Annotated in this window: 53 protein-coding genes (1 of these 53 cut by a window edge); 27 read left to right on the top strand and 26 right to left on the bottom strand. The window is 66.3% G+C overall.

Annotated features, from left to right (window positions below):
* Window positions 1–453, top strand: the 3' portion of a protein-coding gene (locus AC3A3W_RS19670) for an NAD-dependent epimerase/dehydratase family protein (RefSeq protein WP_487444808.1). It extends 420 nt beyond the left edge of the window; the window shows 453 of its 873 coding nt (coding positions 421–873); its start codon lies off the left edge, out of view; it ends in the stop codon at window positions 451–453.
* 36 nt (window positions 454–489) lie between these two features.
* Here AC3A3W_RS19670 and AC3A3W_RS19665 read toward each other — a convergent pair whose 3' ends face one another.
* Window positions 490–1,236 (bottom strand): FadR/GntR family transcriptional regulator, encoded by a 747-nt coding sequence (locus tag AC3A3W_RS19665; RefSeq protein WP_487444807.1) that lies wholly within the window; start codon window positions 1,234–1,236, stop codon window positions 490–492.
* 132 nt (window positions 1,237–1,368) lie between these two features.
* On the opposite strand from AC3A3W_RS19665, the gene AC3A3W_RS19660 reads away from it, so the two are divergent.
* From AC3A3W_RS19660 to manD, 7 genes are all read left to right on the top strand, one after another.
* On the top strand, window positions 1,369–2,661 hold the full coding sequence (locus AC3A3W_RS19660) for an ABC transporter substrate-binding protein (RefSeq protein ID WP_487444806.1): 1,293 nt from the start codon (window positions 1,369–1,371) through the stop codon (window positions 2,659–2,661).
* An 85-nt stretch (window positions 2,662–2,746) separates the two neighbouring features.
* Window positions 2,747–3,685, top strand: coding sequence for a carbohydrate ABC transporter permease (locus AC3A3W_RS19655; protein WP_487444805.1), 939 nt, complete (start codon window positions 2,747–2,749; stop codon window positions 3,683–3,685).
* Window positions 3,682–4,572: a carbohydrate ABC transporter permease gene (locus tag AC3A3W_RS19650; protein ID WP_487444804.1), complete on the top strand. Its 891-nt coding sequence runs from the start codon at window positions 3,682–3,684 to the stop codon at window positions 4,570–4,572. The genes AC3A3W_RS19655 and AC3A3W_RS19650 overlap by 4 nt, the downstream gene beginning before the upstream one ends.
* Window positions 4,573–4,581: 9 nt before the next feature.
* Window positions 4,582–5,730 (top strand): galactonate dehydratase, encoded by a 1,149-nt coding sequence (gene dgoD / locus AC3A3W_RS19645; protein WP_487444802.1) that lies wholly within the window; start codon window positions 4,582–4,584, stop codon window positions 5,728–5,730.
* A 50-nt stretch (window positions 5,731–5,780) separates the two neighbouring features.
* Window positions 5,781–6,443, top strand: coding sequence for a bifunctional 4-hydroxy-2-oxoglutarate aldolase/2-dehydro-3-deoxy-phosphogluconate aldolase (locus AC3A3W_RS19640; RefSeq protein WP_487444800.1), 663 nt, complete (start codon window positions 5,781–5,783; stop codon window positions 6,441–6,443).
* Complete coding sequence (locus AC3A3W_RS19635) at window positions 6,440–7,414, top strand: sugar kinase (RefSeq protein ID WP_487444798.1); 975 nt, start codon at window positions 6,440–6,442, stop codon at window positions 7,412–7,414. The genes AC3A3W_RS19640 and AC3A3W_RS19635 overlap by 4 nt, the downstream gene beginning before the upstream one ends.
* 60 nt (window positions 7,415–7,474) lie before the next feature.
* On the top strand, window positions 7,475–8,704 hold the full coding sequence (manD, locus tag AC3A3W_RS19630; protein ID WP_487444796.1) for a D-mannonate dehydratase ManD: 1,230 nt from the start codon (window positions 7,475–7,477) through the stop codon (window positions 8,702–8,704).
* A gap of 83 nt (window positions 8,705–8,787) precedes the next feature.
* Here manD and mmsB read toward each other — a convergent pair whose 3' ends face one another.
* The 6 genes from mmsB to AC3A3W_RS19600 all read right to left on the bottom strand — a co-directional run bounded on the left by mmsB (window position 8,788) and on the right by AC3A3W_RS19600 (window position 15,417).
* On the bottom strand, window positions 8,788–10,107 hold the full coding sequence (mmsB, locus tag AC3A3W_RS19625) for a multiple monosaccharide ABC transporter permease (RefSeq protein WP_487444795.1): 1,320 nt from the start codon (window positions 10,105–10,107) through the stop codon (window positions 8,788–8,790).
* Window positions 10,108–10,112: 5 nt separating this feature from the next.
* Window positions 10,113–11,642: a multiple monosaccharide ABC transporter ATP-binding protein gene (gene mmsA / locus AC3A3W_RS19620; RefSeq protein WP_487444972.1), complete on the bottom strand. Its 1,530-nt coding sequence runs from the start codon at window positions 11,640–11,642 to the stop codon at window positions 10,113–10,115.
* A gap of 98 nt (window positions 11,643–11,740) precedes the next feature.
* Window positions 11,741–12,868 (bottom strand): multiple monosaccharide ABC transporter substrate-binding protein, encoded by a 1,128-nt coding sequence (gene chvE, locus AC3A3W_RS19615; RefSeq protein ID WP_307869328.1) that lies wholly within the window; start codon window positions 12,866–12,868, stop codon window positions 11,741–11,743.
* Between the two features lie 361 nt (window positions 12,869–13,229).
* Entirely contained in the window at window positions 13,230–14,816 is a 1,587-nt protein-coding gene (locus tag AC3A3W_RS19610) for an alkaline phosphatase D family protein (protein WP_487444793.1), read from the bottom strand.
* 78 nt (window positions 14,817–14,894) lie between these two features.
* Window positions 14,895–15,092 (bottom strand): hypothetical protein, encoded by a 198-nt coding sequence (locus AC3A3W_RS19605; RefSeq protein WP_487444791.1) that lies wholly within the window; start codon window positions 15,090–15,092, stop codon window positions 14,895–14,897.
* Window positions 15,093–15,204: 112 nt separating this feature from the next.
* The gene (locus AC3A3W_RS19600; protein WP_487444789.1) at window positions 15,205–15,417 is read right to left on the bottom strand and encodes a hypothetical protein; all 213 of its coding nucleotides are present in this window, start codon (window positions 15,415–15,417) and stop codon (window positions 15,205–15,207) included.
* Window positions 15,418–15,573: 156 nt separating this feature from the next.
* Between AC3A3W_RS19600 and AC3A3W_RS19595 the strand changes: the two genes are divergently transcribed.
* On the top strand, window positions 15,574–16,353 hold the full coding sequence (locus tag AC3A3W_RS19595) for a phosphatase PAP2 family protein (RefSeq protein ID WP_487444787.1): 780 nt from the start codon (window positions 15,574–15,576) through the stop codon (window positions 16,351–16,353).
* A gap of 59 nt (window positions 16,354–16,412) precedes the next feature.
* A complete protein-coding gene (locus AC3A3W_RS19590) occupies window positions 16,413–16,718 on the top strand; it encodes an MmcQ/YjbR family DNA-binding protein (RefSeq protein WP_487444785.1) in 306 nt (101 codons plus the stop codon).
* On the opposite strand, the gene AC3A3W_RS19585 is transcribed toward AC3A3W_RS19590, so the two are convergent.
* Window positions 16,689–17,021, bottom strand: coding sequence for a MerR family transcriptional regulator (locus AC3A3W_RS19585; protein ID WP_487444784.1), 333 nt, complete (start codon window positions 17,019–17,021; stop codon window positions 16,689–16,691). The two genes, AC3A3W_RS19590 and AC3A3W_RS19585, sit on opposite strands and share 30 nt — an antisense overlap.
* Window positions 17,022–17,161: 140 nt before the next feature.
* On the opposite strand from AC3A3W_RS19585, the gene AC3A3W_RS19580 reads away from it, so the two are divergent.
* The 4 genes from AC3A3W_RS19580 to AC3A3W_RS19565 all read left to right on the top strand — a co-directional run bounded on the left by AC3A3W_RS19580 (window position 17,162) and on the right by AC3A3W_RS19565 (window position 20,364).
* Window positions 17,162–17,584: an Hsp20/alpha crystallin family protein gene (locus AC3A3W_RS19580; protein ID WP_487444971.1), complete on the top strand. Its 423-nt coding sequence runs from the start codon at window positions 17,162–17,164 to the stop codon at window positions 17,582–17,584.
* A 168-nt stretch (window positions 17,585–17,752) separates the two neighbouring features.
* On the top strand, window positions 17,753–18,160 hold the full coding sequence (locus AC3A3W_RS19575) for a J domain-containing protein (RefSeq protein ID WP_487444782.1): 408 nt from the start codon (window positions 17,753–17,755) through the stop codon (window positions 18,158–18,160).
* Entirely contained in the window at window positions 18,157–18,543 is a 387-nt protein-coding gene (locus AC3A3W_RS19570; RefSeq protein ID WP_487444780.1) for a hypothetical protein, read from the top strand. The genes AC3A3W_RS19575 and AC3A3W_RS19570 overlap by 4 nt, the downstream gene beginning before the upstream one ends.
* 252 nt (window positions 18,544–18,795) lie before the next feature.
* Window positions 18,796–20,364, top strand: coding sequence for a GH1 family beta-glucosidase (locus AC3A3W_RS19565; RefSeq protein ID WP_487444778.1), 1,569 nt, complete (start codon window positions 18,796–18,798; stop codon window positions 20,362–20,364).
* A 39-nt stretch (window positions 20,365–20,403) separates the two neighbouring features.
* Here the strand turns inward: AC3A3W_RS19565 and AC3A3W_RS19560 are convergent, their stop codons facing one another.
* The 3 genes from AC3A3W_RS19560 to AC3A3W_RS19550 all read right to left on the bottom strand — a co-directional run bounded on the left by AC3A3W_RS19560 (window position 20,404) and on the right by AC3A3W_RS19550 (window position 23,024).
* Complete coding sequence (locus tag AC3A3W_RS19560; protein WP_487444776.1) at window positions 20,404–21,462, bottom strand: App1 family protein phosphatidate phosphatase; 1,059 nt, start codon at window positions 21,460–21,462, stop codon at window positions 20,404–20,406.
* A gap of 91 nt (window positions 21,463–21,553) precedes the next feature.
* A complete protein-coding gene (locus tag AC3A3W_RS19555) occupies window positions 21,554–22,285 on the bottom strand; it encodes a DUF72 domain-containing protein (RefSeq protein WP_487444774.1) in 732 nt (243 codons plus the stop codon).
* A gap of 4 nt (window positions 22,286–22,289) precedes the next feature.
* Complete coding sequence (locus AC3A3W_RS19550; protein WP_487444772.1) at window positions 22,290–23,024, bottom strand: ANTAR domain-containing protein; 735 nt, start codon at window positions 23,022–23,024, stop codon at window positions 22,290–22,292.
* 149 nt (window positions 23,025–23,173) lie between these two features.
* Between AC3A3W_RS19550 and AC3A3W_RS19545 the strand changes: the two genes are divergently transcribed.
* The 3 genes from AC3A3W_RS19545 (at window position 23,174) to AC3A3W_RS19535 (ending at window position 25,999) form a co-directional block, all read left to right on the top strand.
* Window positions 23,174–24,976, top strand: a complete 1,803-nt coding sequence (locus tag AC3A3W_RS19545; protein ID WP_487444770.1) for a glycoside hydrolase family 15 protein — start codon at window positions 23,174–23,176, stop codon at window positions 24,974–24,976.
* 91 nt (window positions 24,977–25,067) lie between these two features.
* The gene (locus AC3A3W_RS19540) at window positions 25,068–25,304 is read left to right on the top strand and encodes a YegP family protein (protein WP_487444769.1); all 237 of its coding nucleotides are present in this window, start codon (window positions 25,068–25,070) and stop codon (window positions 25,302–25,304) included.
* 8 nt (window positions 25,305–25,312) lie between these two features.
* A complete protein-coding gene (locus tag AC3A3W_RS19535; protein WP_487444767.1) occupies window positions 25,313–25,999 on the top strand; it encodes an HAD family hydrolase in 687 nt (228 codons plus the stop codon).
* Window positions 26,000–26,053: 54 nt separating this feature from the next.
* Here the strand turns inward: AC3A3W_RS19535 and AC3A3W_RS19530 are convergent, their stop codons facing one another.
* Window positions 26,054–26,329, bottom strand: coding sequence for a hypothetical protein (locus AC3A3W_RS19530; RefSeq protein WP_487444766.1), 276 nt, complete (start codon window positions 26,327–26,329; stop codon window positions 26,054–26,056).
* A 173-nt stretch (window positions 26,330–26,502) separates the two neighbouring features.
* On the opposite strand from AC3A3W_RS19530, the gene AC3A3W_RS19525 reads away from it, so the two are divergent.
* Complete coding sequence (locus AC3A3W_RS19525; RefSeq protein ID WP_487444764.1) at window positions 26,503–27,678, top strand: zinc-dependent alcohol dehydrogenase; 1,176 nt, start codon at window positions 26,503–26,505, stop codon at window positions 27,676–27,678.
* Between the two features lie 77 nt (window positions 27,679–27,755).
* On the opposite strand, the gene AC3A3W_RS19520 is transcribed toward AC3A3W_RS19525, so the two are convergent.
* The 6 genes from AC3A3W_RS19520 to AC3A3W_RS19495 form a co-directional block, all read right to left on the bottom strand.
* Window positions 27,756–28,112, bottom strand: coding sequence for a VOC family protein (locus AC3A3W_RS19520; RefSeq protein ID WP_487444763.1), 357 nt, complete (start codon window positions 28,110–28,112; stop codon window positions 27,756–27,758).
* Window positions 28,113–28,156: 44 nt separating this feature from the next.
* Window positions 28,157–29,320, bottom strand: coding sequence for a serine hydrolase domain-containing protein (locus AC3A3W_RS19515; RefSeq protein WP_487444762.1), 1,164 nt, complete (start codon window positions 29,318–29,320; stop codon window positions 28,157–28,159).
* A 209-nt stretch (window positions 29,321–29,529) separates the two neighbouring features.
* Complete coding sequence (locus AC3A3W_RS19510; protein WP_487444760.1) at window positions 29,530–30,342, bottom strand: bifunctional allantoicase/(S)-ureidoglycine aminohydrolase; 813 nt, start codon at window positions 30,340–30,342, stop codon at window positions 29,530–29,532.
* 10 nt (window positions 30,343–30,352) lie between these two features.
* Window positions 30,353–31,627 (bottom strand): DUF6986 family protein, encoded by a 1,275-nt coding sequence (locus AC3A3W_RS19505; protein WP_487444759.1) that lies wholly within the window; start codon window positions 31,625–31,627, stop codon window positions 30,353–30,355.
* A gap of 3 nt (window positions 31,628–31,630) precedes the next feature.
* Window positions 31,631–33,229, bottom strand: a complete 1,599-nt coding sequence (gene aceB / locus AC3A3W_RS19500; RefSeq protein ID WP_487444757.1) for a malate synthase A — start codon at window positions 33,227–33,229, stop codon at window positions 31,631–31,633.
* A gap of 25 nt (window positions 33,230–33,254) precedes the next feature.
* Window positions 33,255–34,739 carry an NAD-dependent malic enzyme gene (locus AC3A3W_RS19495; protein ID WP_487444756.1) on the bottom strand — a complete coding sequence of 495 codons (1,485 nt, stop codon included), beginning with the start codon at window positions 34,737–34,739 and terminating at the stop codon, window positions 33,255–33,257.
* A gap of 225 nt (window positions 34,740–34,964) precedes the next feature.
* On the opposite strand from AC3A3W_RS19495, the gene AC3A3W_RS19490 reads away from it, so the two are divergent.
* The gene (locus tag AC3A3W_RS19490; protein WP_205652443.1) at window positions 34,965–35,720 is read left to right on the top strand and encodes an IclR family transcriptional regulator; all 756 of its coding nucleotides are present in this window, start codon (window positions 34,965–34,967) and stop codon (window positions 35,718–35,720) included.
* An 87-nt stretch (window positions 35,721–35,807) separates the two neighbouring features.
* On the opposite strand, the gene AC3A3W_RS19485 is transcribed toward AC3A3W_RS19490, so the two are convergent.
* The 6 genes from AC3A3W_RS19485 to AC3A3W_RS19460 all read right to left on the bottom strand — a co-directional run bounded on the left by AC3A3W_RS19485 (window position 35,808) and on the right by AC3A3W_RS19460 (window position 44,376).
* Window positions 35,808–37,409, bottom strand: coding sequence for an NCS1 family nucleobase:cation symporter-1 (locus tag AC3A3W_RS19485; protein ID WP_487444754.1), 1,602 nt, complete (start codon window positions 37,407–37,409; stop codon window positions 35,808–35,810).
* A gap of 112 nt (window positions 37,410–37,521) precedes the next feature.
* Entirely contained in the window at window positions 37,522–38,346 is an 825-nt protein-coding gene (locus tag AC3A3W_RS19480; protein ID WP_487444752.1) for a MurR/RpiR family transcriptional regulator, read from the bottom strand.
* Between the two features lie 155 nt (window positions 38,347–38,501).
* Entirely contained in the window at window positions 38,502–39,983 is a 1,482-nt protein-coding gene (locus AC3A3W_RS19475; protein ID WP_487444750.1) for a nucleobase:cation symporter-2 family protein, read from the bottom strand.
* 173 nt (window positions 39,984–40,156) lie between these two features.
* Complete coding sequence (gene pucL / locus AC3A3W_RS19470; RefSeq protein WP_487444748.1) at window positions 40,157–41,065, bottom strand: factor-independent urate hydroxylase; 909 nt, start codon at window positions 41,063–41,065, stop codon at window positions 40,157–40,159.
* 652 nt (window positions 41,066–41,717) lie between these two features.
* Window positions 41,718–42,962, bottom strand: a complete 1,245-nt coding sequence (ligD, locus tag AC3A3W_RS19465) for a non-homologous end-joining DNA ligase (RefSeq protein ID WP_487444746.1) — start codon at window positions 42,960–42,962, stop codon at window positions 41,718–41,720.
* A gap of 31 nt (window positions 42,963–42,993) precedes the next feature.
* The gene (locus AC3A3W_RS19460; RefSeq protein WP_487444744.1) at window positions 42,994–44,376 is read right to left on the bottom strand and encodes an 8-oxoguanine deaminase; all 1,383 of its coding nucleotides are present in this window, start codon (window positions 44,374–44,376) and stop codon (window positions 42,994–42,996) included.
* A gap of 393 nt (window positions 44,377–44,769) precedes the next feature.
* On the opposite strand from AC3A3W_RS19460, the gene AC3A3W_RS19455 reads away from it, so the two are divergent.
* The 7 genes from AC3A3W_RS19455 (at window position 44,770) to AC3A3W_RS19425 (ending at window position 53,795) form a co-directional block, all read left to right on the top strand.
* Window positions 44,770–45,264, top strand: a complete 495-nt coding sequence (locus AC3A3W_RS19455; protein WP_487444743.1) for a nucleoside deaminase — start codon at window positions 44,770–44,772, stop codon at window positions 45,262–45,264.
* A gap of 14 nt (window positions 45,265–45,278) precedes the next feature.
* Entirely contained in the window at window positions 45,279–46,826 is a 1,548-nt protein-coding gene (locus AC3A3W_RS19450; protein WP_487444741.1) for an NCS2 family permease, read from the top strand.
* Window positions 46,827–47,019: 193 nt separating this feature from the next.
* A complete protein-coding gene (locus AC3A3W_RS19445; RefSeq protein WP_487444739.1) occupies window positions 47,020–48,342 on the top strand; it encodes an XdhC family protein in 1,323 nt (440 codons plus the stop codon).
* The gene (locus AC3A3W_RS19440; protein WP_487444737.1) at window positions 48,333–49,271 is read left to right on the top strand and encodes an FAD binding domain-containing protein; all 939 of its coding nucleotides are present in this window, start codon (window positions 48,333–48,335) and stop codon (window positions 49,269–49,271) included. The genes AC3A3W_RS19445 and AC3A3W_RS19440 overlap by 10 nt, the downstream gene beginning before the upstream one ends.
* Before the next feature lie 2 nt (window positions 49,272–49,273).
* Entirely contained in the window at window positions 49,274–52,114 is a 2,841-nt protein-coding gene (locus tag AC3A3W_RS19435) for a molybdopterin-dependent oxidoreductase (RefSeq protein WP_487444736.1), read from the top strand.
* A gap of 7 nt (window positions 52,115–52,121) precedes the next feature.
* Window positions 52,122–53,102 (top strand): aldo/keto reductase, encoded by a 981-nt coding sequence (locus AC3A3W_RS19430; RefSeq protein WP_487444734.1) that lies wholly within the window; start codon window positions 52,122–52,124, stop codon window positions 53,100–53,102.
* Between the two features lie 33 nt (window positions 53,103–53,135).
* Window positions 53,136–53,795 (top strand): uracil-DNA glycosylase, encoded by a 660-nt coding sequence (locus AC3A3W_RS19425; RefSeq protein ID WP_487444732.1) that lies wholly within the window; start codon window positions 53,136–53,138, stop codon window positions 53,793–53,795.
* Here the strand turns inward: AC3A3W_RS19425 and nboR are convergent.
* On the bottom strand, window positions 53,792–54,415 hold the full coding sequence (gene nboR, locus AC3A3W_RS19420) for a nicotine blue oxidoreductase (protein ID WP_487444731.1): 624 nt from the start codon (window positions 54,413–54,415) through the stop codon (window positions 53,792–53,794). The two genes, AC3A3W_RS19425 and nboR, sit on opposite strands and share 4 nt — an antisense overlap.
* 150 nt (window positions 54,416–54,565) lie before the next feature.
* On the opposite strand from nboR, the gene AC3A3W_RS19415 reads away from it, so the two are divergent.
* Complete coding sequence (locus AC3A3W_RS19415; protein WP_487444729.1) at window positions 54,566–54,763, top strand: YegP family protein; 198 nt, start codon at window positions 54,566–54,568, stop codon at window positions 54,761–54,763.
* Window positions 54,764–54,853: 90 nt separating this feature from the next.
* Here AC3A3W_RS19415 and AC3A3W_RS19410 read toward each other — a convergent pair.
* On the bottom strand, window positions 54,854–55,663 hold an 810-nt coding region (locus AC3A3W_RS19410), incomplete at its 5' end, for a transketolase-like TK C-terminal-containing protein (RefSeq protein ID WP_487444728.1).

Below are 55,663 nucleotides of genomic sequence, written 5' to 3'. Positions count from 1 at the left end.
ACCTACTCGCTGGTGAAGCACCTGGAGGAGCAGATGGCAATCGAAATGACGCGGTGGGACCCGGAGCTCAGCATCACCGGGCTGCGGTTTTCCAACGTCATGGACCCCGAGGATTACGAGGACTTCCCGTCCTTCGACTCCGACGCCACCTTGCGCAAGTGGAACCTCTGGGGATACATAGACGGGCGCGATGGTGCCCAGGCGGTGGCGAAGGCCCTGGAGAACGGCAAGCCCGGGTTCGAGGCGTTCATCATCGCCAATGAGGACACCGTGATGAGCCGCTCCAGCGCCAGCCTGGCCGCGGAGGTGTTCCCCGACGTCGAGGTGACCAAGGAGCTGGGGGAGCACGAGACCATGCTCTCCATCGACAAGGCCAAGAGGCTCCTCGGATTCGCGCCCGAACACAGCTGGCGGAACTACCACTCGAACCGCACCACACCCAGCGAAGACTGAGCGCGAACGGACACTTGCGGGCCCTGGTACGGGGCCTTAAGTGTCCGTTCGCGCTCGGTGGGGGTGGTGCTGGGACCAGATGTCCCCCATTTCCTCAGTGGACTGTTCCACGATCCTGCTCATGGCGGCGTGCGCGGCTTCGGCTTCGCCGCGCTGGATGGCGCTCGCCACGTCCACATGCAGCTGCAGCGCTTCGTGGTGCGGAAGATGCGGCATCAGGCCGTGTTCCGTGCGGCCGGAGAGAACCTCGCGCACCAGGTTATGCAGCTGGGAGAACATCGGATTGCCTGACGCCCTGAGCACCGCAGCATGGAATTCGATGTCCAGGGTGAGGAACTCGTCTTGCTTGTCGCCCTGCCCGGCGGCCCAAAGCCTGGCAGCCAGGGACACGAGCTCGCTTCCGCCCTCCAGCGAAACGCGCTCCGCGGCGAGCCGCGCGGCTTGCGGCTCTACCGCGCCGCGAAGTTCGTTCAGCGCGCGCAGCTGGTCAAGCCGGCCAGGGGAAGCCAGGCGCCAGCGGATGACCTGGGGATCGTAGAGATTCCAGCGTTCCTCCCCTTGGACAACGGTTCCGAGCCTGCGCCTGGATTCCAGCATGCCCATGGAACAAAGCACCTTCGTCGCCTCGCGGACCACCGACCGGGCCACCTTGTGCTCGGCTTCCAGCTCGTCGATACGCAGCACCGTGTGCGGGGCGATCGTGCCGTCGGCAATAGCCAGGCCCAACCGTTCCAGAAACGACGCGGGCGAATCTTTGGGGTGCTCCGCCATTGGAGTTTGCATAAATAAATCATACGGCTTGCAGATGAGGGGTTGTTTAAGTCCGCCTTATTTGCCATGATCGCTGGCGGAGCGAGTGCAAAGATGCGTTTGCGGATGGCCGGATGATCTCCGGCCCTGAGTCAAGGAGTCGTAATGAAGCGACGTTCAGTAATGAAGTATGCGGCCGTCGCCGCGGCCCTCTCCATGGGTTTGACCGCCTGCGGTGGCGGCGGAAGCACCGAATCCGAGGGCAACAAGACTGTCCGGGTCACCCTCGCCAACCATGTCTGGACAGAGGGGATCAAGGCCGCTGTTCCCGAATTTGAGAAGTCCACAGGCCTGAAGGTGGAGCTGACCCAGCTCGGCGAAGACCAGCTTTCTGACCAGTACAACGTCAAGCTCAACGCGGGCAGCGATGAAATCGACGTCATGATGTACCGTCCGCTCCAGGAGGGCAAGGCCTTCGCCAAGAACGGCTACCTCGCCGATCTGACCAGCAAGGTCTCGGAGGATGCGGGCTGGAACTGGAAGGATTACCAGGAAGGACCCGTCACGGCCTCGACCTACGAGGACAAGGTGATGGGTGTCCCGATCATCACCGAACGGGAGGTCCTCTACTACCGCAAGGACCTGCTCAAGGCCGCAGGCCTCGAAGTACCCAAGACCATGGACGAGCTTGAGGCAGCGGCCAAGGAGATCGCCGCATCCTCGCCGGGCACCGCGGGATTCGTGGCCCGCACCGGCAAGTCGGCTGCCGTCACGCAGTTCTCCAGCTTCCTGTACAGCTTCGGCGGCGACTTCACCGACGAAAGCGGCAAGTCAGCCGTCGGCAGCGAGGAAGCGAAAAAGGCCTACGCCTTCTACGGCGGCCTCATCAAGAACTACGGCCCCAAGAACGTCAGCACGGACATGAGCTGGCCCGAGGCGATGGCGATCTTCACCCAGGGCAAGGCCGCCTTCTACACGGAAGCGGATTCCCTCTACAAGAACGCCACGGACCCCGCCAAGTCCAAGGTGGCTGACACCGTGGGCTTCGCACCGCTGCCGGCCGGACCCGCCGGCTCCAAGCCGTACAACATCCCGTCGTGGGGCCTCGCCGTCAACCAGGCCTCGGCCAACCAGGACAATGCCTGGAAGTTCATCCAGTGGGCCACCAGCAAGGAGCGCACCCTCGAAGCGCAAAAGGCAGGCGTCCCGGGACCCCGCGCCTCCGTCTGGGCCGACCCGGCCGGCACCTCCACCTACCCGAAGGACCTGGCCGCAGCCATCGCCATGAGCGCTGAAAACGGCGTGGGCCACGACCGCCCGCAGGTCATCACGGTGGGTAAGGCACGTGAAATCGTCGGCGAACCGATCGTCGCCTCCATCACCGGGGCAGACTCATCGGCCGCGGCGGACGCCGCCAACGGAGCCTTCCAGAAGTTCCTGGACGACGAAAACAAGTAACTGAAGCGCGACGGCGGGATACCCGCCCGGCTGTTGTCCCGCCGTCGCCCGCAAACACTTTCACCCCCAACTTCTTAGGTGAACCATGTCTGTACTGACCCCTGCCCGGACCTCCGGTCGAACGGCCAACGCCCAGGAGAATTTCTCCGCCTGGGCCAACCGCCACCGGAAGTGGCTGTTCGCAGCGCCCGCCATGATCTTCGTGGGCGTCCTCATTATCTTCCCGCTCGCGTGGACCCTCTACCTGAGCCTGACGGACTCCCAGGGCTCGGTCCGCGCGGCCTCGGACTTCGTGGGCCTCGAAAACTACCTCACGGTCCTCACCGATACCGAACGCTTCTGGCCGGCCGTGGGCCGCACGATGTCCTTCACCCTCGTGGCCCTGGCCTGCGAAATCATCCTCGGCATGGGCATCGCCCTGCTCCTCTGGCGTCCGTTCCGCGGCGAAAAGTGGGTGCGCGTGGCCATTCTGCTGCCGCTCGTGGCCACTCCCGTTGCCGTGGGCATGATGTGGCGCCTGATCTTCGACCCGAACATCGGCTTCGCCAACCAGCTGCTGGGCCTCGTGGGCATTCCGCCGCAGCCGTGGCTCTCCGGGCAGGATTCGGCCCTGCCCACCACCATCTTCATGGACGTCTGGCAGTGGACACCTATGGTGGTCCTCATCCTCCTGGCCGGCCTGACCGCCCTCTCCGACGAGCCGGACGAGGCCGCCCGCATGGACGGCGCCAGCGCACTCCAGCGCTTCTTCTACGTCACACTGCCGCTGATGATGCCCACCGTGATCGTGGCCATCCTGCTCCGCGGCATTGACGCGCTGAAGACCTTCGACATCCTCTACGCCACCAAAGGCAAGGGCGGCGGTTCCTTCCACGAGGTGGAGACCCTGAACGTGTACGCCTACGGACTGAGCTTCGACTACAACCAGTACGGGCTGTCCTCCGCAGTGCTGATCCTGTTCTTCATGATCATCATTGGCTCCATGTGGCTGCTGACCATGCGCAAGAAAGCGGTAAGCAAATGACCCTCCTGCACGAGAACACTGAACCACAGGCGCCGGTGAGGCAGCGGCCGGCAGCAACCCGCCGCAGGAAGCCGCTCCGTAGCCGCGCCTACAAGACCTTCCGCGTGGTCGCCCTGATCGCGGTCGTGCTGTTCCTCATCGCGCCGCTCTTCTGGATGCTGCTGGCCTCCTTCAAGACCAACGTGGACATCTACGACGCCGGCAAGTCCTTCCTGTTCACGCCCACCGGCGAGAACTACGCCAACGTGCTGCAGCGCAACAACTACTTCGTCTTCATCTTCAACAGCTTCTGGGTGGCCTTCGTGTCCACGGCCCTGTCGCTGGTCCTGGGCGTTCCGGCCGCCTATGCCATGAGCCGCTTCACCATGCACCGCTCGGCGCTGGTGGTCCTGATGGCCCGCGTTATCCCCGGCGTCTCCCTGCTGGTGCCCTGGTACTACGTCTTCTCCAACCTGAAGATGGTGGGCGGCTTCGAGGTGCTGATCCTCAGCCACATGTTCGTCGCCCTGCCGCTGATCGTGTACATCATGATGAGCTACTTCGATTCGCTGCCGCTGGAACTCGAGGAGTCGGCCCAGGTGGACGGACTCACGCCGATCGGCGCGTTCCGCCGCATCACCCTGCCGCTGTCCGTGGCCGGCATGGCCACCGCCGGGATCCTGTCCTTCATCTTCTCGTGGAACAACTTCATGTTCGCCCTGGTCCTGTCCGGCTCGAAGACGAAGACCCTGCCCGTGGCCATCTTCGACTTCGTCTCCTACGCCAGCATCGACTGGGGCGGCTTGATGGCCGCGGCGACCGTGGTGACCATCCCGATCATGATCATCGCGCTCTTCACGCAGAAATACATCGTGTCCGGCATGACCGCCGGCGCCACCAAGGGCTAGGGATACACCGTGACGCGCATCAGCAGAATAGAAACTTTCCTCGTCCCGCCGCGCTGGCTGTTCGTCCGCATCGAGACCGACAGCGGGATCGCCGGCTGGGGAGAGGCAAGCTGCGAGGGCCGCAGCGAAACCGTCCGCACCGCCGTCGACCAGCTCTCCGAGCTCCTGATCGGCCAGGACGCCCTCCGGATCGAGGACCACTGGCAGGTCATGACCAAGGGCTCCTTCTACCGCGGTGGCCCCATCCTGGCCAGCGCCGTGTCCGGGCTGGACCAGGCGCTGTGGGACATCGCCGGCAAGCACTTCAACGCCCCCGTGCACCAGCTGTTGGGCGGCCCGGTCCGCGACAGGATCCGGATGTATGGATGGGTGGGCGGCGACGAGCCCAACGAGGTGGCCGACCAGATCAGCGCCCAGCTGGAAGTCGGACTCACCGCGGTCAAGATGAACGCCAGCGGCCGGATGAGCCCGGTAGCCTCGGTGGCAGAGCTCGACGGCGTGGTCCGCCGAGTGGCTGCCGCCCGGGAAGTCCTGGGGGACCACCGGGACGTGGCCGTCGACTTCCACGGCCGCTTCAGCCTCGCCAACGCGCGCCGCGTGGCGCCGCTCCTGGAGCCGTACCGGCCGTTTTTCCTCGAGGAACCCGTGGTTCCGGAGAACACCCACCTGCTGCGCGAATTCACCTCCTCCACCACCACCCCGGTGTCCACCGGGGAGCGGCTGTACAGCCGGCAGGAGTTCCTGCCCGCACTGCAGGCGGGAATCGCCGTGGCGCAGCCTGACCTCTCGCATGCCGGCGGCATCACGGAGGTCCGCAAGATTGCTTCCCTGGCCGAGGTCTACGAGGTCCAGCTGGCCCCGCATTGCCCGCTCGGCCCGCTGGCCCTGGCCGCCTGCCTGCAGGTGGGCTTCGCGACGCCCAACTTCCTGATCCAGGAGCAGAGCATCGGCATCCACTACAACCAGGGCGCGGAAGTCCTCGACTACGTGGTGGATAAATCACCCCTGAAGTTCGTGGACGGCCACATCGAGCGGCTGACCGGGCCCGGCCTGGGCATCGAGATCGACGAAGCGGTGGTCCGTGCCGCCGACAAACAGGGCCACGCGTGGCGCGGTCCGGTATGGCGGCACCCCGACGGCTCGTTCGCAGAGTGGTGAGCGGCAGCATGGCCAAGCACGGAATGGAGAAGTCCACTATGGAGGACAGCATGACCCCCCAATTGTTGCTCGACGGGATCACGGACGCCCGGCTGGTCGCGATCGTGCGCGGCACCGACGGTGCGGCCGCCGCGAAGGCTGCGCTCGCGGCGATGGAGGAGGGCTTCCGGTTCGTTGAAATTGCCTTGACCACGCCCGGCGCCCTTGAAGCCATCCGCGACGTCCGGGCCGCCGCACCCGAAGGCTGCTTTGTCGGTGCCGGGACCGTCCTCACACCGCAGGACGTGGAGCGCGTTGCCGACGCCGGCGGCCAGTTCATGGTGACGCCGGCACTGGCGGAGTCCATCGATGAGTCGGCACGGCGGGGCATCCCCGTGCTGGCAGGGGCCCTGACCCCCACCGAGGCGTACGAAGCTATGAACCGCGGTGCCACGGCCGTCAAGCTCTTTCCCGCCTCCATCGGGGGACCTCGTTACCTTAAAGCGCTCCGTGATCCGTTTCCGGACATCCCGTTCATCGCGGTGGGCGGCGTGGGGCTCGACGAAGCGGCGGGCTACTGGGAAGCCGGTGCCATCGCCGTCGGACTGGGCGGGCCGCTGTTCGGCGACGCCGGCTCCGGCGGGGACCTGGCCCCGGTGCGGGAGCGTGCCCGCAGCTTCGTCAGCCTGGCCGCCGGTTTCGGCCGCCGCACCGCTGCGGCAGGCTCCCGGTGACCGCCGCCGTCGACCTCCTGACCCTGGGCGAATCCATGGTGTCGCTGAGGTCGGGAGGTCCGCTCTCGGCAGGAGGCAGCCTGTCGATGCACGTGGCCGGTGCGGAGTCCAATGTTGCGGTCGGGGTCGCCCGTCTGGGGCACACCGTGCGCTGGGCGGGCGTGGTGGGGGAGGACCCGCACGGCCAGTTCATCCTGAGGCAGCTGCGTTCCGAGGGCATCGCACTGCATCACCGCGAAGATGCCGAGCGCAGCACGGGCGTGATGTTCCTGGAGCGGCGGACCGCCGATGTCGGCCGCGCCTACTATTACCGCTCGGGATCGGCAGGATCCACGCTCAACATCAGCGACGTCGACGCCGCGCTGCGCGGCGGCGCCCGGGTGGTCCACCTGACCGGAATCACCGCCGCGCTCAGCCCGGAGGCGCGGCGCGCAGTGGAGTACGCCGCCGAACGCGCCGCCGGCGACGGCAGCCTGGTGTCGCTGGACGTCAACTACCGGGCCAAGCTGTGGTCACGGGAGGAGGCACGCGCTGCCCTCGCCCCGATTGTCCGGCACGCCAGCATCGTGGTCGCCTCCGATGATGAGCTGGACCTCGTGGCGCCGGGCACGGATGTGGCTGCAGGTTCCGCGGAGGCCGAGGTCCTGATGGCCAAGCGGCTCCTGGAACACGGCGTGCGGGAGGTGGTGGTCAAACGCGGTGCCGCCGGTGCCGGCGTCCACACCGCCGGCGGGCGGTGGGAGGTGCCGGCAGTGCCGGTCACCAGCATCGATACCGTCGGAGCCGGGGATGCCTTCACCGCCGGCTACCTCTCCGCGCTGCTCGACGGCGATGACGTGGCCGGGCGGCTGCGGCGCGGAGCCCTAACTGGAGCCTTCGCCGTGAGCACCGCCGGTGACTGGGAAGGCCTGCCGCGCACCGCCGAACTCGAGCTGCTCGCCAACCACGCCGCCGGAAGCACCCAACGCTAGCCTGAGGGCCGGGAGGCCGAAACCATTCATGATCGACTGAAGAGAAAGCCTGGACCTGTTGTGAAAATCATTGCCGCGGAAGTGTTCGTGACGAGCCCTTCCCGTAATTTCGTGACGTTGCGGATCACCACGGAGGAGGGGGTGACCGGCATCGGTGACGCGACGCTGAACGGGCGTGAGCTCGCGGTGGCCGCGTACCTGAAGGAACACGTGGCGCAGTTGCTGATCGGGAAGGATCCGCACCGGATCGAGGACACCTGGCAGTTCCTGTACCGGTCCTCGTACTGGCGCCGGGGGCCGGTGACGATGGCGGCGATCGCCGCGGTGGACATGGCGTTGTGGGACATCAAGGGCAAGATGGCCGGGATGCCGGTGTACCAGCTGCTCGGCGGCGCGTCGCGGAACGGGCTGCGCGCTTACGGGCATGCGTCCGGGGCGGACATTCCGTCGCTGTTTGATTCGGTGCGGGAGCACCTTGAGCTCGGCTACAAGTCGGTGCGGATCCAGACCGCGGTGCCGGGGATCAAGGCCGTGTACGGTGTGGCGGCGCAGGCGCAGGCTTCCGGGGAGCGGTATGACTATGAGCCGGCCGGGCGGGGCGCGTTCCCGGTGGAGGAGGACTGGGACACCCGGGCCTACCTGCGGCACCTGCCCACGGTGTTCGAGGCGGTGCGGAATGAATTCGGCCCGGAGCTGCCTTTGCTGCATGACGGGCACCACCGGATGACGCCGATCCAGGCGGCCAAGCTGGGCAAGGCGCTGGAACCGTACGACCTGTTCTGGCTGGAGGACTGCACCCCGGCCGAGAACCAGGAGGCGCTGCGCCTGGTGCGGGCGCACACCACCACGCCGCTGGCGATCGGCGAGATCTTCAATACCGTGTACGACTACCAGACCATCATCAAGGAACAGCTGATCGACTACGTCCGGGCCGCGTCCACGCATTTCGGCGGGATCTCGCCGCTGAAGAAGGTCATGGACTTCGCCGCGCAGTACCAGATCAAGTCGGGCTTCCACGGGCCCACGGACATCTCCCCGGTCGGGTTCGCCGCGCAGCTGCATGTGGGCCTGGCGATCCACAACTACGGCATCCAGGAATACATGCAGCACTCTGCCGCCACGAACGAGGTGTTCGAGCAGTCCATGACGTTCACTGACGGGTATCTGCACCCGGGCGACAAGCCCGGCATCGGCGTCGAATTCAACGAAGAAGCCGCCGCCGCCTACCCGTACCAGCAGGCCTACCTGCCCTACAACCGCCTCGTCGACGGAACAGTCCACGACTGGTGACGACCTCGCCCACATAAGAACAGCCCGCGCGGTTCTGAGGCTTCAGAACGGCGCGGGCTGTTGCTTGGTTGGGGCGGGGTGGGTCAGTGGTTCTCGGCTGGTGCCGGGTGCGAAGCCGAGGCGGCGGACACGGGGGTCTTGGCCGCGGGTTTGGGTTCCTGGGGCTCTCCGACGGCTGACGGCGGGGTGGTCTTCCACTTGAAGCGCTTGCCGAGAGTGGATCCGCTGCCGCCGCTGCGGTTCTTGTTGAAGATGTCGAAGCCCACCGCGAGCAGGAGCACCAGGCCCTTGATCAGCTGCTGGTAGTCCGTGCCGAGGCCAAGGATCGACATGCCGTTGTTGAGGACGCCCATAATCAGGCCGCCCACCATGGCTCCCGCCACGGTGCCGATGCCGCCCTGGACCGCGGCGCCGCCGATGAATGCCGCGGCGATGGAGTCCAGCTCAAAGCCCGTGCCGCCTGCGGGTTGGGCCGAGTTCAGCCGGGCCGTGAACACGAGGCCGGCCAGGGCCGCCAGCACACCCATGTTCACGAAGAGCCGGAACGTCACGGCCTTGGTCTTGATGCCCGAGAGCTCGGCCGCGTGGAGGTTGCCGCCGATCGCGTAGGTGTGCCGGCCGAAGATGCTGTTGCTCATCAGGGCGGAGTAGACGATGACCAGGACAGCCAGGACGATCAGCACGATCGGCGTGCCGCGGTAGCTTGCCAGCAGGAACGTGATGGCGAGCATCAGCACCGCGATGAATGCTGTCTTGATGGCGAACCAGGCCATGGGTTCGTTTTCGAGGTTGAACCTCCGGCGGACCCGGCGCTCCTTGATGGACTGGAAGAGGATGGCTGCCGTGCCTCCGACGCCGAGGATGACGGTCAGCCACTCCAGCACCGAGGTGCCGCCCGAAATGTCAGGGAGGAAGCCGCCACCCAGGGCCCGCAGCTCGTCCGGGAACGGGGTGATCTGCTGGTTCTTCAGGGTGATGAGGGTCAGCCCGCGGAAGATGAGCATCCCGGCGAGGGTGACGATGAACGCGGGGATGCCGACGTACGCGATCCAGTACCCCTGCCAGGCACCCACGAGGGCACCGACGAGCAGGCACGCAGGGATCGCGATCCACCAGGCCCAGCCCCAGTGCACGATCATCACACCCGATACGGCGCCGATGAAGCCGGCGATGGAACCGACGGACAGGTCGATGTGGCCGGCGATGATGACCATGACCATGCCGATGGCCAGGATCAGGATGTAGCTGTTCTGGACCACGAGGTTGGTGACGTTCTGCGGCTGCAGCAGGATGCCGTCGGTAAGGACCTGGAACAGCAGGACAATCAGGATCAGGGCGACGAAGATGCCGACCTGGCGGAGGCGGCTTGCCAGGAAGCCGAGGGATTCTCGTAGGGCGGACATGGTGGTCATTCCTTCTCTTGGGTCATGTAGTGCATGAGTGTCTCTTGGGAGGCCTCGGCGATGGGGACCTCGCCGGTGACGTGGCCTGCGGACAGCGTGTAGATCCGGTCACAGATGCCGAGCAGTTCAGGCAGTTCCGAGGAGATCACGATGACGGCTTTCCCCTCGGCGGCGAGTTCGGCGATGATCGTGTAGATCTCGAATTTGGCTCCCACGTCGATGCCCCTGGTGGGTTCATCGAGGATCAGCACATCGGGGTCGGAGAACATCCATTTGCTCAGGACCACCTTCTGCTGATTGCCGCCGGAGAGCTTTCCCGTGATGGCTGCGACCGAGGGCGCCTTGATGTTCATGCTCTTCCGGTAGCGGTTGGCCACGGTGGTTTCCTGGTTCTTGTCCACCCAGCCGCCCCTGGACAGCTTGCCGAGGGCAGCCATCGAGATGTTGCGCTTGATGTCCTCGATGAGATTCAGGCCGTAGTGCTTGCGGTCCTCGGTGGCGTAGGCAATTCCGTGGCGGATGGCCTCGGGCACGGAGGAGGTGTCGATTTCCTTGCCGTACTTGAACACCTTCCCCGAGACAGCGCGTCCGTAGCTGCGTCCGAAGACGCTCATGGCCAGTTCGGTCCTGCCGGCACCCATGAGGCCGGCCAGCCCGACGACTTCGCCCTTGCGGACATTGAGGCTCGCGTTGTGGACCACGGTGCGGCTGTGGTCCTGGGGGTGCTGAACGGACCAGTCCTCGATGCGGAGGACTTCCTCGCCGATCCGGGGAGTGCGTTCCGGGTAGAGGCTTTCCAGGTCGCGGCCCACCATGCCGCGGATGATCCGCTCCTGGGTGATCTGGCCCTGATCGAGGCGCAATGTCTCGATGCTCTTGCCGTCCCGGATGATGGTGACGGCGTCCGCCACCTTGCGGATTTCGTTGAGCTTGTGGCTGATGATGATGCTCGTGACGCCCTGGCCCTTCAGATGCAGGATGAGATCCAGCAGGTGGTCCGAGTCCTCGTCGTTCAGGGCCGCCGTCGGCTCGTCCAGGATGAGCAGCTTGACTTCCTTCGAGAGGGCCTTGGCGATCTCGACCAGCTGCTGCTTTCCCACACTGATGTGCTGGATCGGTGTGACCGGGTTTTCGCTCAGCCCCACCCGTGCGAGCAGTTTGGCCGCTTCAAGGTTGGTCTGGCGCCAGTTCACCCAGCCGCGCGAGGCGATCTCGTTTCCGAGGAAGATGTTCTCCGCGATGGACAGGTACGGGCTCAAGGCCAGTTCCTGGTGGATGATGACGATGCCGCGTTTTTCGCTGTCGTTGATGGTGGAAAAATCGCACGGCTCGTTTTCGAAGAGGATGTCGCCGTCAAAGGTGCTGTGCGGGTAGACGCCGGAGAGCACTTTCATCAGGGTCGATTTGCCGGCTCCGTTTTCACCGCAGATGGCGTGGACCTCGCCGCGGTTCACGTCCAGGGTGACGTCCTGGAGTGCTTTGACGCCGGGAAAGGTCTTGGTGATTCCCCGCATTTGAAGGATGGGTACGTTCATGGTCATTCCCGCTGACTGGTTGGTGCCGGGCTCCTGCGGGTGCAGGGCCCGGTGGGGGAGCAGCCCGGCCGGATGCCGGGCCGCTCCCTTCGCCGCGCCTACTTGACGTCGGCCTCCGTGTAGTAGCCGGAGTCGATGAGTTCCTGCTTGTAGTTGTCCTTGGTGATGATCACGGACTCGAGCAGGTACGCCGGGACCACCTTGACCTTGTTGTTGTAGGTTTTGGTGTCGTTCGTCTCGGGCTGCTCTCCCTTCAGGACGGCATCAACCATCTTCACGGCCTGTTCACCCAGCTTGCGGGTGTCCTTGAAGATCGTGGAGTACTGCTCCCCGGCAATGATGGACTTGACGGAGCCCTTCTCCGCATCCTGCCCGGTCACGACCGGAAGGTTGCCCTTGGAGTAGCCGCCGGTGCTGGTCAGGGCCGAAATGATGCCAATGGACAGGCCATCGTAAGGTGACAGCACGCCGTCGAGCTTCTTGCCGGAACTGTAGGCGGAGGTGAGGATGTCCTCCATGCGCTTCTGCGCAACGGGCGCCTGCCAGCGCAGGATGGCGGCCTGCTCGAACTTGGTCTGGCCGCTGGGAACCTTAATGGTTCCGGCGTCCATGAACGGCTTCAGCGTGTCCATGGCACCGGTCCAGAAGAAGTTTGCGTTGTTGTCGTCCGGGCTGCCGGCGAACAGTTCCACGTTGAACGGGCCCTTGCCGTCCACCTTCTTGCCGCTGGCATCCAGGAGGCCCAGGCCGGTCAGCAGGGAGGTGGCCTGCTGGACACCGACCGTGTAGTTGTCAAACGTGGTGTAGAAGTCCACGTTCGGTGTGCCGTTGATCAGCCGGTCATAGGCGATGACCTTGACGTTCTGCTCCTTGGCCTTGGCCAGGACATCCGTCAGCGTGGTGCCGTCGATCGCGGCGATAATCAGGGCCTTCGCACCCTTGGTCAGCATGTTCTCAATCTGCGACACCTGTGTGGGGATGTCGTCATTGGCGAACTGCAGATCCGTCTTGTATCCGAGGTCCTTCAGGGACTTTTCGACATTGCCTCCGTCGGCAATCCATCGCTCAGACGTCTGCGTCGGCATTGAAATGCCCACGAGAGAGCCGGCAGCATCGGTGCTGGCTGCGGGATCCGCGGTGCTGCCGGGACGGCTGCCGCAGCCGGTGGCTCCGACGGTCACGGCCAGGGCGACGGCGACGGCTCCCAGGAGTTTCTTGAAACGCACGTTGTTCTCCTTCCGCGGCTGACTCCGGCCGCGAATTGCTGCTGAGCCGGGAGGCATCTGCGCCTTCCGACGGGACCGGCATTGGGCTCCGGTCGGCTGCTGCGCGATCCTGAGGCCCGCACACCAGGGGGCTTTGCGATCAGGCGGCGTCCATGCCGCCCTTACTCAATTCTGTGAAGCTGCTGCGCCTTGTGAGCGCTAACAATTACGAGAATAGCTCACGCGTTATTGTGGGTCAACACACATGTTTGCCGAAGCCGGGCCTTTTTGCCGGCCTTTTGCCTCGGCCGTTTGGCTGGCGAAACCGCCGGGCAGCAATGCTGCCCGGCGGCTGAGTGCAGGGCTGGCGCCCCTGGGTTACCTAGCCGCGCCGCTGCAGCCCGGGAACGCCGTCTTGGATGCCGAAGCTGGCCTTGGTGCTGATCGGGGAGCCGGGTGCGGAAACGTAGTCCAGCACCCGGTAGTCAGCCGTCATGGCGTCCCTGGTGATCGTGGTCCGGACGTAGCCGCGCTGGTCGTTGTAGAACTTCAGGTGCGGATTCCAGGCCATGGTCGGATCGGTGACGGAACCCGTTCCGTTTCCGTTGGACGTGACGGAGGTGCACACCAGTTCAGAACCCACCACGGGCGCGTGGGGATCCTTGAAGTCCACCTTCACGTCGTTGGCCCAGCTGCGGTGGACGTCACCGGTAAGGACGACGGCGTTGCGCACCTTCGCGTCCACCCAGCCTTGCGTGATCCGGCGCCGCGAGGCGGCATAGCCGTCCCAGCCGTCCATTGACACGTCGTCGATTTCCGGCGCCTGGTTGCGGTCGCGCTCCGCGAAGAACACCTGCTGGCCCAGGATGTCCCAGCGCGCCGTGGACTTCCGGAAGCCGTCCAGCAGCCACTGCTCCTGCCCGGCGCCGGTGATGGTCCTGTCCTCCGCAAGGCGCTCGCCGACGTTTTTCCGCCAGCCGTCGCCAGCCAGCTGGTCGTCGCGGTACTGGCGGGTGTCCATCATGTGGAAGTTTGCCAGCTGGCCCCACTGGACCGTGCGGTAGATCTTCATGTCGGCTCCGGCGGGAACAGACGGTGCACGCAGCGGCATGTTCTCGTAGTAGGCCTTGAATGCGGCCGCCCTCCGGATGCGGAAGTTGCCGGCGGAGTCGTTGAGCTGGGCGGGGTCGGCATTCTCCGGCACCTCGTCCGCCCAGTTGTTGTCCACTTCGTGGTCATCCCAGACCACCAGCCATGGTGCCGCGGCGTGGGCGGCCTGGAGGTCGGCGTCGGACTTGTACTGTGCGTGGCGCTGGCGGTAGCCCTCCAGCGTCACGGTCTCCGGCCCCTCGTGGTCCCGGACGTTTCCGCCGCCCACCACATAGGAGTCCTTCTTGTACTCGTACTGGTAATCGCCGAGGTGGAGCACCAGGTCCGGCTGATCTTCGGCGAGGCGGCGGTAGGCGGTGAAGAAGCCGTGCTCGTACTGGGCGCAGCTGGCGAAAGACATGGCCAGCGCCGCCGGCGTCTCGTGCCAGGCCGGGCTGGTCAGTGTGCGGCCAACGGGGCTGATATGGCGGCCGGCGCGGAAGCGGTAGAAGTATTCGCGGCCCGGCTTCAGCCCGCGCAGTTCGACGTGCACCGAGTGGGCGCTCGCAGGAACAGCCTGCTGGACGCCGCGCTGGACCACCCTGCGCATGGCAGGGTCTTCGGCCACTTCCCATGCCACGCCAACCGTGCGTGTCGGCATGCCGCCAAGTCCGTCCTCAGCCAGCGGGCTGAGGGCCAGGCGCGTCCAGATCACGAACCCGTCAGGCCACGGATCGCCGGAGGCAATGCCAAGGGTGAACGGATCGGCCGGGAGGCTGGCCTCCGAGTTCCGCTGGTCGGCGACGGCCGTGCCCGGCAGGGCAATGATGAGGCCGGCACCCAGGCCGGTGGTGATGAGCGTTCTGCGCGAAATGTCCATGGCCCGAACCTAGCCAGCCCGTTTGGACAGCCGAGGACGCGCGCGTGAATCCCGGGTGAACGCCCGTGCGCCCTTGTGCTACTGGGAAGGCTGCGGCACCTCGCAGGCCATCTTGGGATTGACCCCCATGTAGTTCAAGGGCCCGGCGACGACCGTAATCGCCACAGTTCCGGCCTCGGTGCACGAGTCCGGCGAGCCGCCGAAATATCCCCGCTGGAAGGCGGCGAAAGCGCCGATGATGAGCCAGATGATCACTAGCGTTCCGACGATCCTCATGGAATCCTCCGTAGCCCCGTTGCCACTCCAGTGTGTGTCCAATTATCCACCGCGGGCGGGTTCCAGGACAGGGCTCCCGGGGCACACCGGAGGCGGGCCGGGAAGCTGAGGGTCAGCTGGGCTCTGTTGTTTCCACCGGGGTTTGTTCCACGTCCGGGGTGTCCTCGGCTGTGGCTACCGATGTTTCTCCCCGCGCCGAAGAGTCCCCGGCCTCGGTCCCCTCTTCCGGTTCGAAAGTGTTGGCCTCGCCGGCCCCGAGCCCGACGCCGTTTTCCGAACCCGGAACGGTGCCGCCCTCGCCGGTGCCAGTGCTTTCGGTGCTCATGGTCGTCTCCTGAATCCTCGTAGGGCTGGGAAACCCACGGTAACAGCGGCAGCCTGGCTTCGTAAGAGGCCCGGAGGCTTCGCCCCGCGTCCGCGCAGGAAGGGATAATCTTCAACACAGAACCGTTCATTCCATCGTGCACAGTCAGGAATCCACGTGGCAGACGAACCAGCAGGCAAGGCGGGGTGGTGGCGGGTCTTCCACGACAAGTTCGTGGTCGAGGAACGCTACATGGATGCCAGTGCGCGGAAGGCGCTGTACATCACTGCAGCAGTCCTTGCCCTGGTGGGCGCATTCTTCTTCTTCCTGACGCTGACTGACGTGCTGGAGCAGGACGGCCTGGCAAGCGCCGATGAGTCGGCCCGGAGGTGGCTGCTCTCCACCCGGTCAGAGGCGCTGACCGTTGTCATGATCATCCTGGCGGTTGTCTTCGGCCCGGTTGCGCTGCCGATCATCGTGCTGGTGGTTACCCTCGCATGGGGCATCCTGGCCAAACACGCCTGGCGGCCGGTCCTGCTTGCGGCGGCCATGGTCACGGGTGTTGGACTGGCCCAGCTCATTGGCCATTCCGTCGAACGCACGCGCCCGCCTGTTGAACTCATGCTGTTCGGTGCCGACCATACGTTTTCGTTTCCCTCCGGGCATGTCCTCGGTGCCTCGGATTTCCTGCTCGTGACCGCTTTCCTGGTCTTCTCCCGCCACCGGCATCCGAAGGTCACCGTCATCGGCTTTATCTTCGCCATCATCGGCGTGGTCCTGGCCGCCCTCAGCAGGCTCTACCTGGGCTACCACTGGGTGAGCGACGCCGTGGCCTCGGTGTCTCTGTCCCTGGTGGTGCTCGGGGCCGTGATAGCTGTGGACACCTGGCGGACCGCCAGGGTGCCGGGCGAAGCGGTGACCGGAGAACTGTCAAAGGCTGATTCCCCGGCGGACTAACCGCCGCAGCAGCCTCCTGCGAGGGTTGCTGCAGTTTCCGGCCGGTGCCAGAGTGGGGCATGGCCACTGAAGACGATGTCCGCAGAATCTGCCTCGCGCTGCCCGGGGTCACGGAGCGCAGCAGCTGGAACCAGCCGGCGTGGTTCGCAAAATCCCTGATGGCCCGGATGTGGGAAGAGGGCGTGCTGACGGTCAAAACCGCGGAGCGGGAGGCCCTCGCGGGTACTGATCCAGACACCTACTTCTGGACGCCGCATCACGAGCGGTCGCCCCAGCTGGTCCTGGTCAGGCTTTCACGGCTCGATGACGGCGAACTCGCGGAGCTGTTGGAAGAATCATTCCTGCTGGCCGGCGGGCGGATATGAGTCCAGGAGCCGGGCGTTGCGGGCACGGGCGCGTTCAAGCTGCCGGCGGAGCCTGGCGTTGTCCACTTCGAGTTCCAGCACTTTCGCCACTCCTGCCAGGTTGAGCCCCTCCTCAAGAAGCTCACCGATCCGTCGCAGCACTGCCAGGTCCGAATCGCTGTATTGCCGCGTCCCTCCGGAGGTCCGCCCGGGGGTCAGCAATCCGCGCCGTTCGTACAGCCGGATGTTTTGCTGGCCGGTGCCGAGCAGATCAGCCACCACGGAAATTGCGTAAAGGCCCCTGCCTTCGTCCTGATCTGCCACGATGCTTCCCTCGGTTGCGAATACTTTTGATGTGCCTCTTGCACCAGTTTGACACCAGTGCTATAAAAAATCTATATCCACCGCCATAGATGAGCTGGTGGATAACCCTGAATCACTACGTGCTGAAGGAGTGGGAAATGATGCTGATCCGTACCGACCCGTTCCGTGAGCTTGACCGGCTCACCCAGCAGGTCTTCGGAACCGCCGCCCGCCCGGCTGCCATGCCCATGGACGCCTGGCAGGAGGACGGGGAGTTTGTGGTGGCCTTTGATCTTCCCGGCGTGCTGCCCGAGAAGGTAGACCTCAATGTGGAGCGGAACGTCCTGACCGTCAGGGCTGAACGCCAGGATCCCACGCAGCCCAATGTTGAGCTGGTGGTGGCCGAGCGGCCGCGCGGAGTTTTCAGCCGCCAACTGATCCTCGCCGACACCCTCGATACCGAGAACATCAAGGCGAGTTACGACTCCGGTGTGCTGACGCTTCGAATCCCCGTGGCGGAACAGGCCAAGCCGCGCAAGATTGAAATCGAAAGCAAGGGCCAGCTCCACCAGATCGGAACCTGAGTCCGGCGGCCCTTGGCACGGCTGTCCAGCGCTGTCGCCAGGGCGGCTTCCGGCTCAGGCCGGAGGCCGCTCCGGGTCCTCAGCGGCCCGCATGGTCCCGGGGGTCGCTGAGCCAGTAAAGCCTGTGGACCGACTGAAGCCTGTGGACACCAGGAGAGGGGCAATGCCATGCTCGGCAATTTCCCGGATCACTACGCGGCCCTGAACGTGCCGCGTACGGCCACCCAGCGGGAAATAGCGCGTGCTTACCGGTCCCTCCTCCGAACGCACCATCCGGACCTGGCCGGTCCCACGGCAGCGCCCGCTGAACTGCAGCTCATCATGCAGGCCTTCGAGGTGCTCCGAGACCCGAGGCGGCGCCTTGCCTACGACCGCGAGGTTCTGGGGAATGACGCGAACGAACAAAGGCCGGCGCCGGCCGGCCCCCGGGCCGGCCCGTCCGGAGACCATTCCCGCGAGGTCCCCGTGCGGCATGTCCGGCACGAGGACCCGCCGCTGCGGGCAACACCCGTCCGGTGGGAAAGCGGGCCGTGGGCCACCATCCGTTTCAACCCCCGAGGAGAACAGCGACGATGAGCGATTGGCGCCGATACGATTCCCACCTGATCCCTGCCTTTCATGAGCGGTTTGAAGAACGCTGGGGCAAGAACACTGCGCCGTTCCTGGATCCGGAGGCCCACGAAGAGCCCCTTCCGCGTGCGCAGTGGATCAACCCCGCCACCGGCGCAGCCCTGGCTGTCGTGCCCATCTGGACGGACGACGACCGCCAGCACCGGTCGTTTGGGGTCTTCTACCTGCCGCCCGGAGGGGACATCTGGGTGCTCCGCCCGGGCTTCACTGGCTACCTGGAACCGGGGGAGGACGGGTCTGAGCACCTGCTGGCCCTGAGGAACGACGCCTTCAAGAAAGCCGTCGCCCACGCCAAGGATTTCCTGTTCGGCCCCGCAGTGATGCACTAGGCGGCTGGGCGTAGGCAGCGTCCGGTGCCTGCCGCCGTCGCGGGGCATGTCTAGTCTCGTCAGGGGTCGCGGCCTGTGTCATTCTGGAAGGCACCGCAAGTGCAGACGAAGGAGAATGCCAGCCCGGCCCGGTTCACGAGCCCGCAGGAAACGTGATTTCAGTGATCAAGGGTGGTGGCTTGCTGGCCTAAACGGGCAGTTTCAGGCAAACTCTTCTTCTGCCCATTTTCGAGACGACATAGAGGTCCGCCCATGCATCCCTCCGCCAAACAGTTGGCAGCGAAGATTCCGCCGGGCTTCACGCTGGGGGTGGCCACCGCCGCCTTCCAGATAGAAGGCGCCCTTGACGAGGACGGCCGGGGGAAGGCCGGCTGGGACGTCTTCGCGGCCAAGCCCGGCACCATCGTGGACGGCCACAGCCCGGCCGTGGCCTGCGACCACTATCACCGCATGCCGCAGGACGTGGCGCTCATGAAGGAACTGGGTATCGATTCGTACCGGTTCTCCCTCTCCTGGCCCCGGATCCAGCCAGGAGGCAGCGGGCCTGTGAACCGGGCCGGGCTGGATTTCTACGACCGGCTGCTTGATGAGCTTCTGGAAAACGGGATATCCCCCATGGTGACCCTCTACCACTGGGACACGCCGCTGGCGCTGGACGAGGCAGGCGGATGGCTGAACAGGGACACCGCTTACCGGCTGGCGGAATTTGCCGCCATTGCCGCGGCCGCGTACGGGGACCGCGTGGCCCGCTGGGTGACCATCAACGAACCGGCCACGGTGACCACCAACGGTTATGCGCTGGGCCTGCACTCACCGGGAAAGGCGGACTTCGCGAACGGGCTGCCCTCGATCCATCACCAGCTGCTTGGCCACGGTTTGGCGCTCCAGGCACTGCGGGCGGCCAAGGTGCCGGGGGAGATCGGTATGTCGAACGTGTACTCGCCGATGGTGCCCAATTCCGCCAATCCACTGGACAGGCTGAGCGCCGGCGCCATGGATGTGGCCCAGAACCGCGTCTACGCGGACCCCATCCTCGCCGGAAAGTATCCCGACCTCGTCCGCCTGGGGAAGTTCTTTTCCTCGTTTGAGCATCCCGACGAAGACATGGCCATCATTTCCCAGCCGCTGGACTTCTACGGGCTCAACTACTACATGCCCACCAGGGTTGCGGCCGGCGGGGGAGACAGCCCGGTGCCGGCTGCCATGGCGGAAGCCATCGGCGACGATCTCAGCAGCGCCACCCCGGGCGCGCCGCTGCACATCGAGCCCTGGCCGGACACCGAGACCACGGCCTACGGCTGGCCGGTCAAACCTGCATACATGGCCGTCGCCCTCAAGGAGATGGCAGAGCGGTACCCGAATCTTCCGCCGGTGATCATTACCGAGGGCGGCGCGAGCTTCGAGGACATCATCGTCCGGGACAAATCCACCAACCGCAGCTTCATTCCGGACGAGCGCCGCCTGCGGTACCTCTCGGACCACCTCGGCACCGCGCTCCGTGCCACGGCACCCGGCGGCGAGGCCGAGGCGGTGGATCTTCGCGGGTACTACGTGTGGTCACTGATGGACAATTTTGAGTGGTCCGGCGGGTACAACCAGCCGTTCGGGCTGGTCCACGTGGACTTCGAGACGCTCGAGCGGACGCCCAAGGCGTCCTTCTACTGGTTCCAGGAGCTGCTGGAGGAGCGGACACTGGTTGCGGCCGCAGGAGCCGCTGTCGCCGCCGCCGCTGCCCCTCGAGACGCAGTTCCCGAAGGCGCTGCCCCCGAGGGCGCGGACCGCGGAATGCCCGACGGCGGGGCGTCGCCGCTGGGCAGCTGAGCTGCCGGTTCAATTCGGGCCAGCTCAGCCCAGGCCAGTTCAGATCAGTTCAAGTTCCTTGAGTTTCCGCGCAATGCCGGCGCCATCGGGGGAGTAGATCCAGGGCACGGAGGAGGCACTGTGGTCTCCGTTTTCCGAATGCCCGCCAGCCAGCACGGACTCGCTGACGGAGAGTTGCCGGATGGCGATGGCGGCCACCCTGTCTGAATACTCCTGGGCGAACGCGGAGTAGATCTGTTCATCATGCTGGCCGTTGTCGCCGATCAGCAGCCAGCGCATGTTCGGAAATTCGGCGGCCAGGCGCTCCAGATTTTGGCGCTTGTGGGCCTGGCCGCTGCGGAACCACCGGTCCTGGGTGAGTCCCCAGTCCGTAAGCACGAGCGCGCCGGAGGGATACATGTTGCGCGTAAGGAACCGGCCAAGGGTGGGCGCGGCGTTCCAAGGCCCGGTGGACAGGTAGATCACCGGGGCATCGGGGTGCTCCACCGTCAGCCGGTCCAGCAGCACAGCCATGCCCGGAGTAGCCATCCTGGCCCGCTCGCTCAGCACGAACGTGTTCCACAGGGCAAGGAAGGGCCTTGGCAGTGCCGTGACCATGACGGTGTCGTCGATGTCAGAGACGATGCCGAACCTGGTCTCCGGACCAATGACGAAAATGCTGGCCTCTGCCGGCTCGGTGCCTTGGGACCGCAACACAGCCGTGTGCCAGCCCGGGGAAAGAGAGACCCGGACATCAATGTCGATCAGCCCGCCCCTGTCGGCCCTGACCTTCGTCACGGTGCCGCCCACTTCGATTTCCACTTCGGACCCCGGGATGGGAACGCTGGTGAAGGCGCGCCAGCCCCGGACGTTCTGCGTTCCGTTCTTGGCGGCATGATCGGCCCGGCTGCCGGGCACGGGCTTGCTGGCCAGCACCACCCTGCCGAGCACCCGGACCCACTCGGTGGAACCGTAGCCCTGGTACGCGATGGTCTTGGGTTCGAACTTCCACCGCCGGGCAAGCTTCAGCCGGGCGGTGTTGACCGCGTCGGAGAGCCGGTGGGCCAGGCGGAAAACGTGCGTACCCGACAAAGAAGATTCCTGTGACGCCATGTCCATGCCTTCACTCTGCCACAGGCCCCGGTCCGGCGGGCCGTTGCATGCCTCTGTTACCTGACCCGGCCGGCTTCCGCCCGTTCCATCACGCCCGTCAACCCTCCCCCAGCAGCCAGCGCAACGTGTCCGCGTTCCGCACCGCGTTGCCGCCGCCGTCGTTATTGAAATAGGCGTACACGTCCTTGCCCGCTCCGCGCCACTCACGGATCCTGTCCGCCCACCAGCGCAGGTCCTCGTCGGAGTACGAGCCGCCGTACAGGTGCTCGTGGTCCGGGCCGTGCAGCCTGATGTAGACGAAGGGTGCCGTCGCCCTCAGAATGCAGGGCAGGTTGGCTCCGCTCATGACGCAGTAGGCCGCGCCGTGGCGCTCCAGCGTGCGGTAGACGTCCGGATGGTCCCAACTCGGGTGCCGGAACTCCACACTCACCCGGATCCATTCGGGCAGGGCAGCCAGGAAGTAATCCAGCCGGCCGTCGTCACGCGCCAGGTTTGGCGGCAGCTGGACCAGCAGGACGGCGCGCCTGTCACCGAGTTCGTGCCAGCACCGGGAAATCCTTTCGATCCAGACTTCCGGGCCGTAGAGCTTCTTGCCGTGCGTGAGTCCGCGGGGGGCCTTGACCGACAGGGCGAAACCGTCGGGAAGCCGCCGCCGCCAACTGGCAAAGGACGTGTCCCGCGGCCACCGGTAGAAACTGGCGTTCAGCTCCACCGTGCTGAACCTCGCCACATAATGCTGCAGCCTGTCGCGGGCGGGAAGCCCCGGCGGGTAGAGCACGTTCTCCCAGTGATCGTAGCTCCAGCCTGATGTGCCGATATGAACGGGCACGTGATCACTCGAAGTGCGTGGTCAGGTGTCCTCCGCCGGCCGACTCCACGATCGCGGCAGCCACGTCGCGGAGCTTCCTGTTGCGGTTGCTGGAGGCGGACTTGATCAGGGCGATGGCCTCCTCCTGGCTGCAGCGGTTCTGCGCGATGATGATACCCACGGCTGTGTCGATGATGGTGCGCGACTCCATCGCCGCCTTCAGGTTCGAGGCTGCGTCGCTGTGCTGGGCTATCCGGATTGCGAGGCGCAGGCCTTTGCCGGCCTGCCGGACGTAGCTGACGGCGTGTTCCACGGCATTGGCGTCGAAGGCGTTCGGCTTGTCCGAATAAAGGTTGAGGCCGGCGCGGGCGTTGCCTCCGGGCAGGTCGAACGGCACCGCCAGAACGGAGCGGATGCCGGCCTTGAGGACATTTTCGTTGTATTCGGGAAATGCCGTATCCAGTTCAAAATCAGGAACGTGGACGATGACGCCTTCCCGGCACGACCGGAGGCAGGGACCGTCCCTGAACTGGTACTGAATCTCGTCAACCGCCCGCGCCTGTTCGCTGCTGCTGGCCACGGTTCCCGCACTCCGGTTCCTCAGGAGCGTGATGCCGCAATGCACCTGGCCGTGGGGTCCGGACAGTTGCTCGGACGAGTAGCGGGCCAGCTCGTTGAGGAAATCTTCGACGTCTTTGGTCTCCAACAGAAGGTCCTGGACATAGCTCGTCACGTCAGTCTCGTTCAGACGACTATCCAAAGGAGGCTCCTGTTCTGCCCTGTCACCGGTTGTGTGGATGGCCGGAGATCAGGCTCAAAGTCATGGTCCGTGGCAGCTGCCCTACCTTCATCTCAGGCTACACCCGGGTTGCTCTCGTGCGGACGTTCCAGCTATGGCACTGTAAGGGCATGGTACGCATCGAGGATTATGCGGTAGTGGGTGACCTGCACACCGCGGCCCTGATCAGCACGGAAGGTTCCATCGACTGGCTGTGCCTGCCGCGCTTCGATTCACCGGCCTGCTTTAACGCCCTGCTGGACACGCCCGAGTCCGGACGCTGGAGGATCGCACCGGCCGGCGCGGGGGAGTGCACCCGGCGGAGCTACCGCAGGCATACCCTGATCCTCGAAACGGAATGGGAGACCGACGACGGAGCCGTCCGGGTCATCGACTTCATGCCGCCCCGTGACGAAGTGGCAGACATCGTACGGATTGTCGAAGGCATTCACGGACAGGTCAGGATGCGGGGCGAGCTGGCCCTCCGTTTCGACTACGGCCACATCATGCCCTGGGTGCGCCGCGACAGCCGCGGGCTGCACGCCATCGCAGGGCCGGACTCCGCCTACCTGGCCACCAACGCGCCTCTCCGCGGGGAACACATGCACACCGTCAGTGACTTTACGGTGAAAGCGGGCGAACGCGTGCCCTTCGTGCTGACCTGGGCGCCCAGCCACGTCCGCCGGCCGCGGTCGGTGGACGCTGAAGTAGTCCTGGAGTCCACGGAGAAGTTTTGGCGCGACTGGGCCGGGCAGTGCAAGGTATCAGGTCCCTACAAGGACGCGGTGGAGCGTTCGCTTATTACGCTCAAGGCCCTCACCTATGCCCCCACCGGCGGCATCGTGGCCGCTGTGACCACGTCCCTGCCCGAGCAGCTGGGTGGACCGCGGAACTGGGATTACCGCTTCTGTTGGCTCCGTGACGCCACCCTGACGCTGCAGTCGTTGCTGGCCGTTGGCTACACCGCGGAGGCTGCCGCGTGGCGGGACTGGCTGCTGCGGGCCGTCGCTGGTGATCCCGCGGACCTGCAAATCATGTACGGCATCCACGGCGAGCGCCGCCTGCCCGAGATGGAGTTGCCGTGGCTTTCGGGCTACGAGGACTCGTCCCCGGTGCGGATCGGCAACGGCGCAGCAGGACAGCTGCAACTGGACGTCTGGGGTGAAGTGCTGGACTGCCTGTCGCTCACCCGCAATTCCCTGCTCACGCATCCGGACGAGGCGTGGGACGTCCAGGTGGCGCTGATGGAGTACCTCGAAGGTGTCTGGAACCAGCCGGACAACGGGCTGTGGGAGATGCGCGGACCGAGGCGCCATTTCACGCACTCGAAGGTCATGGCCTGGGTTGCCGCGGACCGGATGGTCAAGGGCGTGCGGGAATCGGGGCTGCCGGGGCCCGCCGACCGCTGGGAGGCGCTGCGGGACACGATCCGGAACGATGTCATGACCCACGGCTTCGACGCTGACCGCAACACCTTCACCCAGTCCTACGGCCGCCCCGAACTGGACGCCAGCCTGCTTCTCATTCCGCGTGTGGGGTTCCTGCCGCCTGACGATCCCCGCGTGATCGGCACCATCGACGCCATCCAGCGCGAGCTGACTGAGGACGGTTTCCTGCTCCGGTACCGGCCCGAAGTCAGCGACGACGGCCTCCCGGGGGGCGAAGGCGTCTTCCTCGCCTGCTCCTTTTGGCTGGTGGAGGCGCTCCTTGGCGCGGGCCGCCAGCGGCAGGCGACCCAACTGTTCGAACGGCTCCTTGCGCTGCGCAACGACGTGGGCCTGCTGAGCGAGGAGTGGGGAGTCCAGAGTGGCCGGCATCTGGGAAACACGCCCCAGGCCTTCAGCCATTTCGCCCTCGTGACGAGCGCCCTGCAGCTGCAACAGCGCCGGACCAAGCGAAGCAACAGGCCTCTGCGGGCAGGAACTGCGTTGTAGCTACCGTTTCCTGACGGAAACCGCTCCATTTGCCGGATCACTAAGTATACTTACTAACACCATCCGACTGGTAAGAAGGAGGTGGGCTGGAATGTCTGGATATTTCGAGCTGGTTGATGCCCCCGATGGCGGCTACCGGATCCGGTTGCTGGACGGCACTGGCGCGCTGATGGCCGTGTCCGTCACCTTTCCGACGAAGCGGGCGGCCGTGGCTGGGGTGGCCCGTGCCCGCGAAATTGCCGGGATGGGGCTGATCCGCGATAACTGCAGCGATGCTGTAGTGCGGTCAGCAGTTCTTTCCCCTGGATCCTCTGAGGCGGAACGCTGAGCCGCGGCATGCGTGCTGCAGGCCTGCGCCGGAAGGGGGTCCTGTTCGACGTCGACGGCACCCTGGTCGATTCCGCCTATATCCATACGATCGCCTGGTGGCAGGCGTTCCGCCAGTCCGGCTTTGATGTGCCCATGGCGCGGATCCATCGCTGCGTGGGGATGGGCGGTGCGCGGCTGGTGGACCACCTGCTGCCGGACGGACGGGACGCGGCTGTAGACGAGGACATCCTCGCGGCGCACAGCGGAATATTCGGCACCTACTGGCCGTCCCTGAGGCCCCTGGACGGCGCGCGGGATTTGCTGGCGCAGTGCAGTGAAAGTGGCTTGGCGGTGGCGCTTGCTTCCTCGGCCCGGGACCAGGACCTCAAGGCCCTCCGCTCCAGCCTGGCCGCCGATTCCTTCATCGACGCGGCCACGAGCGCCAACGACGCCAAGGAGAGCAAGCCGGAACCGGACATCCTCGTCGCGGCACTGCGTGCCGTGGGGATCGAAGCCTCCCATGCCGTCTACGTAGGGGACGCTGTGTGGGATGTCTACGCTGCAGCCAGGATCGACATCCCCACCATCGGACTTACCTGCGGCGGGACGAGCGAGGCGGAGCTCCGGGAAGCGGGCGCCGTCGAGGTGTACACCGGACCGCGTGACCTGCTGGATAACCTCAGGGACAGCGCCATCGGGAGGCTTCTCGCATGATACGGGCCGGTAAACGCGCCGGGTAGCGTCGCGCCGCCTATGGACTGCGCCGCCTCATGCGGTGGCCGGCCCGGTCGTGGCCTCCCCGGGTGCCGGGCTTTCGGAGGCAGGCTCGTCTGCGTAGTCGCCCTTGTTCCATGACACCGTAACCGCAACCGATCCGTCGTCGTGCCTGGCGACTTTGGTCACCACTTCCGGAACCCTTGCGCCCATGGCGAGGATCTTCGCGCGGTAGGTGGTGACCAACTCCTCAAGGCTGGACTCGGTCCACTCGCCGGGGCGAATCCGGGTGGAAATCTCCACGGGTTCGGGCTGGTACAGCGTCATCATGATGCCTTTCCTTCGGTGGCCGGGGCAGTTCCTACGCTAGGAGGCTTCGCGGGCTGAAACAAGAGAAAAGGAAAGTGAGCTTACCTTTTGCCCTGGACCGCCGGAATGCTACTTTGACTGTGCGGCACGACTGATAAGCATGCTGATCTTTTTCCAGCTGAAGGAAGGGACCCATGAAGGCACTGACTTGGCAAGGCAAGCGCTCCGTGAGCGTGGAGGAAGTTCCGGACCCCGTCATCCAGGAGCCCACCGACGCGATCATCAGAATCACCTCCACAGCGATCTGCGGTTCGGACCTTCACCTCTATGAGGTGCTGGGACCCTACATGCACAAGGGAGACGTCCTGGGCCACGAGCCCATGGGCATCGTGGAGGAGGTGGGGGCCGGCGTCACCAAGCTGGCCAGGGGCGACAGGGTCGTGGTCCCCTTCAACATCGCCTGCGGGCAGTGCTACATGTGCAGCCAGGGGCTGCAGTCACAGTGCGAGACGACCCAGGTCAGGCAGAAAGGCTCGGGGGCCGCGTTGTTCGGCTACTCGGAACTCTATGGCTCCGTGCCGGGCGGCCAGGCGGAATACCTGCGGGTCCCGTTTGCCGACTATGGCCCGGTCAAGGTCGGCCAGGAGCTGCCTGATGACCGCTACCTGTTTCTGTCCGACATCCTTCCCACGGCCTGGCAGGCCGTGAAGTACGCGGACGTCGCCGCCGGCGGGACGCTGGCCGTGCTTGGGCTCGGTCCCGTGGGCCAGTTCGCCTCGAGGGTCGGAACGCACCTGGGACTGCGCGTGGTCGGAGTGGATCCGGTCCCGGAGCGCCGCGAGATGGCTGCAAGGCACGGCGTCGAGGTCCTGGACTACTCCAAGGGCGTGGCTGATGAGCTCCGCGAGCTGACGGAGGGCCGCGGCGCCGATGGCGTGGTGGACGCCGTCGGCATGGAGGCCCATGGTTCGCCCGTGGCGGGGTTCGCGCACCAAGCCTTGGGTCTCCTGCCGGACAAACTGGCGCAAAAAGCCATGGAAACCGCCGGCGTGGACCGGCTCGCTGCCCTGCACACGGCCCTTGACGCGGTCCGCCGTGGCGGGACCGTGTCCCTGAGCGGCGTGTACGGAGGCACGGCCAGCCCCATGCCGCTGCTGACCATGTTCGACAAGCAGATCCAGCTCCGGATGGGGCAGTGCAACGTCCGCCGGTGGACGGATGAGCTGCTTCCGCTGGTGGAGGACGACGCCGACCCGCTGGGTGTCATGGATCTGGTCACCCACCGCGCGGGGCTGGCAGAGGCGCCCGCGCTGTATGAGAAGTTCCAGAAGAAGGAGGACGGCTGCATCAAGGTTGTTCTTCAGCCCTAGGGCGGCTGGTGATGTGCGAGCCTGCCTGCGGGCCCATCTCTTGTGACGGCTCTTGTTGGTTGATGGAAGGCCCGTAGTCAGGCGGAAGCGTCGACGACGCAGAACCGGTTCCCGTCCGGGTCTTCCAGGACGATGAAGTCGGGGTCCTCCGGGTACAGGTCCCAGTCCACCTGGGAGGCCCCCAACCCCACGAGTCGCTCCACTTCGCCGGCCTGGTCGTCGGCGTATAGGTCCAGATGCATGCGCGGATGCGGCTGCACGGGCGTCTCGCTGAGCATGAGGGCGAGCCGGGCGCCTTCGCCCTGCTGCGGGACCAGCACCACCCACGTTTCGTCGCCCTCCTCCCGGGGGACATAGCCAAGGGCATCACACCAGAAGGCGGTGGCACGGGCGACGTCGTTGACTCCGAGGACAGTTGTTCCGATCGTCAGCATGGTCTCATGCTTGCGTGAGGCTGTTGATGTTGCAAGGGGCGGGGTCAGCACATGCTGTTCAGTGTCTGTTCGGCGACGTCCATCATCTCCAGCATGAGCGGGTTGTCCCCCAGGATAAAAGGCGCCGGCGGGTAAGTGAGGGCCACGGTCACCTGCCTGGTTCCATCCGCGCTGGTCATCGAGACGGTCCCGTAGCCCAGGAGGTCGCCCGGATGGCCGTAGGCGAAGCCGTTGGTGCAGGTGTCGTTCCAGATCCACAGGCCGAGGCCGTAAAATCCGGCGGTGTTGGCCGTCTGCATCTCCTTCAGTGTGGCGGGGTTCAGGAGCTTTCCCTGCATGAGGGCTGAATAGAACGTGTTCAGGTCCTGCACGGTGGATACCAGGCCCCCGGACGGCGACCCTGTGAGAACTGCCGGGGACGTCACATCCACGCGCCGGTCCTCGATGACCAGATAGCCGTGTGCCATGCCCGCGGGCGGGGTCCTGGCGCCGATCATGAACGTGCCGGTCATCCCCAGCGGGCCGGTGATCTGCTCACTGATGACGTCACCGATCGGCTGTCCTCTGAGCCTCTCCACCAGCAGCGCCAACGCCACGTAGTCCGACTCCGAATACTCGAATCCCTGGGCGAGCCGTTTCTCCCACGTCGTCCGCCCTGCCCAGGCCAGCCGTTGGGTCAGGCTCAGCCTGGTGTTGATCACGTCCTTCAGCGGCTTGGATGCAACCAGCGTCGCCGCGTAGTCCGGCATCCCCGACGAGTGGCTGAGCAGATCGCGCACAGTGACCGGAAACGGCGGGTGCACGACGCGGCCGAGGTCCGGCAGGTACTCGCTGACGGCGTCGTCGAGGCGAAGCCTGCCTTCCTCCACGAGCTTCAGGACGGTGACGGCCACCATGGATTTCGTCACGCCCGTGACTTCCACGGGATCGGAGACTTGCACCGGTTCCCTGGTCTCGAGGCTTCTGACACCGATTGCGCGGGACCATTCTTCGCCCTTGTTCTTGACCTGCACCAGAACGGCCGGAGCGCCGTCGTCGATCATGGTCCGGCCGAAGCTCTCGAGATCGGCGAAGACGGCGGCGGAAGACGTTGGCTGCTCAGGCGGATCCGGTGACCCGGTGCAGCCGCCAAGGGAGGCGGCCAGGAGCGTGGCGGACATGGCCGCAGCGCATCTCAGGATGGAGACCGGAAGCCTGAACCCTGGCATGCCATCAGATCCTTCACCGGGGCCGGCGCTGAACCCCCAGCAGGGAGGCCAGCCTGCCGGCACGAAACATGTTCCTCGCGCGCCCTGGGAAGGTCAAGAGCGGGCGGTGCCGCTGCCGGGCTCGCCGGAAACGCGCCGGGTCGCCGGAAGCCCGCGGCGAATTCGCAGGCTTCCGGCGACCTCGGCGTCGATCGGCGGCTGGGGGCCGGCTAGGTCAGGCGGATCTGGCGGTTCATGTCCTTGTACAGCAAGTAACGGAACTGGCCCGGGCCGCCGGCATAGCAGGCCTGCGGGCAGAAGGCGCGCAGCCACATGAAGTCGCCGGCCTCCACCTCAACCCAGTCGTTGTTGAGCAGGTACATGGCCTTGCCCTCGAGGACGTACAGGCCGTGTTCCATGACGTGGGTCTCCGGGAACGGGATGACCCCGCCCGGCTCGAAAGTCACAATGTTCACCTGCATGTCGTGGGCCAGATCGCTGGAATCCGTGAAGCGGGTGGTCTTCCAGGCGCCGTTGGTATCCGGCATCGCGGTGGGTTCCACCTCGGCATCACTGGTGACGAAGGACTTTGCCTCGTAACCCTCAAGCCGCTCGTAGGCCTTGCGGATCCATTGGAAGGAGACAATGTCATCGGAGACGTTCTCCAGACCCCAGGTAGCACCGGCGGCCAGGTAGGCGTAGCCGCCTTCCTCAAGCTGGTGCAGCTCGCCGTCGAGGGTCAGATTGACCTTTCCCTTGGTGACGAAGATGACGCCCTCGACGCCGGGCTCAAACTCGGCCTTGGGAGCGCCGCCGCCCGGACCGATTTCCACGATCAGCTGCGAAAACGTGGTGGCAAACCCGGAGATCGGGCGGGCCAGGATCCAGGAGCGGGTGTTGGAGAAACCAGGCAGGGTGCTGGTCACGATGTCGGTCATGACGCCCTTGGGGATGACCGTGTAGGCCTCCGTGACGATAGCCCGTTCCGTGGTGAGGTGGGTCTGCGGCGGCAGGCCGCCCTGGGGGTAGTAGTACTTGCCCATCATTGGATCCTTACTTCGAAATGGTGTGGGCCAGCCTCGGGTGGGCCAGGCCGGTGAGTTGCGGGATTCCGACGCCGGCAAGAGCCTGGACGTCGTCGGCGCCTACGGCGCCGCACTGGACGCCCCGCAGCACGAATGCGGCCAGCGCCCGAGCGGTGGCGGGCTCGTCCATGACCCCGCCGTCGGTGTGCTCGACATAATTGCGGAGGCGCGCCGCGGCCGCCGGAAGGCCCTGGCGGTAAAAGGCGTACGTTGCGGCGAACCGGCTGGGCAGCTGGGCCGGATGCAGGTCCCAGCCCTGGTAGTAGCCGCGCTCGAGGGAACGCCGCACCAGCCGGCCGTGCAGCTGCCAGGCGTTTTCCACGTTGTCGCCCACCGGAATGATGTTGGTGGAGCCGTCCGAGAGCCGGATGCCGGTTCCCGCCACGGCCAGCTGCATGACCTCTTTGGCGAAGTCAGCCACCGGGTGCTCCATCGACTGGTACTCGGCCGAGATCTGCAGCGACGCCGAGTAGTCGTAGGTGCCGTAGTGCAGTCCGCTGATCCGGCCGGGAACAGCGTGCGGAAGCTGTGCCACGGGCGAGGTCCCGTCCGGGCCGAGGATGAGCTGCGGTGTCTCCACCTGCACCTCGAAGCGGAGGCGACCGGCCGGGAGCGAATGCAGTTCCTCGAGCCGGGATACGGCGAACTCCATCGCCTGCACCTGGGCCACCGTGGTGACCTTCGGCAGTGTCAGGACCAGGCCCTCGGGCAGTTCGCCTGCTGCTGCCAGGCCGGAGACGAACAGGTCCAGCGTACGCAGTCCTCGGGCACGGGTGGCCGCCTCAAAGCACTTGAAGCGGATGCCGATGAACGGGGGAGCTGTGCCGGCCGCAACTGCCTCGGCCACGGCGGACGCCGCGGCAACGGCGGCGGCGTCCTCGGCGTCGTCGCCCCTATCCCCGAAGCCGTCCTCGAAGTCGAGCCGGAGATCCTCGATCGGTTCGCTGCCCAGCTTGGCCTCCACCCGGGAGGCGACGGCGGCAGCGAGTTCCGCGTCCTGGCCCAGCAGCGCGCCTAGGCGGGCAAGCCCGCCGTGGGCTGCCGCCGTCGTGAGCGCCTGGGCGCCCCAATCGGCGGCGAGCGATGGCGTGAACCGGTCCGCTGGGACGTACACCGTGTGGACGGGCTGGCGGGAGCCGTCGTCGCCGGGATAGTTCTGCTCCAGCAGCCTGTCGGTGGCGGCCAACTGTGAGTCGATCCGGGCGAGATCAGCCGCGCCGAGTGATGGTTCGGGTACCGCCATGCCTCAGCCCACCAGTTCGTAGGCCGGGGTGGTGAGGAAGTCCGTGTAGTCCTCGGAGAGGCAGATGTCCCCGATCAGGCTGCTGGCCGGCTGGTAGTAGCGCTCGAAGGCCTCCTCGCCCACCTCGCTGCGCAGCTTCTCGGTTTCCTCGGCCAGGATCTTCGTGACCAGTTCGCGGGTGACGGTGTTGCCGGTGTCCGCAAGGACCACCTCGTTGCGGATCTGCTGCCACACCTGTGAGCGGGAGATCTCCGCCGTCGCGGCGTCCTCCATGAGGTTGTGGATGGCCACCGCACCGTTGCCGGAGATCCACACTGCCGTGTAGGCGACGGCGACGTACAGGTTAAGGCGCAGGCCCGCTTCGGTGACCTGGCCGTCGGCCGAGGCGATGTCCAGCAGCTGGCCGGCAGTCACGGAGACCTCGGGGCGCTGCTTGTCCAGCTGGTTGGGCTTGTCACCGAGGACCGCATCGAACACTTCCTTGCAGACCGGGACGAGGTCCGGGTGTGCCACCCAGGAGCCGTCGAAGCCGTCGTTTGCCTCGCGGGTCTTGTCCGCGCGGACCTTTTCGAACGCCTGGGCCGTGACTTCGGGTTCGCGGCGGTTGGGGATGACTGCAGCCATGCCGCCCATGGCGAAGGCGCCGCGGTGGTGGCAGGTCTTGACCAGCAGTTCCGTGTAGGCGCGCATGAAGGGAGCGGTCATGGCCACGGTGGCGCGGTCCGGCAGCACAAAGCTGGCGCCGGCGTCGCGGAAGTACTTGATGATGCTGAACAGGTAATCCCAGCGGCCGGCGTTCAGGCCGGAGGCGTGGTCGCGGAGTTCGTAGAGGATCTCGTCCATCTCGAACGCGGCCGGGATGGTCTCGATCAGCACAGTGGCGCGGATGCTGCCCTGGTGGATGCCGAGGAAATCCTGCGCGAACACGAACACCTCGTTCCACAGCCGGGCCTCGAGGTGGCTTTCCATCTTCGGCAGGTAGTAGTAGGGGCCCTGGCCGTTGAGGATCAGCTGCTTGGCAATGTGGAAGAAGTGCAGGCCGAAGTCCACCAGGGCACCCACGGCGGGTACGCCGTCGATCAGCAGGTGCCGTTCCTCCATGTGCCAGCCGCGGGGGCAGGCCACCACGACGGCGAGCGGGGCGTCGGTGCGGAGCCGGTACTCCTTGCCTTCCGGGGAGGTGTAGCTCAGGGTCCCGGTGGCGGCATCACGCAGGTTCAGGATGGCGTCGATGACGTTGGCCCACGTGGGAGTGCTGGCGTCCTCAAGGTCGGCGAGCCACACCTTGGCGCCGGAGTTCAGCGCGTTGATGGCCATCTTGGCGGGGGAGGCGGGACCCGTCATCTCGACCCGGCGGTCCTGCAGGGCCGCCGGTGCCGGCGCAACCTTCCAGTCGCCGTCGCGCACGTCCTGGGTGTCCGGCAGGAAATCCAGGCTGCCGGTCCTGGCTACGTGCGCGCGCTTCGCGGCCCGCGCCTGGAGGAGTTCGGCGCGCGTGCCCGCGAACCGCTTGTGGAGCTCTTCGACGAACGCGAGGGCCTTCGGCGTGAGAATCTCCTCTGCCCGCTCGATCGGCCGGGGGTCTGTGACTGTGATAGCCATTGTGGGTCCTTTCCAGGGCTGCGAATCAGGCGTTGGCGAGGGCTGCTGCTGTGTTGGCAGCTGCAGCTGCATGTGCTGCTGCTTCCATTGTGTCCCCCGTCGCTGCCGGTGACGTGTGAACGCCGGCTGCGGCGTGGGCTGCGGCGGCCACTGCGGCCGCGACATCGGCTGCCACGTGGGGGTCGAAGACGCTGGGGATGATGTAGCTGGCGTTGAGCTCGTCGTCAGCCACGCGGTTGGCGATTGCCTCGGCAGCGGCCACCAGCATCTCGGGGGTGATGTCGGAGGCGCCGGCGTCCAGCAGTCCGCGGAAGAAGCCCGGGAATGCCAGCACGTTGTTGATCTGGTTGGGGAAGTCGCTGCGTCCCGTAGCCACCACGGCGGCATGCTTGGAGGCGATGGCAGGGTCGATTTCCGGCGTCGGGTTGGCCATGGCAAACACGATGGCGTCCTGGGCCATCGAGGCGACCTGCTCCTCGCCGATCACGTGCGGGGCGCTGACGCCGATGAACACATCCGCACCCTTGAGGGCCTCGTGCAGGGTGCCGGAGAATCCCTCTTCGTTGGTGTTGGCGGCGATCCAGCTGCGGTGTTCGTCGTTGTACTGCTCGCCGGAGTGGATGGCGCCGGAGCGGCCGGCGGCCACGATGTGCTTTGCGCCCTGGGCCTTGAGCAACTGGATGATGGCCGAGCCCGCTGCGCCGACGCCGGAGACGACGATCCGCACCTCGTCGAGCTTCTTTCCGACGACGCGCAGCGCATTGACGAGGGCTGCGAGCGTGACGATGGCGGTGCCGTGCTGGTCGTCGTGGAAGACCGGGATGTCGAGTTCCTCGCGGAGCCGGTTTTCGATCTCGAAGCAGCGCGGGGCCGCGATGTCCTCGAGGTTCACGCCGCCGTAGACAGGGGCCAGGGCCTTGACGATCTTGATGATCTCCTCGGTGTCCTGCGTGTCCAGGCATACGGGCCAGGCGTCAACGTTGGCGAACTGCTTGAAAAGCGCAGCCTTGCCCTCCATCACGGGCAGCGCAGCGGCCGGGCCGATGTTGCCGAGGCCCAGGACGGCCGAACCGTCGGTGACCACGGCGATGGTGTTCCGCTTGACGGTGAGGTTCCGGGCGGCGTCGGGGTTTTCCGCGATGGCGAGGCAGACGCGGGCGACGCCGGGGGTGTAGGCACGGGAGAGGTCGTCGCGGTTGCGCAGGGCCACCTTGGGAACGACCTCCAGCTTGCCGCCCAGGTGCATGAGGAAGGTGCGGTCCGAGACGTTCCGGACCCTGACGCCGTCGAGCGCGTTGAGGGCGTCCTTGACCCGGTTGGCGTGGTCATCGTCGGTGGTGTTGCAGGTGACGTCCACAACCAGGGTCTCGTGGTGGGACTCGGTGACGTCGAGGGCTGTGATGGCCGCGCCGGCGGCGCCCACGGCCGCGGCGAGCTCGCTGGTGGCGGTGAAGCTGGACGGCGCCTCGACGCGCAGGGTGATCGAATTTCCGGGGCTCGGGTTCGCCATTGAAGGTCCTCCTGGTTCGGCCCATCGCTGGGCGTGGCTTTCGCCGCTACATGTTTTCGTATTATGGATATTATTATCTACTGTATGGAAACACAAGCCCCCTAAGGTGATGGATTGGGCGCATCGACGCGGACCCCCGCCGTGCTGTAACTTAGGCTTTCTAAGCAGTTCTTTTCACAATGCGGATAAGAGTTGTCGGAATCTACCCCTGCAGGAGACGACGGAATGGCCGAAAAAGCCGCGGGAGGCGTGCAGTCCGTTGAGCGCGTCTTCGAACTTTTGGAACTCATCACGGACGCCGGCGGAGACGTCACGCTCAGCGAGCTGTCCTCCTCCACCGACCTGCCCCTGCCCACGATCCACCGCCTCCTGCGCACCCTCGTTACGCTCGGCTATATCCGCCAGCTGCCGAACCGCCGCTACGCCCTGGGCCCGCGGCTGATCCGGCTGGGCGAAGGCGCCAACAAGCAGCTGGGGGCGCTCGCGCGGCCGCAGCTCAAGTCGCTCGTGGACCGGCTGGGCGAGACGTCCAACATGGCCGTGCTGGATTCGGACATGGTCATCTACGTGGCCCAGGTCCCGTCTCTGCATTCCATGCGCATGTTCACCGAGGTGGGCCGCCGCGCCCATACCCACGACACGGGCGTGGGCAAGGCCATCCTCGCCCAGCTCGACGACGAGGCGGTCCGCGGGATCGTGAGCCGGACCGGCATGCCGACGCCCACTCCCAAGAGCATCGGCGACATCGACGCCCTGCTGGCCGACCTGAAGCTCATCCGCGAGCGCGGATACTCCATCGACGAGGAGGAGCAGGAACTCGGTGTCCGTTGCTTCGCCATGGCGGTGCCGAATGCCCCCACTCCAACGGCCATATCCGTATCCGGGCCGGTGTCGCGCGTGGACAAGTCCTTTGCCGACCGCGCCGTGCCGCTGCTCCGCGAAGCGGCCCAGGCGATCTCCGACGAATTCAACCAAAACTGACCCGGCGCGAACGGACACTTGGGGCCCCGGTTTCCGAGGAAAATTGGGGCCCCAAGTGTCCGTTCGCGCAATGTGCAGGGGTTGGTGTCAGCGGGGCGCGATGGCCGACACCAGATGGCCGTCGCTGATGGGTCCGCTGGCTGAGCCTGGCCCCTCACCGGACGGGGCGAGGCTGATCATGGGTGATTTCCGTTCGAGCAGCCAGAACAGGACGTAGCCCAGCCCGCAGCCCAGGAACCAGCTGTAATTGCCGATCCACGTGGCGTTGATGGTAGTTGCGCCGGTGTCGAGCAGGATTTTGGGGATCAGCACGGACGCGATCGAGACGGCGCCGCTGATGGCAACAGCATTGACGGCGTTGGGGTTGTAGCCATTGCGGAACCAATACCGGCCGGTGGGCTTCATGGTGTACATCTCGTCGACCCACACCTTCTGCCGGCTGACGAGGTAGTACCCGGCGATCAGGATGCCGAACAACGGGCCGATCAGGGCGCCCAAGACGCCGAGGGTGTAGTGGATGGCATCGCTGTTGGAGTACCAGTTCCACGGGGTCAGGATCACGGAGCCGACGGCGGCAATCATTCCGCCTGCCCGCCAGCTGATTTTCTGCGGGCTGACGTTGGAGAAGTCGAACGCGGGCGAGATGAAGTTGGCCACGATGTTGATGCCCACCGTGGCGATGACGAAGGTCAGGCCGCCAAGGAGTACGGCGAACACCGTGTCGATCTCCTGGACCGTCCTGACGGGGTCGGTGATGAGGCGGCCGAAGACCGGGATGGTGGCGGACGCCGTGATCACGGTCAGCAGCGAGAAGAACAGGAAATTGACCGGCAGCCCGAGCAGGTTGCCCTTCTTGACTGCCTTGTAGCTCTTTCCGTAGCGGGCGAAGTCGCCGAAGTTGAGCATGGGTCCGGAGAAGTAGGACACCACCAGGGCGATGGCCGAGACCATCACGGGTATCGACGCCGCGAAGTCCAGAGGCGGGCCGCTGGAGAGGCTGAGGCTAATGTTCCCGATGCCGGCCCTGGAGACCAGGTAGATGGCCAGGATCAGCATGACCACGTAGACGGCCGGGCCGGCGAAGTCGATGAACCTGCGGATGCTTTCCATGCCGTTCCAGAAGAGTGCTGCCTGGGCTACCCAGAGGATGCCGTAGCAGATCCAGCCCAGGGCGGACAGCCCCAGGAAGCCGTGCTGTCCGACGTCGTACAGCGGAGCCATGCCCGGGAAGAACTTCAGGAAGACGATAACCAGGGCCTCAGAGGCGAGGAACGTCTGGACGCCGTACCAGGCGACCGCGATCAGCCCGCGGATGATCGCCGGAATGTTGGCGCCCCTGACCCCAAAGACTGCCCGGTTGATGACCGGATAAGGAACCCCGGTGAGCTGGCTGGGCTTGGCCACGAGGTTGCAGAAGATGTTGACGATGATGATGCCGGCGAGCAGCGCCACGAGGACCTGCCAGCTGGCGAGGCCGAGGGCAAAGAGACTGCCGGCCGTGACGTAGCCGCCGATGCTGTGCACGTCAGACATCCAGAACGCAAACAGGTTGTAGCTGGACCAGCGCTGGTTTGTCAGCGGATCGAGGTCCTCATTGCTGAGCCGGGGATCATAGTCGGGACGGACGACGGCGGGTCCCGGCACTGCCGGCGAGGTCGCCTGCTGTGGTGCTGCTTGTGCTTCAGTCACGTGTTCCTCTTTATCGATGGGACGGACGGCAGACTCGGCCGTTTCATACAATCAATTAGATGGAACAGATGTTTCAGGTCAGTTTCGGGGGCGCTTCCGGCGATTTACGTTTTCAGCGGTGCTCGATCTCGTCCAGGGCATCGAACATGCCGGTGATCTTGCGGATCCGCTCCCGTCCGGGCTTTTCCAGGGCAGACAGCACGCCGTTGGCCAGGACTGTCATGAGGCTCATGGGGGCAGCGTAGCTGTCGAAGGCGGCAGTGCCGGACACGGGGCATTCGATCCAGACGGTGCAGTCCCCGGCGAGCCCGCGGGCGGTGGCATCGCCGATGAGCACTGTGGTTGCGCCGGTGGCCGCGGCGGCGGTGAGAACCTCCCGGAAGCCCTTCGGCCGGCGTCGGAAGCCGAGGAGGACCGCAACGTCGCCTTGGCCCAGTCCTGCCAGTTCCTCGCCTACGCTCTGGCCGGGCTGCGGCGCCAGATCAACGCCGCTCCGGCACTGCAACAGCTGCTGGCGCAGGTGCAGCGCGACAGGAAAGCTGTTGCGGAAGCCGATCAGGAGGACGTTGTCCGCGCGGGCAACGTGCTGGGTCACCGACTCCAGCCGGGCGGCGTCGAGGGAATCGAAGAACCGCTGCAGCTGGGCCAGCTCGTGGCTGACGTGGAGCGGCAGCCCTCCGTTGGGTTCTTGGACGGGCATCGGCACGCCGCTGGTCCTGAGTGCGCGGGTGTGTTCCTTGACCTCGCTGAAGTCGGCGAAACCGAGCCGGCGGAAGAGCCGGCTCATGGTCGCCTTGGAGACGCCGCTGAGGCTGGCCAGCTCCGCGGCGTTGTACACGGCCAGGTCGCCGAGCCGGTCCAGCAGGGTGTCGGCCGCCTTCTGCTCCTGCGGGCTCAGCTCGGGGTAATGCCGCTCGATACGTTCATCGATCCTCATGAAACAACCGTCTCACGTCCGGTCGCGGCTGACACTCCGTTCCCCGCGGCGCTCCCTGCTGCAGAGCGCGAACGTACACTTGGGGCCCCGTTTTCCGAGGAAATTGGGGCCCCAAGTGTACGTTCGCGCTGAGCTGCTTGTTCGCGGCGAGTGGGTTAGTGCTCGGATGCGGAGGACGCCTGGATCGGGACTTCCTTGCCGTCGCAGTCAATCAGCTTGCCGCCCTCGAAGCGGTCGCCGTCGGCCAGGCACTGCAGGTCCTCCTCCCGGACCACGCGCCCGGTGCCTGCCACAAACACCGACTGGTTCTCCGAGTTGCCGGCCTTGAGGTGGTTGAAGAGCAGGTTCAGCAGGATGGCCATCACGGCGGCCGAACTGATGCCCGAGTGGAAGATGGTGCCGAACCAGGACGGGAACTGGTCGTAGAACGCGGGGGCGGCGATCGGGATCATGCCGAACCCGATGGACGCCGCCACGATGATCAGGTTCATGTTGTTCTTGTACTCCACTTTGGCCAGTGTCCGGATGCCGCTGGCGGCAACGGTTCCAAAGAGTACGACGCCGGCACCGCCCAGGACGGGGGTCGGCACCGCTGCCACCACCCGGCCAAGCACCGGCAGCAGGCCCAGGATCACCAGGATCAGGCCGCCGGCGCTGACGACGAAGCGGCTCTTGACGCCGGTGATGGCGACGAGGCCCACGTTCTGGGCAAAGGCGCTTTGCGTGAAGGAGTTGAACAGTGGGGAGATGGCGCTGGAGAGCATGTCTGCCCGCAGGCCGTCGCCGATGCGCTTGGAGTCCACCTTGGTGCCCACGATTTCGCCCACGGCAATGATGTCCGCCGAGGTTTCGGTCAGTGTCACGAGGATGACGATCAGCATGGAGATGATCGCGGCAAGCTCGAACGTGGGAGCCCCGAAGGCGAAGGGGGTGGGGAAGGCAACTATTTCGCCTTGGCCCACCTTGGAGAAATCAGCCATTCCAAAGGCGAAGGCAATAGCCGTGCCCAGCACCATGGCCAGCAGGATGGAAAGCCGGGAGATCGCCGCGCTGCCCACTTTGCTGAGCAGCAGGACAATGGCCATGGTAGCGGCGGCCAGGCCGATGTTGGCCATGCTGCCGTAGTTGGGTGCCTTGCTGTTGCCGCCCATGGCCCAGTTGGCCGCGACCGGCATCAGCGTCAGGCCGATGGTGGTGATCACCGTGCCGGTGACCACCGGCGGGAAGAAGCGGATGATCTTGGAAAACAGCGGCGTGATCAGCAGGCCGATCAGTGACGCCGCAATCACGGAGCCAAAGACCGCCTGGATGCCGCCGCCGCCGTGGACGATCGCCACCATGGTGGAGACGCCAGCGAAGGAGACGCCCTGGACCAGGGGCAGCTGGGACCCGAAGAACCGGATGCCGACGGTCTGAAGGATCGTGGCCAGGCCGCCGACGAACAGGCACGCGGCGATCAGCAGGCCGATGTCCTGCGATGACATGCCGGCGGCCGCACCGATGATCAGCGGCGGGGCAATGATGCCGCCGTACATCGTGAGGACGTGCTGGAACCCGTAGGCAAAGGTTGCCCCAAGGGAGAGTCTTTGGTCTTCGGGGCGGGCTGCCGCTGTGCGGGCTTTTTTCTTAGTGTTCATGGCAGACTTTCTTGGTTCATGGCAGACGCCTTCGTCTGGCTAACAATGTCTGGCTAACGGGTGTGGCTGAAAGACTTGGGTGGTGGCCTCTGGTTTCGACAGGCTCAATCACCGGTGGTTGAGCCTGTCGAAACCAGAGGATCTCGACAAGCTCAACCGTTGGTACTAAGGGCTTAGCAGAAGCCGGCGATTCCGGACCAGGCGATCTCCGCCGGGGCGGCGTCTTCGCGCTGGACGGTGGCCTCGATCAGGCCGTAGGGGCGGTCGGCGGCAAAGAACACCTCGTTGGGGTTGTCCAGGCCGAACGGCGACAGGTCCACCAGGAAGTGGTGCTTGTTGGGCATCGAGAACTTGATCTCATCGATCTCGCTGTGAGCTTCGAGGACCTTGGCGCCCATGTCGAACAGCGTCTGCTGCAGGGCGTGGGAGTACTTTTCGGTAAATCCTTCGAGCAGCAGGCCCTTGATGTCCTCGTAGCTCTTGTTGAAGTCGAGCGAGCTGAAGTCCGTGCCGGCCTTGAACCGCCAGCGTGCGGAGACGTCGGTGGCCAGGATGCGGTCCGTGGTCTCCGGCAGGGTGGTGTACTTGTCCTTCGGATACCCCACGAAGCCCGACTGCGTGGACTTCAGGACGGTCAGGTCCTTGAGCCCGGAGATCAGGTGGGTTGCCGCGCCGTCCTTCACGAGGACCGCGGTGCGGACCTCCTGGCCGTTGCGCACGAAGGAGTGGTCGTGCGCGGTGCCGTGGGCCTGGATGCGGTCCCAGCTGTAGGACTCCGCTTCCCAGCGTCCGCCGGTGACCCAGTCGAAGCTGGAGGTGAAGTGCTCGCCAAGGCGCAGCAGGAACGCCTCCGGTGAGCCGATGCCATCCTTGGCGAACGCGTAGATGGTGTTCTTCTGGGTGTCCGTTGCCACGACGTGGCTGTTGTCGCCTTCGAGGTGGGCGGCGGCGAAGTCGCCACGGAGCTGCGAGGTGACGTTCAGGTCTTCGATTTCGTGGCGGTCCGTGTCCCGGGTGATTTTGACGACCCGGACTTCGGCCTTGCCGTACTGGTTCTGGCCGAGGATGATTTTGCTGCTCATGGTCTGTTCCCAACTTCCGTGAGGTGGAACCTAGGTTCCATCATTGAAATTAAGCGCGCATTTCCAGCGCGTTTCCGGTGGTGCCGACCCAACAAAAAAGAGCCGGCATCCATTGATGCCAGCTCATTACGACCCTGCCTGCTGCTCCCAGGTTACGTGACCCACGCCACGAATTGGTTAAAGCGTAGCCGAGTCTTGGCGGTGGTGTACATCACTTTCTGAAAATCCTGATTGTGACCGGAGTGGTCCGGGGCCATTGACCCGACGGCCCACCAGCCTCTACTATTTTCATATAGCAATAACTTCATTCCGCAATACGAAAAAACAAGGAAAAACAAGGGAGGATCAGATGTACCCCCAGGACCAGTTCCCCGTTGCACCGGCCGAGACGGCCAGCCCCTCAGTCCCGGAGTTCTACCTCCCCCGCGGAGGCGGAGCGGATCCGGATTTTTATCTTCCCGCGGACCGGACCCACGCTCCCGGCCGGATCTCACGCTGGATTCACAGCCTTCCAGTATTCGGTCGCCGGCGTTCGTAACGAGGTTGGCGATACGCATCTTCGCTGATGACGCCCAAAAGGCCTGGCGACACCTGAATCCGGGTGTCGCCAGGCCTTTTGCGTTGCGCTGGGCGCTTTGCGCGTCGCTGCTTGTCAGGACCCCGGGCGCCCCGGCCACTCCTTGCCGGCCCATGGGTCGTAGTCGGCGATGAGCTCCTCCTGCGGCGGACGCTCCGCTGCGGGGATGTGCTGCAGGTTCACCCGCACCCTGTACCAGAGCGAGCTCGATCCGCGCATTCCGTCGACGAGCACATCGGCCGGGTGCAGGGCCGGGACGAGGTCCGCATGCCGGGCCTTCCACTCGTCGAGCGCCGCGAGCGCCTCGGGCTTGGTCTTGGTGCGGGCCACCTCGATGAGCGGCATCACCGACTGCCTGCGGCCGGAGCCGTTGCCCCCGCGCGGCGCCTTCTCGGCGGGCCCGAGCTCGGCCGCGAGCGCGAGGAGCCCGTCAAGCGTTCCGACGGCGTCATCGATCCCGGCGTGAGGATCTCCCAGATCCGCGAACCGCCCGGGCACCGTGCCCACCGTGAACTGTTCCGGCCGGATGGATCGGACCTCGTCCCAGCCGAGCGGCGTCGAGACCCGGGCATCAGGCAAGGGCCGGACCGAATACGCCGATGCCACGGTGCGGTCCTTGGCGTTCTGGTTGAAGTCGACGAACACACTCTCGCCGCGCTCCTCCTTCCACCACCGCGCAGTGGCGAGGCCGGGCGCGCGGTTCTCGACCTCACGGGCGAGGGTTTCGGCCGCGAGCCGCACGTCCCGGTACGACCACTGCGGCGCGATGCGCACCAGGATGTGGAGTCCGCGCGATCCGCTCGTTTTCGGCCATCCCACCAGACCCGTGTCGTCGAGAACCTCCCGCGCCACATAGGCGACGTCGACGATCTGGGACCAGTCGACCCCCGGCATCGGATCCAGGTCCACCCGCAGTTCGTCGGGGTGCTCGAGGTCCTCAGCCCGGACCGGATGCGGGTTGAGGTCGAGGCAGCCAAGATTCACCACCCACGCCAGCCCGGCGGCATCCCGGATGACGGCCTCCTCGGCCGACGTCCCGGACGCGTAGTTCAGTACTGCCGTGTCGATGAAGTCGGGGTGGTTCTCGGGCACGCGCTTCTGAAAGAACGGCTCGGCGTCGATGCCCTTCGGAAAACGCTTGAGCACCATCGGCCGGCCGCCTGCACCGCGCAGCGCGCCGTCCGCGACGGCGAGGTAGTAGCGCACCAGGTCGAGCTTCGTCAGCCCGGGCCCGGGGAAAACCACCTTGTCCGGACTCGAGATGCGGACCTCGGCGCCGTCGATGGTGAGGATCTCGGCCGGCGTCTTCGACGGGTTCATGGCGCCACGCTAGCAGTTGGCCGGCGGGACGTCAGCCGTTGACCAGCCGGCGGGCCGCGGCCGAGTGCTCAGCGATGAGCCCGGCAATGTCCAGCCCGGGAATCTGTCCGTCCACCACCCGCCACTGCCCGCCCACCATCACGCGGTCTGCACGGTCCGCGGCACACAGCAGCAGGGCCGCGACCGGATCGTGGCTGCCGGAGAACCGCAGCTCGTCCAGGGTGAAGAGGGCCAGGTCCGCCTGCATCCCCGGAGCCAGCTGCCCTAGATCACCGCGCCCCAGCACCGCCGCCGATCCGCGGGTGGCCCAGCCCAGCGCCCGCTCCACCGGCACCTGCGCCCCGTAGCGCAGCCGCTGCAGGTACAGCGCCTGCCGCGCTTCAAGGATCATGTTGGAGGCATCGTTCGACGCCGACCCGTCCACTCCCAGCCCCACGGGGGCTCCCGCGTCCTCGAGTTCCAGGACGCGGGCGGTGCCCGAGGCCAGCCGCATGTTTGAGGTCGGGCAATGCGCGACGGCGGTCCCCGCGGCGCCCAGCCGGGCAATCTCGGCATCGCTGAAATGGATGCCGTGCCCCAGCCACGTCCGCGCTGTCAGCCAGCCCACGCTGTCCAGGTAGTCCACGGTGCGCAGTCCGTACATCTCCCGGCAGAACTCCTCTTCGTCCAGGGTCTCGGCCAGGTGGGTGTGCAGGCGGACGTCCAGCCGCTCGGCCATCAGTGCGCTGTCGGCCATCACTTCCTTGGTCACCGAGAACGGCGAGCACGGTGCCAGCGCAATCTGGATCACGGCACCGTCGCCGCGCTCGTGGTACTTCCCGATCAGGCGCTCGCTGTCGGCCAGGATCACGTCCGGCGTCTGCACCGTCGTTTGCGGCGGCAGGCCGCCGTCGTGCTGTCCCAGGCTCATGGAACCGCGGGTGAGCGTGGCCCGCATCCCCAGCCGCCGGACGGCGCCGACCTCGATGTCGATGGCGTCTTCCATGCCTGCCGGGAACAGGTAGTGGTGGTCGGCCGCCGTCGTGCAGCCGGAGAGCAGCAGTTCGGCGAGGGCCACCGTCGCGGCGAGCTCGAGATCCCGTGGCGTGAGCCGGGCCCACACCGGGTACAGGTTCTGCAGCCACGGAAACAGGGGAGCGTTGGCCACCGGCCCCCAGGCCCGGGTCAGCGTTTGGTAAAAGTGGTGGTGGGTGTTGATCAGGCCCGGGAGCAGGACGTGTGCCGAGGCGTCGAAGGTCTCCTCGCAGGGTGCGGACGGCCATTCGCCCGAGCCCAGCACTTCGGTGATCCTGCCTCCGCTGACCACCACCCCGCCCGAGGCGTCGAGGCTGTTGGCGGAGAATGCGGCGAGGGGATTGCGGATCCACAGCCGGGATCCGGGGTGTTCGGATGTAGGGACGGATTCAGGGGTCATGGTGGGTTCCTGTCTGAGCGTGCCGATGAAATGCCAGCTCAGTGGTGCCCTGTCTGCTGATCCAGGGGCCCGCCGGACGTGCGGCGGTTGGGCCCAGACTAGGAGGCGGCCCGGGCTGCCGTCAACGCTCGCATTCTGACCACTGATTGTGACCACCGGTGTGAAAGCTCAGTAACACGGATTTCACATCACGAAATTAATTTTCCGGAAACTATGGCGCAGGCCACAGTCCGGTGCTAATCTCGATTTTGCCAAAGGCGGGCACCCGGAGACCGGGAAGCTATCTACCAGGCGCAACTAAACCTTCAAAGCACATGCTGAAGCCTGGTATCCGTCGCATCTGGTGTTTGATCCCGCCACGGGGTACCGGCTTCCACTCCAAGGGAGCGCATCATGAGTACCACCGTCACGGCCGAACAATTCCTGGCCAGGTCCATCGAGCTTGCAACCGCGAACGTCCTCAACAGCGGGGGGCCGTTCGGCGCGGTCATTGTCACCGCCGACGGCCAGGCGTTCGACGGCGTCAACCGCGTCACCGCCACCAACGATCCCACCGCCCACGCCGAGGTTACGGCAATCCGCCGGGCCTGCAGCGAGCTGGGCACCTTCGACCTTCGCGGAGCCATTCTCTACAGCAGCTGCGAGCCCTGCCCCATGTGCCTCGCCTCGGCGTTGTGGGCGCGCATCGACCGCGTGATTTTCGCGGCGGACCGTCACGATGCCGCCTCCGTCGGCTTCGACGACGCCGTCTTCTACGAGTACTTCGACAACGACGACCGGGACGCCCTCATGCCGGTTTCCAAGCTGGGGCTCGGCGGACCGCAGTCCCCGGCCATTCTCGAGCCGTTCAACACCTGGAACACACTCGATTCCAGGATCGACTACTAGGGCCTGTGGTTCCAATGACCATCCTTGACAAGACCCCCGAAGGCCCCGAGACCGGGACTACACACGCCACGCATAAGCCGGGCAGGCAGTCCGCGCAGTCCGGAACGGATGCGGGAAACCGGCCACCGGCGTCGAACGCTTTCCTGGACCGCTTCTTCCACATCACCAAACGCGGCTCAACCCTGGCACGTGAATTCCGCGGCGGGTTGGTCACGTTCTTCACCATGGCGTACATCGTCATCCTCAACCCGCTGATCCTTGGCGGCTTCAGCGCAGACAACGCACCAACAGACGTGGCCGGCGGCTGGCTGTCCGCCGCACAGGTCGGTGCGGTGACCGGGCTCACGGCCGGCGTCATGACCATCCTCTTCGGCCTGGTCGCCAACCTGCCCTTCGGGCTCGCCGCCGGACTCGGCATCAACTCCTTCCTCGCCGTGGCCGTCATCCAGGAGGTCACCTGGGCCGAGGCGATGGGGCTGGTGGTCATCAACGGCATCCTGATCGTGCTGTTCGGCGTCACCGGCGCGCGGACCGCGATCTTCCGGGCCGTCCCCCGGGAGCTCAAGGCAGCCATCACAGTGGGCATCGGCCTGTTCATCGCCTTCATCGGCTTCGTGGACTCCGGCTTTGTCCGCTCCACCGCCGGCGGGCCTCCGGTCCAGCTGGGCGACAACGGCTCCATCACCTCCGTGCCCACCCTGGTGTTCATCGTGGGCCTGCTGTTGATGGGCATCCTCGTCGCCCGCAGGGTGCAGGGCGGGCTGCTGATCGGCATCGTGGCCACCACCGTGCTGGCGGCTGTCGTGGAGGCCGTGTTCCACATCGGGCCTGCCACCAAGGCAAATCCGGGCGGCTGGCACCTGAACACGCCGGTCCTCTCGGGCCAGCTGGTCTCCGCGCCGGACCTGGGCCTGGTGGGCCAGTTCGACCTCTTCGGTGCTTTCGGCCGGATCGGTGCGCTCGCCGCCACCATGCTGGTCTTCACCCTGGTGTTCACCAACTTCTTCGACGCCATGGGCACCATGACGGGCCTGGCCAAGAGCGCCGGCGTGGCCCACAAGGACGGGACCTTCCCGCGGCTCAAATCCGCCTTCATCGTGGAAGGCGTCGGGGCAGTGGCAGGCGGTGCGACGTCCGGATCCTCCAACACCGTGTACATCGACTCAGCGGCGGGCATCGGGGAAGGCGCCCGCACGGGGCTGGCCTCGGTGGTCACCGGCGTCCTGTTCCTCGGCTCCATGTTCCTCACCCCGCTCACCAGCGTGGTGCCGCTGGAAGTTGCCGCGGCGGCGCTGGTTGTGGTGGGCGCGATGATGATGGCGCAGATCCGCGAGATCAAGTTCACCAAGTTCGCGGTGGCGCTGCCCGCCTTCCTGACGATCGTCACCATGCCGCTGAGCTACTCGATCGCCAACGGCATCGGCGTGGGCTTCGTGTCCTGGGTGGTGATCGGAGCTGCCTCCGGCAAGGCGAAGAAGATCCATCCGCTCATGTGGGTAGTGACCGCGGGATTCCTGGTCTACTTCGCCCGCGGACCGGTGAGCGCGCTGCTCGGCGCGTAGGAGCCGCAAAGACCGGACCGGGGCAGGCAGATGGGGCCTGCCCCGGTCCACCCCCGTGAAACCCGTCCCTGCACCTCAACCCAGCAAACCGCAACCAAACTGACGCCCCGCCACAACCGCCGGTGCTTCCCCCGGCCACTGATAGGAACGAGAATATGGAAACTATCGCAGCCCAGGAAAAGGGAGTGCAGCCATGCTGGACCTGATGCCTTCCCTCGCCGGCTGGCTGCCGGCGGCCTCAGGACAACGGTGCGCTGTTGCCACCGTGGTGGGCGCCAGCGGCTCCGTGCCGCGGCCCATGGGCACCTCCATGATGGTGTCCGAGTCAGGCGACGTCCTCGGCAGCCTCTCCGGCGGGTGCGTGGAGGGGGCGGTGGTTGAGGCCGCGCTGGAGGCACTGCACGACGGCGGCACGCGGCTTGAGCTCTTTGGCTACAGTTCTGCTGATGCTTTCGCGGTCGGACTCACCTGCGGCGGCCAGCTCGAGGTCCACATCGAACCCCTGGACGCGCCCGGGGGTCCCCACCTCGGTGAGCTGCTGCAGCGGCAGGCGCCGCAGAGCCCCCTGGCCCTCATCCGCAGGGTGGACCGCAACGGGCGCGGCGCCGTCGTCATTCCGGAGCCGTCAACGTTCAAGGCGGCGGAGTCCGCCGCGCTGGCTGCGCTCCTCGGCCTGGACGATCCGCGCCGCGGCGCGCAAAAAGGAGCGGATGCCGGGGCCGCCCGCCGCGCCCTGGACGCGGCAGCAGCACAGCTGGACCCCTTGCTGCGCGGTGGACGTACCGGCCTGGTCCGGCTCGCCCCGGCCGGGGGCTGCCTGACTGCGGCACCTGTCAAGGGGGACCGCCCGGAGGGCGCAGACATCCTCCGGCCAGAGCCCGTGACGCTCCTCGTGGAAAGCCGACTGCCGCCGCCGCGCATGCTGGTGGTCGGCGCCAACGACTTTGGGGCGGCCCTCGTCCCGGCGGCGAAGTTGCTCGGGTACAGCGTGACGCTCGTGGACGCGCGCCCTGCGTTTGCCGCCCAGGCCCGTTTTGAGGCCGCCGATGACGTGGTGGCCGACTGGCCGCACCGTTACCTCGCGGCCGAGGCGGCCGCCGGAAGAATCGATGCGCGCACCGCCATCTGCGTCCTCACCCACGACCCCAAATTCGATATTCCGCTGCTGGAACAGGCGCTGGCGCTGGACGTTGCCTTCGTGGGAGCCATGGGCTCGCGGCGCAGCCACCGCCAGCGCGTGGACGAACTTCTCGCCCTGGGCGTTGTACCCGAACACCTGGGCCGCCTGCATTCCCCGATCGGGCTCGACCTGGGAGCCGTCACGCCGGCGGAGGTGGCCGTTTCGATCACGGCCGAACTGATCGCCGCCGGCAGGGGAGTGCCCACCTGCGCCCCGCTGCGGGACGGTGCCGGCCCCATCCACCACCTCAGCGCAGACATCTCCCCAGCAGACACCGCAACAGACGCCACTTCAACAGACACCTCAACAGAAAAACACGGGACGCCATGGACATGAACACCATCGAGGCCGTGGTCCGCACCACCGATCCGGCCGAATGGCGCGACGGCGACGCCTGGCTGGCCGGCGGCACCGTCCTCTTCTCCTACGGCAGCTACGCCTTCGGGTCCGAGCCGCTTCGGCGCCTGCTGGACCTTGGCTCGGCGGACTGGCCCGCCATCACGGTGACAGACACGGGGATCGAGCTCGCCGCCACGTGCACGATCGCGGAGCTGTACGCCCTTCCGGACTCGGCGGAGGCTGCCAGCGGACCCGCAGCAGAGTGGCCTGGCCTCGACCTCATCCGCCCCTGCTGCGAGTCCTTCGTGGCGTCCTTCAAGGTGTGGAACATGTCCACGGTGGGCGGCAACCTCTGCACCTCCCTGCCGGCAGGGCCCATGATCTCGCTCTGCGCGGGGCTCGAGGGCACAGCCACCATCCTCGGTCCGGGCGGCGCCAGCAGGGAGCTGACCGTCACGGACCTGGTGACGGGGGACGGACAGAATGCCCTGGCCCGTGGGGAACTGCTGCGCAGCATCAGGCTTCCTGCGTCTGCGCTGTCCTCACGCGTGGCGTTCCGCCGCCTGTCTCTCAGCAACCTCGGACGGTCGGGTGTGCTGCTCCTTGGACGGCTCGACGCCGGCGGGCAGTTCACGCTCACGGTCACCGCCGCGACAAAACGGCCGGTGCAGCTGCGCTTCGGCCAGGTGCCGGACGCCGCCGACCTGGACCAGGCGCTGGACGGGGCCATCCCGGACGCCCTGTACCACGACGATATCCACGGGCTGCCCGCGTGGCGCCGCGACATGACCTACCGGCTGGCCGAGGAGATCCGCGGCGAGCTTGCCGCGCCGGAGGGTACCCGGCCCCGGGCGGTATCCGGCGATTTCTGGCCTCCGGAACGGCACGCAGCCCGCACCCCGACCGCCGCGAAGAAAGACACCTGAGCATGACCATCGACATCAACGGAGTACCCGCCGGAACCGCACCCCGCCCGGGCCAATGCCTGCGCACGTTCCTGCGCGAGCAGGGCAACCTGGGCGTCAAGAAGGGCTGCGACGGCGGCGACTGCGGAGCCTGCACCGTGCACGTGGACGGCACGCCCGTACACAGCTGCATCTATCCGGCAGTGCGTGCCGAAGGCCATGCCGTGACCACCATCGAGGGGCTGGCAGGCGCTGCGGGCAGTGCCGGCCTGCATCCGATGCAGCAGCAGTTCCTGGACCGGCAGGGCTTCCAGTGCGGGTTCTGCACCGCCGGCATGGTGATGACCGCCGCGACCTTCGACGAATCCCAGAAGGAGAACCTGCCCCGCAACCTCAAAGGCAACCTCTGCCGCTGCACCGGCTACCGCGCCATCGGCGACGCCATCTGCGGCTACGAGGGGCACCCCGACCCGCAAGGCCCGGGATCCGGCGTCGCCGGTGAAGGCCAGCCGGAGCCGCCCCCGGGACAGCTCGGGGACGACGTGCCCGCCCCCGCCAGCCGCGCGGTGGTCACCGGACAGGCCCGCTACACGCTGGACGTGCCGGCCGACGAACTTCAGGGACTGCTGCACCTGAAGCTCCTCCGTTCCCCGCATGCCCATGCCCGGGTGATCTCGATCGACAAGGCCGCGGCCCTGAACGTTCCCGGGGTGGTGGCCGTCTTCACCCATGAGGATGCGCCGGCCCAGCTGTTTTCCACGGCCCAGCACGAGCTCTACACGGACGACCCCGATGACACCCGCCTGCTGGATGACGTGGTGAGGTTCCGCGGCCAGCGCGTTGCAGCCGTCGTGGCCGAATCGGTGCAGGCAGCGGAAGCGGGTGTCCGGGCACTGGACGTGAAGTACCAGGAACTGCCGGCGGTGTTCACGCCGCAGGACGCCATTCTTCCCGGAGCGCCGGCCATCCACGGCGACAAGGACGGCGCCACGGCAAGGATCAGCCGGCCGAAGGAAAACGTGGTGGCCGAACTGCACTCCGAACTGGGCAGCGTGCAGGCCGGGTTCGCGGAGGCCGACGTCATCCACGAGCAGACGTACCGGACGCAGCGCGTCCAGCACGTGGCGCTCGAAACGCACTCCTCCATCGGCTCCGTCGACGGGGAGGGCCGGCTGCACATCCGCACCTCGAGCCAGGTTCCGTTCCTGGTACGGCGGACGCTCTGCCGTCTCTTCTCGCTGCCGGAGGAACAGGTCCACGTGGTGGCAGGCCGGGTGGGCGGCGGGTTCGGCGGCAAGCAGGAGGTGCTCACCGAGGACATCGTGGCGCTCGCGGCCCTGAAACTGAAACGGCCGGTGCAGCTGGAGTTCACCCGGACCGAACAGTTCACCGCCAGCACCACCCGGCACCCGTTCGCCATCAGGCTCAAGGCCGGCGCCGCGAACGACGGCCGGCTCACGGCCCTGCAGCTGGACGTGCTCACCAACACCGGCGCCTACGGGAACCATGCCCCGGGTGTCATGTTCCACGGGTGCGGGGAATCCCTGGCCGTGTACAAGTGCGCGAACAAGAAGGTCGATGCCCAGGCGGTGTACACCAACACGGTTCCCGCCGGCGCCTTCCGCGGCTATGGCCTGAGCCAGATGATCTTCGCCATTGAATCCGGGATCGACGAACTGGCCGCAGGCATCGGCATGGATCCGCTCGAATTCCGCCGCCGCAACATGGTCCGCGAGGGTGACGACATGCTCTCCACGCATTCCGAGCCGGAAGAGGACGTCCACTACGGCAGCTACGGGCTGGACCAGTGCACCCGGCTGGTGCAGGACGCCCTGCAGCGGGGCCGCGAGCGGTACCGTGAGGCCGGGCTGGATGACCTGGGGCCGGACTGGGTCACCGGCGAGGGCACCGCGCTGTCCATGATCGACACCGTCCCGCCGCGGGGGCACTTCGCTCATTCGAAGCTCCGGCTTCTGCCGGACGGGACGTACGCGGCCGACGTCGGGACTGCCGAATTCGGCAACGGCACCACCACAGTCCACGCCCAGCTTGCGGCCTCGGCGCTGTCCACCACGGCGGGGCAGGTTAACGTGCGGCAGTCGGACACGGACCTGGTCGAGCACGACACCGGCGCCTTCGGGTCTGCCGGAACGGTCGTGGCCGGCAAGGCGACGCTCACCGCGGCAGAGGAACTGGCGGTACGGATCCGGGCATTCGCCGCAGGAGTCCGCCAGGTCCAGGCGTCGGGCTGCGTACTCGACGGCGACGCCGTGGTGTGCGAGGGGACCCGCGTGCCGCTGACAGACCTCGCGCGCGAAGCCGCGGACGCCGGCGTCGAGCTTGTCGCGGAAGGGCGCTGGGGCGGTACGCCCCGGTCCGTCGCATTCAACGTCCACGGCTTCCGGGTTGCCGTGAACACCGGCACCGGGGAGCTGCGGATCCTGCAGAGCGTGCAGGCCGCGGACGCCGGCGTCGTGGTGAATCCGCGGCAGTGCCGCGGCCAGATCGAAGGCGGCATCGCGCAGGCGCTGGGCGCCGCGCTGTATGAAGAAGTCAGGGTGGACGACGGCGGACGCGTCACCACGGACATCCTCCGCCAGTACCACATCCCGTCCTTCGCGGACGTGCCGCGGAGCGAGGTGTACTTCGCCGAGACCAACGACAAACTGGGACCGCTCGGTGCGAAGTCCATGAGCGAGAGCCCCTTCAACCCCGTGGCGCCGGCCCTGGCCAATGCCATCAGGAGTGCCACCGGCCTGCGGTTCGCCGAACTGCCGATTGCGCGGGACAAGATCTATCTGGGCCTGAAGGAGGCGGGACTCGTCCCGTCACCGTCAAGGCCCAGCCTCACAGGCAACATATAGTCGGGGGATGGAACAACGGACTTTAGGTAAAACCGGACGGGATGTTTCCGTCGTCGGACTCGGCACGTGGCAGCTCGGTGCGGACTGGGGCAACGTTGACCCGGAACAGGCCCGGGCCGTCCTGGCCGCCTCGGCGGAAGCCGGCGTGACGTTCTTCGACACCGCCGACGTCTACGGTGACGGGCGGAGCGAGCAGGCCATCGGGGCCTTCCTGGTGGACAACCCCGGGCTGGACATTACCGTTGCCACCAAGATGGGCCGCCGGCTGGAGCAGCAGCCGGAAAACTACAACCTCGCCAACTTCCGCGAGTGGGTGGACCGTTCCCGGCGCAACCTGCGCACAGATTCCCTGGACCTGGTCCAGCTGCACTGCCCGCCGACCGCTGTCTACAGCAACGCCGAGGTCTATGATGCCCTCGACACTCTGGTCTCCGAAGGCGCCATCAAGAACTACGGTGTCAGCGTGGAGCGCACGGACGAGGCCCTCGAAGCGATGCGCCATGAGGGCACCGCGTCCGTGCAGATCATCCTCAACGCCTTCCGGCTCAAGCCGCTGGACGAGGTGCTTCCCGCCGCGAAGGCCGCCGGCGTGGGAATCATCGCCCGCGTGCCGCTGGCGTCGGGGCTGCTGTCGGGCAAGTACACCAAGGACACGTCGTTCGCCGAGGACGACCACCGGAACTTCAACCGCAGCGGCGATTCGTTCGACGTCGGCGAGACCTTCTCCGGCGTGGATTACGCCCTGGGGCTCAAGGCCGTGGCCGAATTTGAACACCTGGTGCCGGAGGGCGCCAGCACCGCACAGGCAGCCATCGCCTGGATCCTGGCCCAGGAGGGTGTCACGTCGGTCATTCCCGGAGCCCGCAATGTGGAGCAGGCCCGGTCCAACGCCGCTGCGGCCGGTGTGGCATTGGGCGAGGAATTCGATGACGGAGTGCGCTGGATCTACGACCACTACTTCCGCGAGGCAATCCACCCCCGCTGGTGATGTGTCCTGTGTGAAGGGGAAAGCGGGCGTTGCATGACGTCGTCATCCTTCGATGCCTTTATTGACCGGCTCGCCGCCGTGGAAACCCCACCCGGGTGCAATAACTTCTTCGACCACTCAGCTCCCGCAAATGCCCTGCGCCGGCAAAACCTGGCGGCGTATTTCGGGGAAATGCTGCACCGGGCACCGAAGGTGCTGCTGGTGGGCGAAGCTCCGGGTTTCCGCGGCATGAGGATTACCGGCGTTCCCTTTACCAACCGCACCATGTTCCAGGGGGCCGCCAATCCCTTCGGGCTGTTCGGGCCGGGGAAAGGGTATGCTCTGCCGCCGGAGGCAGCGACCGTCGCTGCGGAGCCGACGGCGACCGTAATGTGGGAGGTCCTGGCCGAGCTCGACGTCCTCCCCGTGCTGTGGAGCGCCTGCCCGTGGCATACCCACGTGCCCGGACAGCCGCTGTCCAACCGCACGCCGACATCCGCTGAGGCGGCTTTGGGCACGCCGTTTTGGCAGGACCTCACCAGGCTTTTTCCCATCGAAACCGTGGTGGCAGTGGGGAACGTCGCGCACCAAAGCGTCCGCCGCAGCGGCCTCGACGTGCCGAAAATCAGGCACCCTGCCCATGGCGGTAGGGCCCGCTTCAAAGAGGGACTGCAGGAACTTCTCGCAGCGGGGACGCTGCAGCAGCGGCACTAGCCAAGCAGGTGCAGCTGGTCCGGGGTATCGAGGTCTTCCCCGCCGGACTGGCCTGAGCCCGGAGGCGCGGTGCAGTCCACCAGATCAATCAGCCCGGGGTGGGCCTGAAGGAAGTGCCGCGCGCCGGCGTCACCCGAAGCCGAGTCCGCGGCATCGGAGCGCAACGAGGCGTCGAGGAGCAGCGGATGCCCGCGCCGAAGTACGCCTGAGGCATCGGGGTAGGCGGCAGCCGTGACCCGACCGGGCCGGTGTGCCTGCAGCAGGCGGGCCACGGTTTCCGGCGTAAGTCCCGGCTGGTCCACGAGGGCCACCAGCACATGGTCCCCGGGCCGGGCGGTGGCAAGGCCCAGCCGCAACGAGCTCCCCATGCCGGACGGCCACGCCGGGTTCTCCACCACGGCGTGCCGGTGGAGATCGGTTGCTGCCCGCACCGCCTGTGCGCCTGCACCGAGCACCACCACCACCTCGCGGCAGCCGCCGCCGGACAGAACGTCGGCCAGCACTTCGACGAGGGTGCGTCCCCGGAACGGCAGCAGGGCCTTCGGGCCGCGGCCCAGCCTGGTGCCGGCCCCCGCGGCAAGGAGGACGGCGGTGGTGGCTGGCGCCGGAAAGTCTGCCATGTCACCACCTTAGACGGGAGTTGCCGGGAGAAAACTACCGGTTGGTAGGGGTGGTTACCCCAGTTAGTGGCCGCTAACCTCGTATATGTCGTGTTGGCAATTGGGGGGTCACATTCGGCTGCAATGACGCGGCCGGCAGAAGGAGTACAGATGGCAAGCACATTCGAAATAGTGAGCGCGGGACAGGGAGCATTCCGTTTCAGGCTGAAGGCTGACGACGGCACGCTGGTTGCGGTTTCACCCAGTTTCCAGAACATCAAGGCAGTAGTCGCCGGCATCACCGCGGTGCGGGAGAGCGCAGCCACCGGCTTCATCGTGGACCGGCGCGCGGCCCTCACCTCCACCTGACTCATTCTTACGAAACGCCCGTCGGCGGCCCCCACCGGAAGGTGGGGGCCGCCGTCGTTTTGCGCTATCCGCTGGCTCAGCCACTAACAGTCAGGACTCGCCGCCCGCTCCGCCGGTGGTGCCCGCGTTGACATCCAGGAGCTTGTAGCGGTCCATGGCGTACGACGGCGCGCCCTCCTCGACCTCGCCCCTCGCCGCGAGCAGCTGCAGCGTCTTCACCACGATGGAGTGGGTGTCGTTCTTGAAGAAGCGGCGTGCTGCGGCGCGGGTGTCGGAGAAGCCGAAGCCGTCTGCCCCGAGGGAGGCGAACTCGTTCGGGACGAACTGGCGGATCTGGTCCGGGACGGCCTTCATGTAGTCCGAGACCGCCACGATGGGCCCCTGCGCATCGGCCAGCTGCTGGGCCACGAACGGCACCCGTGCCGGTTCGCCGGGGTTCAGGAACGCTTCCTCCTCGGCGGCGAGACCGTCGCGGCGCAGTTCGTTCCAGGACGTGACGGACCAGACGTCCGCGGAGACGCCCCAGTCCTCAGCCAGGATCCGCTGGGCCTCGATGGCCCACGGCACGGAGACACCCGAGGCCAGGATCTGGCTCCTGGGACCTTTAGCTTCCGACGCCGATACCCGGTAGATGCCCTTCAGCACACCGTTGACATCGAGGTTCTCAGGTTCGTTTGGCTGGGTGATGGGTTCGTTGTAGACCGTGATGTAGTACATCAGGTTCCGGTCCGCGGAGTCCGGTCCGTACATCCGCTCGATGCCGTCGCGGACGATGTGTCCCATTTCGTAGCCGTAGGCGGGGTCGTAGGTGACCACTGCCGGGTTGGTGGCGGCGAGGATGGGGGAGTGGCCGTCGGCGTGCTGCAGGCCTTCGCCGGTGAGGGTGGTGCGGCCGGCGGT

The sequence above is a fragment of the Arthrobacter sp. Soil_N43 genome (assembly GCF_057655195.1).
The sequence above is the reverse complement of the archived record's forward strand: the minus strand, read 5'-3'. Positions and strand labels throughout refer to the sequence as shown.

What these genes read in the sequence shown, in the direction of transcription:
- AC3A3W_RS19430 (WP_487444734.1), top strand. Translation starts at nt 52,122, where the DNA reads ATGGAACAACGGACTTTAGGTAAAACCGGACGGGATGTTTCCGTCGTC.
- aceB (WP_487444757.1), bottom strand. Translation starts at nt 33,229, where the DNA reads ATGGCTATCACAGTCACAGACCCCCGGCCGATCGAGCGGGCAGAGGAG.
- AC3A3W_RS19505 (WP_487444759.1), bottom strand. Translation starts at nt 31,627, where the DNA reads ATGGCGGTACCCGAACCATCACTCGGCGCGGCTGATCTCGCCCGGATC.
- AC3A3W_RS19490 (WP_205652443.1), top strand. Translation starts at nt 34,965, where the DNA reads ATGGCCGAAAAAGCCGCGGGAGGCGTGCAGTCCGTTGAGCGCGTCTTC.
- AC3A3W_RS19560 (WP_487444776.1), bottom strand. Translation starts at nt 21,462, where the DNA reads ATGGACATGGCGTCACAGGAATCTTCTTTGTCGGGTACGCACGTTTTC.
- AC3A3W_RS19665 (WP_487444807.1), bottom strand. Translation starts at nt 1,236, where the DNA reads ATGCAAACTCCAATGGCGGAGCACCCCAAAGATTCGCCCGCGTCGTTT.
- AC3A3W_RS19475 (WP_487444750.1), bottom strand. Translation starts at nt 39,983, where the DNA reads ATGAACACTAAGAAAAAAGCCCGCACAGCGGCAGCCCGCCCCGAAGAC.
- AC3A3W_RS19510 (WP_487444760.1), bottom strand. Translation starts at nt 30,342, where the DNA reads ATGGGCAAGTACTACTACCCCCAGGGCGGCCTGCCGCCGCAGACCCAC.
- AC3A3W_RS19610 (WP_487444793.1), bottom strand. Translation starts at nt 14,816, where the DNA reads ATGGACATTTCGCGCAGAACGCTCATCACCACCGGCCTGGGTGCCGGC.
- AC3A3W_RS19495 (WP_487444756.1), bottom strand. Translation starts at nt 34,739, where the DNA reads ATGGCGAACCCGAGCCCCGGAAATTCGATCACCCTGCGCGTCGAGGCG.
- AC3A3W_RS19445 (WP_487444739.1), top strand. Translation starts at nt 47,020, where the DNA reads ATGCTGGACCTGATGCCTTCCCTCGCCGGCTGGCTGCCGGCGGCCTCA.
- AC3A3W_RS19440 (WP_487444737.1), top strand. Translation starts at nt 48,333, where the DNA reads ATGGACATGAACACCATCGAGGCCGTGGTCCGCACCACCGATCCGGCC.
- AC3A3W_RS19460 (WP_487444744.1), bottom strand. Translation starts at nt 44,376, where the DNA reads ATGACCCCTGAATCCGTCCCTACATCCGAACACCCCGGATCCCGGCTG.
- AC3A3W_RS19515 (WP_487444762.1), bottom strand. Translation starts at nt 29,320, where the DNA reads ATGCCAGGGTTCAGGCTTCCGGTCTCCATCCTGAGATGCGCTGCGGCC.
- AC3A3W_RS19415 (WP_487444729.1), top strand. Translation starts at nt 54,566, where the DNA reads ATGGCAAGCACATTCGAAATAGTGAGCGCGGGACAGGGAGCATTCCGT.
- AC3A3W_RS19435 (WP_487444736.1), top strand. Translation starts at nt 49,274, where the DNA reads ATGACCATCGACATCAACGGAGTACCCGCCGGAACCGCACCCCGCCCG.
- AC3A3W_RS19650 (WP_487444804.1), top strand. Translation starts at nt 3,682, where the DNA reads ATGACCCTCCTGCACGAGAACACTGAACCACAGGCGCCGGTGAGGCAG.
- AC3A3W_RS19455 (WP_487444743.1), top strand. Translation starts at nt 44,770, where the DNA reads ATGAGTACCACCGTCACGGCCGAACAATTCCTGGCCAGGTCCATCGAG.
- AC3A3W_RS19640 (WP_487444800.1), top strand. Translation starts at nt 5,781, where the DNA reads ATGACCCCCCAATTGTTGCTCGACGGGATCACGGACGCCCGGCTGGTC.
- AC3A3W_RS19450 (WP_487444741.1), top strand. Translation starts at nt 45,279, where the DNA reads ATGACCATCCTTGACAAGACCCCCGAAGGCCCCGAGACCGGGACTACA.
- AC3A3W_RS19655 (WP_487444805.1), top strand. Translation starts at nt 2,747, where the DNA reads ATGTCTGTACTGACCCCTGCCCGGACCTCCGGTCGAACGGCCAACGCC.
- AC3A3W_RS19580 (WP_487444971.1), top strand. Translation starts at nt 17,162, where the DNA reads ATGCTGATCCGTACCGACCCGTTCCGTGAGCTTGACCGGCTCACCCAG.
- AC3A3W_RS19480 (WP_487444752.1), bottom strand. Translation starts at nt 38,346, where the DNA reads ATGAGGATCGATGAACGTATCGAGCGGCATTACCCCGAGCTGAGCCCG.
- AC3A3W_RS19520 (WP_487444763.1), bottom strand. Translation starts at nt 28,112, where the DNA reads ATGCTGACGATCGGAACAACTGTCCTCGGAGTCAACGACGTCGCCCGT.
- AC3A3W_RS19535 (WP_487444767.1), top strand. Translation starts at nt 25,313, where the DNA reads ATGCGTGCTGCAGGCCTGCGCCGGAAGGGGGTCCTGTTCGACGTCGAC.
- AC3A3W_RS19605 (WP_487444791.1), bottom strand. Translation starts at nt 15,092, where the DNA reads ATGAGGATCGTCGGAACGCTAGTGATCATCTGGCTCATCATCGGCGCT.
- pucL (WP_487444748.1), bottom strand. Translation starts at nt 41,065, where the DNA reads ATGAGCAGCAAAATCATCCTCGGCCAGAACCAGTACGGCAAGGCCGAA.
- AC3A3W_RS19545 (WP_487444770.1), top strand. Translation starts at nt 23,174, where the DNA reads ATGGTACGCATCGAGGATTATGCGGTAGTGGGTGACCTGCACACCGCG.
- AC3A3W_RS19565 (WP_487444778.1), top strand. Translation starts at nt 18,796, where the DNA reads ATGCATCCCTCCGCCAAACAGTTGGCAGCGAAGATTCCGCCGGGCTTC.
- AC3A3W_RS19525 (WP_487444764.1), top strand. Translation starts at nt 26,503, where the DNA reads ATGAAGGCACTGACTTGGCAAGGCAAGCGCTCCGTGAGCGTGGAGGAA.
- AC3A3W_RS19590 (WP_487444785.1), top strand. Translation starts at nt 16,413, where the DNA reads ATGGCCACTGAAGACGATGTCCGCAGAATCTGCCTCGCGCTGCCCGGG.
- AC3A3W_RS19570 (WP_487444780.1), top strand. Translation starts at nt 18,157, where the DNA reads ATGAGCGATTGGCGCCGATACGATTCCCACCTGATCCCTGCCTTTCAT.
- AC3A3W_RS19425 (WP_487444732.1), top strand. Translation starts at nt 53,136, where the DNA reads ATGACGTCGTCATCCTTCGATGCCTTTATTGACCGGCTCGCCGCCGTG.
- AC3A3W_RS19540 (WP_487444769.1), top strand. Translation starts at nt 25,068, where the DNA reads ATGTCTGGATATTTCGAGCTGGTTGATGCCCCCGATGGCGGCTACCGG.
- AC3A3W_RS19600 (WP_487444789.1), bottom strand. Translation starts at nt 15,417, where the DNA reads ATGAGCACCGAAAGCACTGGCACCGGCGAGGGCGGCACCGTTCCGGGT.
- AC3A3W_RS19530 (WP_487444766.1), bottom strand. Translation starts at nt 26,329, where the DNA reads ATGATGACGCTGTACCAGCCCGAACCCGTGGAGATTTCCACCCGGATT.
- mmsA (WP_487444972.1), bottom strand. Translation starts at nt 11,642, where the DNA reads ATGAACGTACCCATCCTTCAAATGCGGGGAATCACCAAGACCTTTCCC.
- AC3A3W_RS19660 (WP_487444806.1), top strand. Translation starts at nt 1,369, where the DNA reads ATGAAGCGACGTTCAGTAATGAAGTATGCGGCCGTCGCCGCGGCCCTC.
- nboR (WP_487444731.1), bottom strand. Translation starts at nt 54,415, where the DNA reads ATGGCAGACTTTCCGGCGCCAGCCACCACCGCCGTCCTCCTTGCCGCG.
- AC3A3W_RS19575 (WP_487444782.1), top strand. Translation starts at nt 17,753, where the DNA reads ATGCTCGGCAATTTCCCGGATCACTACGCGGCCCTGAACGTGCCGCGT.
- ligD (WP_487444746.1), bottom strand. Translation starts at nt 42,962, where the DNA reads ATGAACCCGTCGAAGACGCCGGCCGAGATCCTCACCATCGACGGCGCC.
- mmsB (WP_487444795.1), bottom strand. Translation starts at nt 10,107, where the DNA reads ATGTCCGCCCTACGAGAATCCCTCGGCTTCCTGGCAAGCCGCCTCCGC.